Origin of the sequence: Pannus brasiliensis CCIBt3594 (assembly GCF_036688125.1) — a bacterium.
Lineage (GTDB): Bacteria > Cyanobacteriota > Cyanobacteriia > Cyanobacteriales > Microcystaceae > Pannus > Pannus brasiliensis.
On sequence record NZ_JBAFSM010000036.1, the window covers coordinates 1 to 56,429 of the forward strand.

The window sequence follows — 56,429 nt, forward strand, 5'->3', positions numbered from 1 at the left end:
TAATTGGTTCGCACACTGTTGCTACTGTACCTCATCTATCTGAGAAAGGCTGTAATAAAAACCCTGAAGGGATGGCGCTCCTATCGCCACCTGGAATAATCCAACTATCGTTCCCCAGAGAGGGTCTGACATAGACCAAAATATAGGACTGCCTACAAGAGCGGCGATGTCAATTTCGGGACATATATAACCAGTTGTACACTTGATAGATAATGCTATTGGAGCTACCATTAGAGCTTCCGTTAGAGATAGAAATACTAAGGGATTTTTTCGCAATTTAGTGTCAAAAATTTTCTCGAAATAAATTAGCAAATATACACCTAACATTGCTAATATTACTAGGGCTTCGACTGCGAATTTTTTAACAATCTAATAAATCAGATAACCGATAAACGCAGAGCAAAGACTATAAATAAAATTGACCGATAACAAAAGCAATCCCGAAAGAATGAGCCAATCCGAATCTACTGGTACCCCCGATCGAGCGCCGATAAATTCCGTCCCCGTCAGGTTCGCTCCCCGGAAATTCGCCCCCTGTATCTGACAATGACTAAAATTCGCCCCCGAGAGATCTTGTCCCGCTAAATCGGCTCCCCGTAGGTTAATTCCAGAGAAATCTCGCCAGCCATTCTGATATAACCACAAAAGTTCGGAAGTTTTCATGGCATCCCGTTAGTTTTTTGACGACTAACTAGCCTTCAGAGCGAAAATATCCGAGGCTCTATCTACCATGCTAGGCTATTTCAAAAGCATTCTCGTGAATTTTAGCAAAACTTCTAGATTCTTTAGGGGCGCGAGTTTCCCGGCGAGAAAATTCAATTCCCGCGAGAAACTTCCTTCAGGCCGCGACCGAAAAGCCGGACGGGACGACTTTTCGATAAAAATCCTGTAATTGAGAGGTCGCCGAACTCCAACTCCATTTTTCCGCCTCTAAACGCGCGTTTTGACGCAGTTTTTCCCGCTCTTCCGTCGCGGTTAACAGTCGTCGCGTCGCGGTGATCAATCCTTCCTCGTCCTTCGGATCGAAAAGATAGCCGTTTTCCCCGTCGGTGACGATATCGGGAATCCCCCCCGACGCGGCCGCCACCACCGGACAACCCGCGGCCATCGCTTCCAGTAACACTAATCCGAGGGTTTCCGTCCTGGAGGGGAATAAAAACGCGTCCGCGGAGGCGAAAGCGCTCGCGAGTTCCAATCCCTGCAAGTATCCGACGAAATTCGTTCTCGTTCCCGCGAAATGGCTCTCTAAGGCTTCCCGATGGGGGCCGTCACCGACGATCGCCAGTCTAGCAGACGGGATCGCTTCGAGAACCGGTTTAATGCGATCGATCTCCTTCTCCGCGGAGACGCGTCCGACGTACAGTAAGAGGGGATCGTCGGGATTTCCAGCCGATAACCGCGTCCGCATCGATCGAGAGCTTAAATGCGGTTGAAAAAGTTCTGTATCTACCCCTCTCTGCCAGAGATCCACCCGCTCGATGCCGTGATCGCGTAATTCTCTGACCATCGCGGTGGAGGTGCAGAGGTTCAAGCGCGCCTGATTGTGGGCGAGTTTTAAGAGTTCCCACAGTAGCCCCTCTAGCGAACCCAGCCCGTAGTGTTGCAAGTATTGGGGTAAATGGGTGTGGTAGGAAGCGACGAGGGGAATATTCATCGTTTTGGCGTAATAAATGCCCCCTAAGCCTAAAATCGCGGGATTGACGACGTGAATTAGATCCGGTTTGAATTTTTCGATCGCCCGGCCGATCGAGGGACGGGGAAAGGCCATTTTCAATTCGGGATAGAGGGGGAGCGGCATTCCCGAAACGCCGTGAATTCTCGCGCCTTTATACTCTTGCAATCCCCCGTCGGGAGAGAATACCAGCACGCGATCGCCCGCTCTTTCCAAGTGTTCGACGGTGTGTTTCAGGCGCGTGACGATGCCATCTATCTTGGGTAAGAAGGTTTCGGTAAAGAGGGCGATTCGCATAGAGTACAGACCGATAAAATTCCCATCGAGATCATATCGCGGAAAGGCCGAAGGTTTTCACCTCGTACCCGTTCCCCTCGATCGCCGCGGTTGCGAAATAGTCCCCGTCCGGCCGGTAGGTGTATACATTCCAATCCCCCCCGACATTTTCTAGTTGCAGGGGATCGATCGATACTTCCACCCGATTCAATCCCCCGGCGATTCCCGTCCCGATCGCTTTTAGATAGGCTTCCTTCGCCGTCCACAGTTGGAAAAACACCCGCTCTCTCTCCGGGTGATTCTCGATTAGCTCGTGTTCTTTAGCACAAAAAAAGCGTTTTGTCAAGCCAGAAAGATCGGAGAGCGATCGAACCCGTTCCACGTCCACCCCGACGCGTCGGCCGCGGGCGAACCCGTAGAAAGCCATTTCGCCGGAGTGGGAGACATTAAAGTGCGGGGAATCGCCGATACTCGGTTTCCCCCGCTCGCTGTAGAAAAAAACGATTTTTTCCGGCTCGATGCCGACGTATTCCCCCAGTAGCTCCCGTAAACGACCGCGGGCGACCAGGAAGCGACGGCGATCTCGATCGTGATAGTAACGGTTCGCCCGATCGATCTCGTCCGGGGAAAGTAGGCAGGTAAAACGCTCCACTTCGTCGGGGGGAACGTCGAGGCGGGCGAAGTGGAGATGAACTTCGGGAGCGGGGAGTCGATCGCCCATCGCGGTCGCGGGGATTTCAAGCGGGTAATCGGGAATCGCCCTCGTCGATGAAAATCAGATGACGATCGAGATCGTAGGCGATTTTACCGTCTTCTTTCATCTTACCGAGCAGGCGGGAGATGGTGACGCGGGTGGTGCCGCAAATACTGGCCAGTTCGCGGTGGGTGAGACGGACGCTCAAGCGTTGCCCGCCGGGGATCGGTTGGCCGAAATTGGCCCGCAACCATTCGAGGAGCAGGTAGAGACGCTCGTGGATCTGTCGCGAGCGGGAGATCGCTAACAGCGATTCCGTCTGGCACAGACGCGAGAGGAGTTGGGGGAGGACGATCTCGCGGATCGTCGGGGAATCGTTAATCTCCGCCGACCCGATCGAGATTAACTGCACCATATCACTGAGCGCGGTCGCGTGATAGCCCCGGAGAGCGGTCATACACTTGCCGAAGGGCATCGACGGCCCCACCAAACCCACGAGGGCGACCTCACCATCCTCGTCGATGGTGCTTAATTTCACCCATCCCTGACAGACTAACCAGAAATTCGCGGGATCGAGCGGGATATTTTCCCCCTGATGGTACACGGCTTTCGGTCGGGAGAGACGGGGATCGCGGCGATCGACGAGGCCGTTCGATCGACCGCCCCCTTGACCCGCTCGCAGGGTCCAGTGTAGGGTGATCCCCCCCCCGGAGAGCTCGCGGCCCGGGAAGACGGTGGCCTCGACCTCGCGAAATTCCCCCTGACGCGTTTGCAGGGTGAGCGGCCACTGTCGGCTCCGCTCCCCGCTCACTAACTGGAGCAGTTTGGCGGGAAATTCCCGACGCTCGCGGGGACTTAAAAAGACCTCTAGGGGTTTTCCGAACAAAAATCGCGCCGCCTCGACTTTGAAGAGATCGGCGGCCGCGGGATTGACCTGGACGATCGTGCCGCGTTCGTCGGTCACGAGATAGGGTTCCGGGAGAAAATCGAAGATACTTTTATAATACTGACGTTCCACTTCCAGACGCGCTCTCGCGCTGGCTAGTTCTTCCGCCTGGGCGGTCATCTGCTCGATCGCCACTTGCATTTCTTCCGAGGCGATCCCGAGTTCTTTATAGGCGGCACTGAGGAGGCGCTCGCTATCCACCTCGCCGGACGCGGCATCGCGATATAGCCCGTGTAGAGAATCTTGAAAATGTTTCAATCTTTCGGTGAACTTACCTACGGTCACGATTGGGCCTCCTAATACAGCTTTCTGGAATTTTATAGACTATCGATTTATATCGATGCTTTTTATCGACAGCAATTACAGATCGCCACCCGTCTCCGGGTGTAGCCATTAACCCGCTCCCGAAACCGGATGTCAAGCTAGGGGTAGAGGTGAGCGCGAGCGAAAAATCATTGCGTGGCGATTTACAATTATCTTTTACAGAAATAGTAGTCAAAAAGAAAGCCAATGTCAATCTTTTTTAAAGCGATCGGATTTGGCAGGTTCGAGAATGGAAAAACCGGCGATCGAACTCTCGAAAACTTGGACATTTCTTGCCGCTCGCACCGCTGAATTCTCCCGCCGAAAGAGACCGAAAACCGTCCCTAAAACGGGAAATCCGCTTTTCCCGATCGCCTCCCTCGCAAGAAATAGGTTATGAAAAAAAGAAAAAACCGTCTTTTTCGAGAAATCCCCGAGTACATCCAAACATCTATCGAAAGATATATTCGCTCAGAACAGGCTCGAACGAGGCAAAAACCTTTCTCCATAAGGCTTCGATGTCTTTCACGACCTCGGGGGTGCCGCTCTCTCTATTCGGGTATTTTCTGACTTCCGACAAGTTTTTTATACGCGTAACGATAGAGCGATCGAAGCGGGTTTATATATCGATCTTATCCGGTTGTCGTATCTAAAAGTGAGTCAAAAGCCTCGCGCCCTCTTTACAAATTAGAATTGTTCGCCGATCTTTTCCCGGAAAACCCGAGCCGAGCGATACTCGATCGAGACGGCAATTTTTCCGGGCAACGATCGCGAACGCGTTTTCGAGTCGGTAAAAACAACGCTCGATCGAGTAACCGTCTTTACTCCCCGCGGGAATTCCCGGAGAATACTCGCGAGATCCCATCAGAGCCAGCCTTCGCCGACGGGAAAATCGATCTCGATCGAGGGGAACCCCTCCGGCGATCGGAAAACGGCGCGCTCTCGTATCTTAATTACCTCTAAAGATAGATAACAAAAACCGAATTGCTCGTTAATAATTCCGCGAGAGGCTTATGGAAAGCGACGGACGGATCGGCGGTCACGGAACCGGTCCCGCGGGTGGGGACGCGAGAAACGGTGAGAGGGGAGATTCCGCTCGACGGAAACCCCGCCGGGGAGAGTTCCCGACCCCGACGGGAAAATGCTATAAAATCAAGAGTTCTCGAATCCGTGACCGGGGGGCAGGAGACCTCGAAGCGCGATTCGTTTTTGACGGTCTACAAACCTCAAAAACGGGAACTATACCGCGTGAATAGTTTTTTTTGCAATTTATAGCGATAATATTCTTCCTCCTGACTCCTGGCTCCCTAACCACACGACAATTTTTGAATTCCGCGAGAAGTCTATGGTACTTACCGAATCAACGATGTTATCCCTGGGGACGAAAGCCCCCGATTTCGCCCTACCCGACGTGGTTTCCGGAAAAACCGTCTCGCTCGATACCTTCACCGGGAAATCCGCGCTCCTCGTCATTTTCCTCTGTCAGCATTGCCCTTTCGTCAAACACGTCCGGGAAGAATTCACCCGACTCGGGAAAGATTACGAGAATAGCGCCCTCGGCATTGTCGCCATCAGCGCGAACGACGCGGGCAAATATCCCGATGATTCTCCCGAAAGTCTGAAAAACATGGCGCTAACGTGTGACTTTCGCTTTCCCGTGTGCTACGACGAGAGCCAGGAAACCGCCAAAGCTTACACCGCGGCCTGTACTCCCGACTTTTTCCTCTTCGACGGCGATCGAAAATTAGTCTATCGCGGTCAGTTAGACGATAGCCGTCCCAGTAACGGCTTACCGGTGACGGGTAAGGATTTACGGCAGGCGATCGAGGCGGTTTTAACGAAAAAACCCGTTCCCACCAACCAGAAACCCAGTGTCGGCTGTAATATTAAATGGAAACCGGGTAACGAACCTAGCTATTATGGCTAGGCGATCGATCTGTTAGCGTTTCGCCCGTGAATCGGGAGACGATCATCGCGCCGGCCGGTTCTCGCGCTAAAAAACCCCCTCTCTCCGGAACGGAAAAAGGAGGGTCAAGGGTTTGACAAGCAAGAGAAAATTATCCGATCAGATGGGCGAATAGCTCGATCGAGGCGTGAAAACCGTTCCCGACTAGAGCGATACACTGGTGGGTCAGGGGGAAACTATCGATCGCCATGCCCGCACATAACAGCATCATGTAGAGAATGGAAAATTTAAACAGCGATCGGGCGATATCTTTATCGAAAGGATGCTGTTTCACTTGCCACGCTTTTTTCAGGAAACTCACCCCTAACACCCCGGCGATGAGTCCGTAGACGATGCCGCAAGCGCCGAAGGGATAGACGAGAAGGAAAGTGAAGGGAACCACGATCAGCGTGTAAATCCAGATCTGATCCGCCGTTTCTTTCTCGCCTTTGACTACCGGCATCATCGGGATCTCTACCTCCGCGTAGTCGTCTTTAATCATCAGCGCCAACGCCCAGAAATGGGGGGGAGTCCAGAGGAAAACGATCGCGAACAGTATCCAGGGAACCCAACCGAGATCGCCCGTCACCGCCGCCCAACCGACGAGAGGGGGAATGGAACCCGCCGCGCCGCCGATGACGATATTCTGGACGCTATGGCGTTTGAGCAGATGGGTGTAGATCAGCATATAGAAGGCGATTCCCGACATCGCTAATAGTCCGCTCAAGGTATTGACAAAAAAGATAAAAAGTGCTAGTGAGCAGATCGCGAGAACGAGAGCGAAGATCAGGGCGTGGAGGGGTCGGACGCGACCGGAGGGAATGGGGCGGGCGCGGGTGCGGAGCATGGCGTGATCGATATCTCGATCGTAAATACAGTTGAGGGTTTGGGCGGACGCGGCCGCGAGGGTCCCCCCCAAGAGGGTGACGCAGAGGAGGAAGGGATCGATCGAACCTTTCGAGGCGATCCCCATCGCGGCGACCGTGGTGATCAGCAGGAGGGGAATAATTCTCGGTTTGGTCAGTTGATAGTAGCTTTTGGCGACTTGGAGAAAATTGTCGTGGTGGCGAATAACTTGAGTTCCGGTCATCTTGTTCGAGTCCTTAGAGGCTAGTCGGGGAGAGCGATCGATCGCGCGCGGCGAACGCGGTAAAAGCGACGAGGGTTCCGACGAGGGAAGCGCCGATCGTGTGGTGGGTAATCGTCAGGGGTTCCACCTGTAGATGCAGTTTCAAGGTGGCGATCCCGAGGAGGATTTGCAGGGCGACCAAAGCGCCCGCGGTGAAGGCCAGTGTACGGAGGACGGGATGGAGGGCGGGAGTTCGCCACGCGAGGAAAACTAGGATGATAACGGAGAGCGTGGCGGGAAAAACGCCGATAATATGGCTATTCATCACCGTACAGAGTTGGGAGGCCGTTAAACACTGGTGCGCCGCCCAACGCGAACCCACCAAGCCGCCGAGCAAGCATTGCAGGTACACCAGTCCGGTCGCGATGCCCCCGACGGGAGCGAGAGATCCGGCCGTGTTCGTGGAACGGTAGGGGGTCAGACAGACGGCGATAACGATCAGCGTGGAGAAGAAGAGGAGAGCGGTTCCTAAATGGGCGGTCACGATGTCGAATTGGAGTAATCGCGTCACCGTCAGCCCGCCGAGGATGCCCTGAAAGAGAATCAACGCGAGGGCGGCGATCGAACTCGGAATCATCCATCCGGGTAACTCCCGTCGATACCAGACGGATAAACCCACGAGGGCGATCGTGCTGAAACCGATTAAAGACGCGTCCAGACGGTGGAACCATTCCAGAAAGACCTGAAGATTCATCTGCTGGCTCGGTATCCACTGCCCGTAACAGAGCGGCCAGTCGGGACAGGCCAGACCCGCGTTCATCACCCGCGTGGCGCTACCGACCACCATCAGGGCGAGGGTGGCGATAACGATCTTCCAGACCAAGCGGCGTATCCAAACCCGGACGTTACCGGGTTCTCGGAGCGGTGTCGGGTTGAAAACAGATTCTGTCATCGCGGTCGATCGTCCTCAATTGATAGGTCTGAATTGTTGGCTTTCTCGCCTCTTTTAGTTATCACTCTGAACGAGTTTTTTGACGACGTGTAAAACCCTTTAGAGATTCTTTAGGATCGCGGGGATTCTCGTTACATTGTTTTACATAAACCCCAAAGAAAATCGAAAATCGGTAATTTAGATAACCTTCCGCTCGGTCGATCCCGAAGAAATTCTAAAATTCCCGAGAGATCGATCGAAAAATTTCCGTCGATTCCGGAATCATGTTTTAGCCTTAAGTAAGTAGGCATTCTATAGCTATTGAAAAGGTCGTGAAAATTCCTAGTAGTATCCTGACTCTTGTACTCGGGATCGTCATCACTCTCATTAGTCTTTGGTACGGTCAACATCACGGATTAATGCCCGTGGCCGCTTCCGAAGACGCGAAAGAAATCGATGCCGTCTTCAACCTGATGATGACGATCGCCACGGGGCTCTTCTTCATAGTAGAGGGCGTTCTGATTTACTCGGTGATCCGTTTCCGGCGCAAACCTGGGGATCAGACCGACGGCCCGGCGATCGAGGGCAACGTTCCCCTAGAGATCTTCTGGACGGCGATCCCGACCATCATCGTCTTTATTCTTGCCGTCTATAGTTTCGAGATCTACAACAACATCGGCGGCCTCGACCCGATCACCTCTAGGGATGCCGCCCCCGCGGTCGCATCGTCCGGCCATCAACACGGCACGATGATGGCGATGGGAGGCGATCGACAGGTCGCGCTCGGCATCGGCCCCGACTACGGCGCGGAAGGCGCGAACCCCCTCGTCGTCAACGTCAAAGGGATTCAATACGCCTGGATCTTCACCTATCCCGAAACCGGCATCACTTCCGGGGAACTACACGCGCCCGTTAACCGACCCGTACAACTGAATATGGAAGGCGGCGACGTGATCCACGCGTTCTGGGTTCCCCAACTGCGACTCAAACAGGACGTGATCCCCGGTAGAATATCGGTACTATCTTTCACGGCCGATCGGGTCGGTCAATACCCCATCATCTGCGCCGAACTCTGCGGGGCTTACCACGGCGGCATGAAATCCAGCTTCGTCGTTCATTCGTCGGAAGATTACGACAAATGGGTGCAAGAGAACACGATCGCCGAGACGGAGAGCGATAAAACCGTCGCCGTTAACCAGACCAACCTAACGGACGGCCAATATCTCGCCCCCTACGTTCAAGAAATGGGCATCAACACCGAAATTCTCGCCCGAGTTCACACCCACCATTAAACCGTAGGGTGGGTTAGCACCGTGTAACCCACCGAAAAGCTCGATCTCTGATATAAAACACGATTTTCGATCGGAAACCAACGGGCTAAAAACCGGGCGGTAGGGGAAAAGTTTTTGTCCGGAGTAAAAGCTTTGAAAAACTCGCCTCCTGCCTCCTCTAAACCGAACTCTTTCGTTTTGTAATCCTCGAAACCGCGAACGAATATGACTACATCAGCCGAAACTACCACCGGATCGGCGACGGCGGAAGTGATCCACCACCGGAAGTGGACGGATTACTTCACCTTCTGTACCGATCACAAGGTAATCGGGATTCAATACCTCGTTACCGCTTTTCTCTTCTTCTTTATCGGGGGAGCCTTCGCGGAAGTTCTCCGCACCGAACTGGCTACCCCCGACCCCGATTTCGTCTCCCCCGAACTCTATAACCAATTCATGACCATGCACGGGACGATCATGATCTTCCTGTGGATCGTTCCCGTCGGTGCCGGTTTCGCCAATTTTCTGATCCCGTTAATGATCGGGGCGGAAGATATGGCGTTTCCCCGTCTCAACGCCGTCGCTTTCTGGCTGAACCCTCCGGGGGGGCTATTATTGCTGGCCAGTTTCTTCGTCGGCGCGCCGCAATCGGGTTGGACTTCTTATCCTCCCCTGAGCTTGATCAGCGGCAAATGGGGCGAGGAATTGTGGATTTTAAGTATTCTGTTGATCGGAACGTCATCTATCTTGGGGTCGATTAACTTCATCACCACGATCCTGAAAATGCGGATGCCGGAGATGGACCTGCACAGTATGCCCCTGTTCTGTTGGGCGATGCTGGCCACCTCCACCCTCGTCCTACTCTCGACTCCCGTGTTAGCCTCGGCGCTGGTGTTACTCTCTTTCGATCTGATCGCGGGAACCAGTTTCTTTAATCCCACGGGAGGCGGCGATCCGATCATTTACCAGCATATGTTCTGGTTTTACTCGCATCCCGCCGTCTATATCATGATTTTGCCGTTCTTCGGCACGATTTCGGAGATATTACCCGTTCACTCCCGAAAACCGATTTTCGGCTATCGGGCGATCGCCTATTCCAGTCTCGCCATCTGTTTCCTCGGTCTGATCGTTTGGGCGCACCATATGTTCACCAGTGGAACCCCCGGCTGGTTGCGGATGTTCTTCATGGCGGCGACGATGTTAATCGCCGTTCCCACGGGAATCAAAATCTTTAGCTGGTGCGCGACGATTTGGGGCGGAAAACTCACTCTCAACAGTCCTTTACTCTTCGGTGTCGGCTTTCTATCCTCCTTCCTCATCGGGGGGTTAACCGGGATCATGGTGGCTTCGGTTCCCTTCGATATTCACGTCCACGATACCTATTTCGTCGTCGGTCACTTCCATTACGTGTTATTCGGCGGAACGGCGATGGCGCTTTTCGGCGCGGTGTACCACTGGTTCCCGAAAATGACCGGCCGGATGTATAACGAAACCCTCGGTCGTATCCATTTCGTTCTCGCCTTTATCGGTTTGAATTTAAGCTTCATGCCGATGCACGAGTTGGGATTACTGGGCATGAACCGTCGTATCGCCCTCTACGACCCGCAATTTACGGATCTGAACGTTCTCAGTACCATCGGGGCGTATATTCTGGGGATTTCCAGTATTCCCTTCGCGATTAACATGGTTTGGAGTATCTTTAAAGGCGCTCCCGCGGGACGCAATCCCTGGCGCGCGTTAACCTTGGAATGGCAAACCGCCTCGCCGCCGATTATCGAGAATTTCGAGGAAGCCCCCGTTCTCTGGGCCGGCCCCTACGATTACGGTATCGATACCGAGGAACTGGCCGAACAGGAAACGGTACAGGATCTCCTCGCCGAAGTGGGCGCGGAATCGAAATAAGAATAACGCCGTGAATACCGGCTATGGATAGGGCGAGGAAACCTCGCCCCTACACGTAACATACAAGGATTGTTGTCATGCAAGGTTCAGCGATCGAAGATAGCAAACTCTCCCTGAATTACCACCCGGAAACCTCGGCCCACGACCACGCGCACGGGCATCCCGATCATCGATTATTCGGCGTGGTTCTCTTCCTCGTCGCGGAAAGTGCCATCTTTTTCGGCCTCTTCGCCGCGTTCTTGTTCTACCGCGCCATGTTGCCCGTCTGGCCTCCCGCGGGTACGCCGGAGTTGGATTTAACCCTGCCCACCATCAATACCATCGTCCTGGTGGCGAGTAGTTTCGTCATGCACATGGGACAAAAAGCCATTAAACAGAATAATAATTCCGGTTTACAGTTGTGGTTCGGTATCACCGCGCTGATGGGAATCGCCTTCCTTTTCGGTCAGGGTTACGAATACTATCACGCGGAATTCGGCTTGAAAACGAACGTGTTCACGAGCGCGTTTTTCGCGTTAACCGGGTTCCACGGTCTACACGTTACCTTCGGTCTACTCCTGATTCTCTCGGTGTTATGGAGATCCCGCGCTAAAGACCATTATTCCGCGCGATCGCATTTCGGGGTCGAAGCGGCCGAACTGTACTGGCACTTCGTCGATGTGGTCTGGATTATCCTGTTTTTACTCGTCTATATTTTGAGTTAATTTCCATGACCGAGAAGGAGAGGGCGATCGATGAGATCGTCCTTTTTTTGTGAGAGAGTAAAATTTTAACGCTCGCGCGATTGCCGTTGTAAGTCTTCCAGCATCGCGGGAGATAAATCGGTCAAGCGGGCGATTTCCTCGATCGAAAAACCCGCTAAGAACATTTTTCGGGCGATCTGTCGGGCTTTCTCCTCTCTCCCTCTAGCTTCGCCTTCCTCTCTGCCTTCCTCTCTGCCTTCCTCTAGAATTCGCTGATAAATGACGGATTCTCTCATGATGTCACTCCGTAAGATTCGATCGATGATCTCTCGATTCAATACTAACCCGGCGAGAATACTGGAGGCGGCGGCGAGATTACTTTTCACCCGGTTCGGGGATAGACTTTCTAGAGAACGCGATACTCTCGTTAATACCTGTTCGGGGTTATCTGTATCGCTGAGAACGGCAAACGGGAGCAATCCGGGTAGACTAAAAAAGGATTCCGTTGGTTGTTCCCATAATCGGATCACCTCGAAGGTGTGAGACGTATTCCTCAGATGGAAACTGTCTTGTCGGACTAACGGGGAGTCGGTAGGCCGTAAATAGATTACTACCTGCCGCGCTTCTTTCCGGGGATGGCGACGATGTAATCTCACCCGATAATCGAGCATTCGGAAAGGAATATCGGGATCGGGAGCGGTTTGAAACTCGGTATGTAGGATTAATTGTTCGGATTGTAGGAAAATGAGCGAATCGGCACGGATCGGATCGACGGCTAATTCGGCGGGATCGAGGACGTTGAGAGGTACCGGAGAACCGAGTAACCAAGTCGCTAGATCGTCGCGGAAGTTTTCGGCGATAAACTTACAAATATTATCGAACATCGAGAGGGAAAATAGGTGATGACCTAATTATCGCCGACAGAGCGATCGGACTAAATCGATCGAGGTCTCTCGCGAGATGAAATGTAAGCGATAGAAGAATTTTTCTGGCGATCGAGCGAATTTTATCTTTATAGACAATCTTTAATTTCTCGTTTTCCTCTGAATCTCGTAGCCGATCAACAAAGTGACGGCGACCAATAAAGGTAGTAAATAATAAACCCCGCGATAGGCGATTAACGCGCCTAATAAATCGGGTTGACTGACTGTTTCCGGTCGTAATTTCAACATGATCAGTTCAAAAACTCCCGCTCCTCCCGGCACATTACTAATCACCCCCGCGGTCATCGCGAAAACATACAAAGCGAAAAACGCCATGAAGGACATCGGATAGTGATCGGGTAAGAGAACGTATAAAACCCCCGCCGCTAACGCCCAATCGACAAAAGAAACGACGATCAACCCGATCGATAGGGGTAAAGAAGGAAGGGAAAATTCCTCGTTCGCGATCCGTAACGGTTTTTTCACGAAGGCCGCCAGGAAAAAATAGACGACGAGAATCCCGAGAAAAATCGCTCCCACCGGACGCGCGGTTTCAAAGGGTAAACGTAATAATTTCGGCACGTCCAGCGGATCGAAAAGATAAACCACACCGCCGAGTCCCAACATTCCCAACCAGAAACTAAAATGGGTAAAACCGATCACCCGGGCGATATCCATCGTTCCCACCCCCGCCGGAGAGTAAAATCGATAACGGATCGCCGTCCCGGAGAAAATCGTCATCCCGATCGTGTTTCCCAGCGCGTAACTGATAAAGGAAGTCTGGACAATTCTCCCCAGGGAAATCCATCGATCGATATAGTGAAATCCGAGGAGATCGTAACCCGCCATCGAGAGATACCCCAAAACCATCAGGACAATCGACTCGAACTTATTCGTAGTGGGAATGCTATTAAAACTCGCCACTAACTCGGCGAAAGTATAATGTTTGAATTCTTCGGTAATCGCCCCGACCGCTAGAACGAACAAGACGAGCGCGATGGCGATCGGGATAAATTGGCGCAGGCGTTTCATAAAATATCCAAAAAGTCAAACTGCAAATATACTCAATCCTCCTCGCTAAATAACTGCTCGTCGAGATAATTCACGCGGGCGTAGGGTTCGAGGGCGGCGAGGATCTGTTTCCCGTAACTGCGGGCGTTGACGCGAGTATCGAGGACGGCGACGATCCCCCGAACCGATCGAGAGGGCATAACCGAGCGCTGGATCTCGCGTACCGCCGTCGGTAGGAGATAGAGACGGAACCAATCGCGATGCTGTCGTTTATGATAGGCGATCCGTCCGGCCACGAGGGGATTTTCCGGCGAGGGAAGTGGAAGGGTGGCGACGATCAAAAGGTGCGGGATCGGGAAATCCTCCTGATGTTCCCGCCAGAATTGCCAGCCACAGACGAGAATCCCGTTCGCGCCGATCGCGTTTTTTTCCACCTGTACCCGCGAACCGTAATCGGCGGCCAGAAGGGTGGCGATCCGCGACCGTAGGGGAACATCCTCGATAATCAAGACGATCGAACCGGAGCGATCGCCGAAAAAATCGATTAATTCCCGCGACCGCTCGATTAGCATTCTCTGGAATTCGGGAGTATTGGGCGCGGGTAATCGTTCCGGTAGATAAAGATGAATGAACTCGCTCTCTCGATCGGCGGAAAATTTTACCGTCAGCGTTTCCCCTACTCCGTGTTGTTGTCGGTAGAGATCGGCTGATTTTTCCGGATCGAGAAACCCCCCCATCAACACGAAAGGCTGTCGCGGCCAGATCGGTTTTAACGCGCCCGCCACTTCCATCGGGCTAATCTGTAAAGTAAACTGTCCCGTCTCCCGATTCACCGAAGTCCAGGGTAAATAGTTATTTTCTCCCATCTTCCGCCAGAAACGGACAAAAGCGGATTCGATCGGCAATTCCGGGGTTAATACTTCTAACAGCGACTGTAAATGTTCGCGTTCCGTCGCGTCGATGAGATAGCAACCGTAGGGATTGGGGGGATGGGAGAGAATACTGCGCGCGAGTTTCGCTTGAATCGATCGGATCAATTCCGCGTGACGGGGGTAAGATTCGATCGCCTCGATCCAGTCCCGCGGGGCGATCGAACCCGTCAGAAAATGCACCGTCCACGTTTCCAATTCCTCGGCCCGATCGATCAGCGTGGGAATTCGATCGGGAATCCTCCCTAACGATAACAGTCGATCGGCCAGCCAATCTTTCGGCTCGATTAACAATAATCCTTGAAAATCCTCTCCCGGCCAGCGATCGCCCCGAACGATCGCCTTCTCCGTCTGTAACCATCCCTCTAGCTTCGGAATTTCCACGTCGAGAAGACGCGTTAACTCCGAATCGGGCGCGACGAGAATCGCCGGATCGTTCCCCATCAGCGCGGGGGTAAGATAACTGAGACAATAGCGGTGGAGGGTGGTTCCCGTTTGCAGGAGCGACGATCGTTGCAAACGCAAAGCCCGCGCCACCAGCCGCCCCATCGTTAGATGATGTTGCCAGTGAAACCGTTCCCGTTCCCGTAAGAAACCGAGTAGGGAAGAATGAACCTCTGCCTCTAATAAAACCATCAGCCTTATCCACTCGTCTCGATCGGGCGGGGAACGGCCCTAGACACATAGTAGCTCGATCGCCCGGCTACTTTCGGGATTTTCCCCGAGCGGCGTAAAGATGGATCAGGGAGGGTAACAGCGAGAGAACGATAATTCCCACGATAATCGGTAATAAATATTTATCCACGTCCGGAATGACTTTGCCGAGAAAATAGCCCGCGATTGTCAGTCCGAAAGTCCAGATGAAGCCGCCTAAGATGTTATAGAAGGAAAACTTTTTCCGTTCCATCACCGTCATCCCCGCGACGATCGGCGCGAAAGTACGGATAGCGGGCATAAACCGCGCCAGAACGATCGCCTTATTGCCGTGACGCTCGAAAAAGTCGCGAGCGGCGAAGAGATGTTTCTCGCGAAATAACCAGTTTCCCCCGTTCGCGAAGAGTATTTTTCCCAGCTTTTCCCCGGTCAGATAGCCGAGACTATTGCCGAGAACAGCGCAAATAAAACAGCCGAAAATCAAAAGCCAGAGATTTAAAAAACCTTGCGAGGTGAGAAAACCGGCGGTAAATAACAAACTATCGCCGGGCAAGAAGAAAATAATACTCGATTCGGCAAAAACAAAAGCCCATACCCCGAAGTAACCGAGCGATCGAATAAGGTCTGGCAGGGGAGGTAAGCTGAAGTGCATGACAGGTGAAGCGGTGTCAGGGCTAGAAAAAGTAGAATAACACATTCTCTAATCCTTCGAGACCGGCGATCGGACGAAGACTATCCGCGGGCATACTAGCTTTAGTTCACCGCGATGGTAAATTTATGGCGAAAAGGTCTAATCTTCGCGAAAATCTCGAAAAAGAACTGGAACCGGGAGAATCGATCGAGTGGATCGAACAACCGATCGCCCGTTTTTTCATCCGTTCCACCGTAATTACCGCGCTCGCCGGAGTTTTCGCGCTCGGTTTTATCTCCTTCTGGCTGTACGGTTGGCTGGAAATGACGACCCTTCGGGGGGCGAGAACAACCGATCCGATGAGTAATTGGGTTCGGAATAGCGGGGAATTCGTGGGAATATTCGGGATTTTGATAGCGATCGTGCCGCTATCGGTTCCTATCCTTCACTGGCTAGAAATGAGAGGAACGATCTACGCGATCACGAATCGAAGGGCGATTCTTCTGAAACCCGGTTTCCCGCGCGTCGTCCAGTCTTTTTTCCCGCGGGAATCGGTGATGATCGAGCGTCGCGATAATGTTGACGGTAGCGGAGATCTAATCGTTTTCACGCATCGATCGAAAGATTTTGACAACGATACCATCACGCGGGAATTCGGCTTTAAATACCTGCGAAACCCGCGGGAATTTGAAAAAATGCTCCGACAGATCGATCGATACGGGAGTTGAGAGCGGAGAGCGATCGCTCGCCGACCCGACGAAAGGAAAGCGGGCGGATTGTGAGATGATGGAAAGATTCGGTATTCTCGATGACAAGGATATTTTTATACAGATGGCAGAGATTCAATTTTCTAAAGGCTTACGAGAAACGGTGGTTCCCGATGTCCGCTTGAGCCGCACGAAAAACGGCGAAAAGGGATCGGCGAAGTTTTATTTCGACGAACCCGCGATCTTGGGACAGGGACAGACCGAGGAAATCACCGGGATGTACCTGCTCGACGAGGAAGGCGAGATCGTCACCCGCGAGGTGAAAGGCAAATTTATTAACGGCCGCGCTAAAGCGATCGAGGCCACGGTCAACTTAAATTCTCCCGCCGAATGGGATCGTTTCATGCGCTTTATGGAACGCTACGCCAGCGAAAACGGCCTGGGTTTCACCAAATCCTCGTGATATGTCCCCGATTCCCCATCCCGACCTCGCCCCGATCGAGATTACCTGCGCTGTCCTCACGGTGAGCGATACCCGTACCGTCGAGACAGATTCTAGCGGGCGGGAGATTCAAGAATCCCTCGCTCGATCGGGTCATCGGATCGGCCTGTACCGGATTATTCCCGACGAACCGAATCAAATTCAAGCTTTACTACAAGAAATCGGCGATCGGGGCGACATCGACGCGCTGATCCTCAACGGGGGGACGGGAATCGCCCCGCGGGACACCACTTACGATGCCCTCGTCCCGCTGTTAGAAAAAACCCTCCCCGGATTCGGCGAGATCTTCCGCTATTTAAGTTATACAGAAATCGGCTCGCGGGCGATCGCTTCCCGGGCCATCGCGGGCAGTTATCGCGGCGTTCTCGTTTTTTCCCTCCCCGGCTCCACCAACGCCGTCAAATTAGCCCTAGAAAAGCTAATTCTCCCCGAAATCAAGCATTTAGTCCAACAGATGAAAGGTTAAACCGTAGGGTGGATTAGCGAAGCGTAATCCACCAAAAAGACCGTAACGAAGCGTAACTTCAAAAGAATCGGGTAAAGATCGATAGATTAAAAGCGATCTTACCCCTTTTCCCCTTCCCCTTTCCCCTTTTCCCCACGAACTCCCCCACACCTAACTCGTCACCGGATGGAAATAAAAAGCCAGCGCTAACACGGTGTAGGTCGCGAGGAGTAACATTCCCTCCAGCCAGTTCGATCGACCGTCGTTACTGATCGAGTTCGCCAACCAGACCGCGACCGCGACCGCGACCAACTCGAAGGGATTGAAATCGAGATCCATCGGCTGACCGATAAAATAACCCGCGATCACGAGAACGGGCGCGACGAAAAGCGCGATCTGCATACTCGAACCGACAGCCACGGAAACCGAGAGATCCATCTTATTTTTCAGCGCTACCGTGACCGCGGTGGCGTGTTCCGCCGCGTTACCGATAATGGGCAGGAGAATCACCCCGGTGAATAGGGTACTCAATCCTAACTCGCTCGTGGCTTCCTCCAGCGTTTCGACCAGTAGTTCCGATTCCACCGCCACCCCGATCGTCACGACAAATAATACTGCTACCCACAGCCAGAGATTGGGCATCTCGATCTTCACTCCCTCCCCCGGATCTTCATCGAGATCCGCGACCCCCACCTCGTAGAGATAGGTATGGGTTTTCATCGAAAAAAGCAAACTCAGGCAATACACGAAAATCAACACCAAAGCCACCGCCACCGAGAGACGTTGTAACACCGCTTCCCCGACTCCCGCGGACGTGTATTGAACGGCGGTCGGTAAGAGGATAGCGACGACGGCGAGATTCATGGCGGAAGCGTTCAATCGGGCGGTAATCGGTTGAAATTCCTGTTCCTTGTAACGTAATCCGCCGAGAAACATCGATACTCCCATCACCAGGAGCAAATTTCCGATAATCGAACCCGTGATCGTCGCCTTGACCACATCGATCAAGCCGCTTTTAAGGGCGACGTAAGCGAGAATCAATTCCGTGGCGTTGCCGAAAGTCGCGTTCATCAACCCGCCGATGTTGGGGCCGACGACAACGGCGATCTCTTCGGTCGCCTCGCCCATATACCCGGCCAGGGGAACGATCGCCAGACACGCGCTCAGGAAAACGATCGTCCCGTCCCAGTGTAGGAACGATCCGGCGATCGAGATCGGGATAAAGATGAGCAATAAGCCAAACAACGTGTTTTTATTAACCATACAATCGATATTCTGTCAAGAGAAAGCTTCGTTCGCGCGGACGGAGCCGGTACTATTTCGCCCGATCGGCCTTCCCATTATCGGTTATCCGACCGGGGAAACCCTCTCCCTCTCTAATTTCCTTTATCTTTAAGCGCTGTCGATTTTTTCGATCGCCCCCGAATATACGGAATCCCGCGAATTCTATCTTTCTAACCTTCTCAAAGCCCGATCGATATTGAACAATAGTGAGTAGTTACAAAACGTTACCTGACTCGCACACAGCTTTATGGCTACCGACGATCGCAAACGACGCATTCTCGATCACCTCTCCCAAAGTTCCGGCGGCGCGGGCTACCTTCCGAAAAAACCCTTCGCTTCCGCCGAACCCGCTTCCGTACCGACCGAACCCGTAGTACCCGCGCCCGCGCCCGTTCCTTCCCCGACCCCGAAAGCCCAAGACCGAAAACGGCGCGTCATGGATCATCTCTCCCTGAGTAGTCAGGACTTCAACGATCTCGTCAGCAAATCTGAAGAAGACAGACGCAAGCGGAAGATCATGGATCATATCCGCGAGAGTAGCCAGTAACGGGAGATGAGGGAGGTGAGGGAGGTGACAGGGTAAAGGATTAAGAAAACTCTTTTCCCTTTTCCCCTTCCCCTTTTCCCTAAAAAATTTCCCCATCTCCCCACTCCCGACACCCAACTCCTCAACTTTCTTGTCGCGATTCTGAGAATTACGTTACATTTAGTTAAGAACGTAGTAACGATTCCGAAAAATTTGGCATATCTGGAGCTATAGTCTTGACAAAAATCGCCAAATAAGATAATCGAAAACTCTTTATTCTAGAACCACCGGTCAAACATGAAAATATCTTGGAAAACGATTTTACTGTGGTCTTTACCCGCCCTTGTCGTCGGCTTTTTTCTCTGGCAGGGGACATTCGTGACCGCCACGAGTAACATCGGCAGTAATACCGCCAGCACGCGCATGACCTACGGGCGTTTCCTGGAATATCTGGACGCGGGTAGGGTCGTTAGCGTGGATCTGTACGAGGGAGGCCGGACGGCGATCGTGCAGGCGATCGATCCCGAACTAGAAGACCGGGTACAACGGTTACGGGTCGATCTGCCCGCGAACTCTCCCGATCTGATCGCCCGTTTACGCGACACGAATATTACTCTGGACGCGCATCCCGCCCGTAACGATAGCGCGCTCTGGGGTTTCTTGGGCAATCTGATTTTCCCCTTCCTCTTAATCGCCGCCCTCTTCTTCCTCTTCCGTCGTTCTAGCAATATTCCCGGCGGCCCCGGTCAGGCGATGAACTTCGGCAAATCCCGCGCCCGTTTCCAGATGGAAGCGAAAACCGGGATCACCTTCGATGATGTGGCGGGAATCGACGAGGCGAAAGAAGAATTACAGGAAGTCGTCACTTTCCTCAAACAACCGGAGAAATTTACCGCTGTCGGCGCGAAAATCCCTAAAGGAGTCTTATTAGTCGGGCCTCCCGGAACCGGGAAAACCCTACTCGCGAAAGCGATCGCCGGGGAAGCCGGGGTTCCTTTCTTCAGTATCTCCGGTTCCGAGTTCGTGGAAATGTTCGTCGGGGTCGGTGCCTCTCGCGTCCGGGATCTCTTTAAAAAGGCCAAAGAAAACGCTCCCTGTCTGATCTTCATCGACGAGATCGACGCGGTGGGCCGGCAACGGGGCGCGGGTATCGGTGGCGGTAACGATGAACGGGAACAGACCCTGAACCAATTACTGACCGAAATGGACGGTTTCGAGGGCAATACCGGCATTATTATCATCGCGGCGACCAACCGCCCCGACGTGCTGGATTCCGCGCTCATGCGTCCGGGTCGTTTCGATCGCCAGGTGATCGTCGATGCCCCCGATTATAAAGGCCGTCTGGAAATTCTCGAAGTTCACGCGCGCAATAAAAAACTGGCCCCCGAAGTCTCGATCGAGGCGATCGCCCGACGCACTCCCGGCTTTAGCGGCGCGGATCTGGCCAATTTACTGAACGAGGCGGCGATTTTAACCGCCCGTCGTCGGAAAGACGCGATTACCATCCTAGAGATAGATGATGCCGTCGATCGGGTCATCGCCGGGATGGAAGGCACTCCCCTCGTCGATAGCAAGAGCAAACGGTTGATCGCCTATCACGAGGTCGGTCACGCCATCGTCGGCACGGTGTTAAAAGACCACGATCCGGTGCAGAAAGTCACCCTCATTCCCCGCGGGCAGGCTCAGGGTTTAACCTGGTTCACCCCCAACGAGGAACAGGGGTTAACGACCAAATCGCAGTTAATGGCCCGGATCAAGGGCGCGTTAGGCGGTCGCGCGGCGGAAGAGGAAATCTTCGGTTATGACGAAGTGACCACCGGCGCGGGGGGAGATCTGCAACAGGTGACGGAAATGGCGCGCCAGATGGTGACGCGTTTCGGGATGAGCGATCTCGGCCCTCTCTCGCTAGAAAGTCAGGGCGGCGAGGTGTTTCTCGGGGGCGGTCTGATGACCCGATCGGAATATTCCGAGAAAGTGGCCACGCGCATCGATGACCAGGTGCGATCGATCGTCGAACTCTGTCACCGCGACGCGCGGCAGATCGTCCGGGACAATCGCGAGGTGATCGATCGGGTGGTGGATCTGCTCATCGAGAAAGAAACGATCGACGGCGCGGAATTCCGCCAGATCGTCGCCGAGTACACCCACGTTCCCGAAAAAGAACAATTCGTCCCCCAGTTGTAGGCGGACGGTAAGAACATTCGATCGGGTGGGTTCAGGCTCATCCGATTTTTTACGGCCGCTCTCCCCGATCGAAAATAAAAATCCCGATCGGGAGAAAAAAATCGATTTTCCCGTCAAGGGATTTGCTACACTACCTTGCAATTCTTTGTTTTTTGGCGAAATAGCCCCTATCATAAAGTTGACCGGGCAAGGTTCGGTCGAATTTTCCAGAATAGTGTCGTGGGAGTCAGGAGTGACAACAGTGAAAACGGTAGATTTTAACGGACAACCTTTCCATTTCATCGGTATTGGCGGTATCGGGATGTCGGCGCTCGCGTATATCCTCGCCAAGCGTCATTTACCGGTCTCTGGCTCCGATTCACGGCCTAGCCATATTACCCAACGCTTACAGGCGGCCGGCGCGCACGTTTTCAACCGCCAGGAAGCGAAAAATCTCGAATTATTCCGTTCCCGTCTCTCGGTACTCGACCCCGGCAACGGTCACGGCAAAAATCACGACTGTATCCCGCAGGTGATCTGCTCGACCGCGATTAACGATCGCAATCCGGAATATCAAGCGGCCAGAGAGTTAGGATACCCGATTTTTCACCGTAGCGACGTGTTAGCCGCTTTAATCGCCGACTACGATAGCATCGCCGTCGCCGGAACCCACGGGAAGACCACGACCAGCAGTTTAATCTCCTACGTGCTGTTAGAAGCCGGTCTCGATCCCACGATTATCGTCGGTGGCGAGGTGGACGCGTGGGAAGGAAACGCCCGGCTCGGTCAGGGTCGCTATCTGGTGGCGGAAGCGGACGAGTCCGACGGTTCCCTGACCAAACATTCCCCGAAAATCGGCGTGATCACCAATATCGAACTGGATCACCCCGATCACTATCAAAGTCTCTCGGAAGTGGTCGATACTTTCCGCGTCTTCGCCGATCAGTGCGAGGTATTAGTAGCTTGTTTAGATTGCGAGACGATTCGCGAGCATTTCCAACCGACGATTAGTTATAGCCTCGATCCGGCTAAATCCGCCGATTATACGGTTAAAGATATTATTTACGAGCGCGGGATGATGAAAGCGGAGGTCTGGGAGAAGGGCCAGTACCTCGGCGTGATGGAAGTGAAGATTCCCGGACAACATAATATTAGTAACGCGCTGGCGGTGGTGGCGATCGGCCGCTATCTAGGCTTAGAATTCGAGACGATCGCCGACGCGATCGCCACCTTCGAGGGCGCGAAACGCCGTTTCGAGTTTAAAGGGGAAGCCAACGGGATCACCTTTATCGACGATTACGCGCACCATCCCAGCGAACTGCGGGCGACTCTCTCCGCGGCGAAACTGAAAGTCCAGCAAAAACAATACAAACGCTCGATCGCTATCTTCCAACCCCACCGCTACAGCCGCACGGCCACGTTTTTAGAGGAATTCGGCACCGCTTTCGGCGACGCGGATATCGTGGTTCTCACCGATATCTATAGCGCGGGCGAGGTGAACGTGCATCGGGTTAGCGGTCAACAGGTGGCGATCGAGGTGGGACAACATCACCCGAAAGTTCACTACCATCCCGAATTGAGTTCTCTAGGCGAATTTTTACAGGATATCCTACAACCCGGAGATCTGGCGATGTTTCTAGGCGCGGGCAATCTCAACGGAATTATCCCGGAAATGCTCTCTCTCTATAGCTTAACGACTAGCCGGATCGCGTAGGCGGAAAAAGACGCGGAAGGTGGGGGGGTGAAGGGAAACCCTCTCCGGACGCGAGAGGATCTGTCACGGAAATCCCGATTTCTCCGGGCGACCGGAAAACGGGAAAAGATATCCGCGCTCGTATTCTGACACGATCGCGGGAGAGAAAACAGGATTATCGGATAAAACCCGTAATTTCCGTTTTTTTCTCAAGAATTCGATAGCTTCGATTTTTGGGGTTTTACAGCGTTTTCTACTTCGACGGGGTAAGACCTGAATTCCCGACGCTATACTACGAGGTATTTTCGTCCTGACTCTAGCTTTCTCTAATTCACGTTCACTTTACCGACCCACACGAGTTATGACCCTCCATTCCCTATCTCTCTCGAATGCCATCTGCCCGATCCGATCGAATGTTTCCCTCGCGGAATTCACCTCCTATCGGGTGGGGGGCGAGGCGCGATGGTACGCGGAACCTCGGGATCTCGCGGGATTAAAAGCCTCGATCGATTGGTGGCGAGAGCGGGATCTGCCGCTGACGATCCTGGGCGCGGGATCGAATTTACTGATCAGCGATCGGGGTCTGCCGGGTCTGGTTATTAATACCCGTCGCCTGCGATCGAGTTCCTTCGACGCGGAAACGGGGACGATTACCGCGGCCGCGGGGGAACCCCTCCCGAAATTAGCCTGGAGAGCGGCGAAACGGGGCTGGAAAGGGCTGGAATGGGCGGTCGGTATCCCCGGAACCGTGGGCGGCGCGGTGGTGATGAACGCGGGCGCGCACACCTCCTGTATCGCCGATCGATTGGTTCGGGCGATCGTTCTCAACCCCGACGGGGAGATCGAAACCCTCGCGCGGGAAGATTTACACTACAGTTACCGCACCTCCCGCTTACAGGGAGATAATCGCTTGGTCATCGAGGCGACTTTACAGTTAGATCCGGACTCGACCGAGGAGGAAATGATGGCCCTCACCACGCGCAACCTACACCATCGCAAGAATACCCAACCCTACGATCGCCCCAGTTGCGGCAGTGTTTTCCGCAACCCGAAACCGAAGTTCGCGGGCGCTCTCATCGAGGAATTGGGCTTGAAAGGCTACCGGATCGGCGGCGCGCTCGTTTCCCCCCTCCACGCCAACTTTATCGTCAATATCGGCGAGGCGAAAGCGTCGGATATTCTCCATCTCATCCGTCACGTACAGGAACAGGTTTCCGATCGCTTCTCTCTGTGGTTAGAACCGGAAGTGAAGATTTTAGGCGAGTTTGAAGGAATTTAGCCGGCGAACGGTATCCATTTTTACAATAGAAAGAAGATCGTAGAGTCGGGAGTCGGGAGGCAGGAGGAGAGGGTAAAGATGAGGGACTGAAAAGGAATTTTTTCCCTTTTCCCCTTCCCTTTTTCCCAAAAAACTCCCCTTTTCCCCAAAAAATTCCCATCCCCCCATCCTCCTCGGAACCCGCGCCCGATGAACCGAGTCCTAGTTATTCGGGATTCCCAACGATATTTTTATCGAAAAACCGCTATACATACGGATCATGAAAGTTAAAGTATCACTGGCGCTGGCCGCCTTGATGACCGCGAGTGTCAACTCGATCGACCCCCTAATCTCGACCAAAGCCCAGACTTTCGACGAACAGCCGATCGATCAGACCAAAATGGTGGCGATCGCCCGTCCCTACGGAAGCAATAAGTACGACTTACTGGTACTCGAACAGATCCCCGGAAAGAAACAATGCTGGAGTGAGAGCGGCTCGAATCCCGTGATGATCGATCCCCTCCTCCTCAATTTCGATTTCACCGGCATCTGTCGTCGGGCTACCGATAGTAACGGTTATTCCATCCGTCTCGACGGTCGCGATTTCGGCCTCGATTATATTCTACGGATCGTCGAGCGCGGCGGCGAATTGGTGTTAGTCGGCACCCCCCGCGATACCCGACGGCCGGAATTGGTGGTCGGCCGGACGCGGGGAATGCAACAGGGTTTTATGAAAATCATCCTCGAACCGGGCTGGCAGTTTAGCCGTCGCGCCTTTCAGGGCAAGAGTCTCGGTCATTTCTACTTCACCGGCAAGGAAGCGGAAGTCCTGGCGGCGGCCGGAAAAACGCCCCCGCCGGATACCAATACCACTTCCCCGGCCGCGAGTTTTCGGGATACCGGCAACGATATCTATAAAGCGGAGATCGAGAAAGCGGTCGCGCTGGGATTCGTGGCGGGATTTAAGGAGGATAATACTTTCCGCCCGGAAGAACCCGTTACCCGCGAGCAGTTTACCGCGATGGTGATCGGCGGGATGGGAACGGTCGGGAAAATCAATATCGATGAGGTAGCCGCCGGGGGTACGACGTTTAGCGATGTCGAGCCGACCCGATGGAGCGCGAAACGGATTCAATGGGCGCGAGCGAACGGGATCATCGCCGGGAAAGCGGGCGGTCAGTTCCGTCCCACCGATCCGGTCACGCGAGCGGAAATGATGGCGATTTTGAACAAAGCCGCCATCTATCTAAAGACACAAAATAAACTCTCCCCGGAACTACTAGAAACGAAAACGCCGATCGCTTTCTCCGATATTTCCGGGCATTGGGCGGCCGGTGTGATCGAGCAGATGTCCGGTTTCTGCGGGGTGGCCTCTCCCCTGAACGAACGGGGAACGGATTTCGCTCCCAACGATCCGGCCAAGCGGAATTACGCCGCGGCCGCGATCGTCCGGACGCTCGATTGTGTGAAGACGCAGAAGAAATAGAGCGATCGACGGCGATCGAGAGAGACGTGAGAATCCGATCGAGGCGGGGGCGTGAAGTTCGCGCCCCCTTCGCGTTGTAGTCCTGACTTTCCCGGCTTCTAACTCCTGAACTTTCCAGACTTTTTCGGCTTTCGATGTCCGGGTGTTATCGCGATACTAGAGTCATGCAAAACAACGTTAGCCTTTCGGGAGACCCCCCCCATGCAACTCACCTATCGCGGCGTTACTTACACTCGCTCCACTGAAGCGGAAACTCCCAACACCGTCCTACTTGTCTATCGCGGCGTTACCTACACTCGAACCCTCGCTCCGATTTCCCCCGTATCTCGAGCGATGCCCGCGACCGAAAAAACCGTTGAACTAATTTACCGCGGGGTGAAGTACACCCGTCCGGCCTCTCCCTTCATCCCTTACGAGAAGCCCCGCGCTATCAACTGGCGTTACCAATTTTCTGAAATATCGGCCTGAAGTTTTATAAACCTTAAAAATGAATGATTTTCTCGATTTTTCTGGCGATCTCAGTTCACGATCAACATAGTTTATCTACTATGTTGATTTTTTTTGGACGCTATCGGGAAAAAGACCGTTCGATTGCCTCGGAATATCGGTAGGCTAAAGGATACGCTGAACGCGTCGATCGAGTGTCGGGAGATCGATCGGGACAATAAAATAGAAAGAGCGACAGGGGGTAAATTATGACTACGGAAAGATGGGACGATGAAAGACTCGATCGCCTGGCGAGTACGGTGGAAAATCTCTCGTTACGGATGAACGAGTTCGCGGAGAGGGATATTCAATTGGCGAGTACGGTGGGGACTACCTCGTTACGGGTGAACGATCTCCGGAAGTCGATCGGACAGACGACCCACAATGTCGATATGCTGGTGGGAGCGGTGAACGCGTTTATCGAGCGGGACAATGAGCGGAGACAGGAAATCGAGCGATCGAGACAGGAATCGGAAGCCTACCGTCGGGAAAATGACCAACGCTTTAACATACTTCTGGAAGAGATCCGTTTTCTCGTCCGTAGATTGGGAAGCGAGCGCGGGGATTGAGTTCGATCGATATGTCTTAGCCATAAATTGTAGAGTCTGGCATAGTTTGCTTGGCTCCAGTATTATCCGTTTACATTGTGACGCAGTACACTTTTGGACTGCGATTTGCAGTCGCAGTACATTTTTGGACTGCAAAAGCTCGTCGAGAATTTTTTATCTGTCCGTTGACATTGCTAGAGCTTTAAATTAGACTGGATTTAGTGCATAAACAAAAACTCCGACAAAAACCTACGCCAATAGGCTTTTCTCGGAAAGTTTATGTAAAAGTTCTTTTTTTTCTTAAAAACTATTATGACTCAGATCACACCGACTGTCAACCATGACAGTAATTCTAGTGTTGTCGGCAATTCTAGTGCTGATCTCGTGCAGTGCCAAAGACAAGACGAGGCCATGTCTCAAGCTTTCGCGGACGCGGCAACGTCAGGAGCGAGAACTTTTATCTGTCACGTTTACGAACAAGGAGGAAGAACACATCTCGTGTTTTCTCTCCCGCTTACTATGTTACTAGAATTAGCAAGGTTACAAAGTGCGGAGGCAAAAAAGAATAAGTCTAATGCGGATGAAGTCATCAACCGTCCTCTAATTCATCAGCACGTTAATGAAATCGCAAAATACTTACTGGAAACAGAACAGTATATTTTGCCATCGTTCATTTTTAACTCGAATACACCTATTAAGGTTTATACTTATGGAAGCGGCCCAGTTAAGTTTGGATATGCCGTTATACCTACCGATGTCGGGCTTTATGTTACCGATGGACAACATCGATTAAAGGCGATCGAAAAAGCCATCATTGAAAGACCTAGCTTGCGTAATGACAGTGTAACCGTTTTAGTAGTTCAAGAAGCAGATATAGACCAAATTCATCAAGATTTTGCCGATTGCGCTAAAAATAAGCCAATTCCACCCGCACTACTCGCCGCATTTGATGTTACCGATACTCTATCTAAGTTGACTCGGACTATCACGAATGATCTTGTCATATTTAACGGACGTATCGATAAAATATCTCGTTCGATCGGCAAAGATCCTGTTTATATGTTCACGATGAGTCAGTTACGGATTGGTATTGCTGAATTTGTTTTTGGTTCATCAAGAAAGCAAGTAATAGAATCTCGTGCTGGACAAAGCAAGAGTGAATTTCTCTTGATGCTTGAAAGAGCTAAGGTTTTTTACACGGAATTCGCCAAAAATAACGATACTTGGCAACTCTTACTCCAGCCTGTATCTCAATCGATCGGTCTGGATTTGTATGCTTTGCGGCAACATCGCGTAGACTTTAATACGGTTGGATTTCAGGTGATCAGTCGTATCGGCCATTTGATCTTTTTCGGGCAAGAGTTCACGGATTTACAAAGAGACTCCCTAATTAAAGCTTTGGCCGGTTTAGATTATAGCCGTGATTCCACGCTTTGGCAAAACAGCATCGTTATCGATGACGACGGTAACAAGAAAATAGTCACCCAGACAAGCGCGGTAGATAAAGCGTTCAAAGTAGCCAGAGATGAAGTGTCTCAAAGAACGGGCATTCCTCTCCTATAACGTTAGATAGCGATCGGGTATAACGCTCGATCGCTATCGTTGATAGATTTCGCTCGGGGACATTACATTAGAAAGAGTGTCCTTTCGAGCGTCTTTCTGATGAGTGCCATCCAAACCTCTCTTCTGCCAAATCGTACTGTTGATGAGTTCGTAGAAGATATCAATCTACTGACGAAAGAAATACAAGCGCTCTACTGTCTAGATGAAATCCCTTGGATTATTGGTGTCTCGTGGGGAAAAGACAGTTCGGCCGTTTTACAGCTAGTTTGGAGCGCGATCGCCGCTCTACCTCCAGAAAAACGCCAAAAAACGATTCATGTCATTACTACCGATACTATGGTAGAAAATCCGATCGTCGCGGCATGGGTACGCAAATCAATCGAAAAGCTTGAAAAAGCGGCAGAATCTCAACAAATGCCGTTTAAAGCTCATTTACTTTATCCAGTGGTCGAGGATCGCTTTTGGAGCGGGTTGATCGGCAAAGGCTATCCCGCACCTCGTTTAAAGTTTCGCTGGTGTACCGGACGACTCAAGATTAACGCGTCTAATAACTTCATCCGTGAAGTAATCAGAAATGCGGGTGAAACGATTCTTGTCTTGGGAATACGCAAGGCCGAAAGCTCTAATCGCGCCAAAGTCATGACAAAGCTGGAGTCTAAAAGAGTTCGCGATCGTCTTAGCCCTAACGCGAATATGCCGAACTCGCTCGTTTACAGCCCGATCGAGGATTGGCGAACCGATGAAGTATGGATGTACTTGCTACAGTGGGAAAATCCGTGGGGTGGCAATAACAAAGATCTATTCGCCATGTATCGGGGAGCGACCGCGGATAACGAGTGTCCGTTAGTGGTCGATACCTCTACTCCTAGCTGTGGGAGTTCTCGTTTCGGCTGTTGGGTGTGTACGTTAGTGGATAAAGATACATCCTTGAGCATGATGATCCAGAATGACGAAGAAAAAGAGTGGTTACAGCCGCTTGTAGACCTTCGTGCCGAGTTAGACATTTTGGATGATAGAGAAAAGCGAGATTTTCGCCGTATGATCGGGAAAGTGCAATTATTCGAGAGAAATCTGAACGGGGAGATCTCGATCGAACCCATTCCCGGCCCCTATACGAAACAGTGGCGGGAATATTGGCTCAGACGGGTTCTTGAAGCGCAGAAACAAATCCGCCAAAACGCGCCGGACGATATGAAAGACATCACCCTGATCACTATCGAAGAACTCAGCGAGATCCGGCGTATCTGGCGCGAGGAAAAACACGAATTCGATGACCAACTCCCCAAAATTTACGAACAAGTGACCGGCGAACCCTTCCAAGATCCCCGGCCCGGCGCCGATAACCAACTCCTCGGAATCGACGAGTGGGACACCCTCGCGGACATCTGCGCGGACGACCCCATGCACCTCGAACTTCTCGCCAAACTCCTCGACACCGAACGTCAATACTTCCTGAAAACCCAGCGAAAAGGTATCTACGGAGACTTAGAAAAATGCTTTAACTCCAGTTCCCGCGATCGCGAGGAAGCCATTCAAAACGCCCACTATCAACGGGATGTTAAAGAAGCCGCCCGACGCGGGGATGTCGCGGCCGTCAAGGAAAAACTAAAAGGAACCTTGAACGAACCCGAAAAAGACCCCGATAAACAACTCAACTGGGCGAGTATAAAATTTCCCGCCCCTTCCCCCGAGGAAGAATAAAATCGATCGATTGTAGGGGCGCGAGGCTCGCGCCCTTACTTATCCAACCCCGATCGAGCGTAAATATTCCCGTAACTTTTCCGCCTCGATCGAGTTGCCCCGCTCCTCCCATAATCGCGCCGCTGTTTGTAGGGAATTCACCGCGTCCTGATAATTTCCAAAACTCAGGAAAGTTACGCCGAGATTCTGATAGGCCTCCGCGTAATCCGGCGCGAGTTGAATCGCCTTTTGATAGGCTTGAATCGCCTCGGGAAAACGTTGTAATTGTTTTAAAACCATCCCTAAATTGTAATAGCCGATCGAGAAATTCGGATCGATAACGATCGTGCTGGCGAAAGCTTTTCGAGCTTCTTCCCACCGTCCGAGCGACTGTAAAACCGCGCCGAAATTATTATAGGTGCCGATTTTTAACGTCTCCATAATCGGTTGATCGAGGGCTTTCTGATAGTGATTTAACGCTCGATCGATTTCCCCGTGTCGGCTATAAGCGTTCGCCAGATGAAAATGTAACTCGTAGAGAATATGCGGGTTTCTATTATTATTTTTTAATCCCTGTTTGAGCAATTTTAGCCCCTCTTTCTCCCTGCCGATTTTTAAATACAAAGCTCCTAACTTACTACAAACATAGGGATCGCTCGGGTGAGATTGAAAAAATTTCTCCATCGCCTCCCGCGCCCGATCGAACTTGCCGAGACCCTGAATTTTCTCGCTCGTGTAGCCGTAATGCTCGATCCCGATCGAGGGAATTTCCACCACCTTCCAACACGCTTCTACCGCCAATAATTCCGCCACCGAATCATCGATAATCGCGTGATAGGGACGGGTAAAATATACCTTCGGATGCTTGCGAAACAGACGGGAAACCAGAGAATAGGGAGACTGTACCGCACCCACTTCCCGACGCAAGAAAGTGATTACTAAATTCTCCTCACCGGCCATCGCCTCACGAATCGCCGGCACGATTGACGGGTTCAGTTCCTCATCCGCGTCCAGAACCAGAATCCAATCCCCGGTGACGTGTTCTAGGGCCGCGTTTCTCGCGTCAGAAAAATTCCCGTTCCATTGAAAAACCGGCACTTTCGCGCCGTAACTTTCCGCGAGAGCGATCGTTCCGTCCGTCGAACCCGTATCCATCACGACCATTTCATCGACCACCCCCTTCACGCTATCGAGACATTTCGCCAGGGTGGCCGCTTCATTTTTCACGATCATGCACAGACTGAGTTTAGACATAAAATCACGGGATTAATTTAGGAAGAAGTTCGATCGCCAGGAGCGGGCATAGGCGAGACCTTTTCCGGCCGGGTTCTCCGAAAGTTGACGGCGATCGGGTAAAACGGTTTCCCGATGGCGCGCCTCTGGAATCTCGAAAGAAGAATGGGAGCGATTATAGTTTTACCTTCCCCTCCTGCCGACCACCTCCTCTAACCTTACTGGCCGTTATTCCGAATATTCATCGCGTACTCGCGGAAACGTTCCAGATCGGCCTGTAACGTCGATTCCACCACGCGACCGAGGAAAAGATTATCCATCAGTTTCCCCAACCATCCCGGAATCGCGTAGGCCGCGGTTAATTTGACAATACTTTTGTCGTGGCGATCGTAAAAACGGATCGCGCCGCGGTTGGGTAAACCGTCCACCGATTCCCATTGAATGATCTGGTGGGGAACGATTTTTAGAATACGCGATAACCAGGTAAATTCCAGCCCCCCACTGGCCAGTTTCCAACGCGAGAGATCGGGGTTATCTTCCAACACCTTCACCGACTCGATCCACTTCATCCAATTGGGCATCTGTTCGAGATCCGACCAGAGACTCCAGACGAGATCGATCGGGGCATCGATTTCAATTTGTACGCTATGTTCTAACCAGTTGGACATATTTTCGGAGTCGGCGCGAGGTGTAGGGGACTGGAGCGGGAATTTCCCGCTCGATCGATCTTAGCGAATGGCGGCGGTTTCTTGAACTTTCAGGCGATCGGCCTTCTCTAAAATCGCCCGCGCCGCCTGTTTCCCCGATAGCGTCGCGCCCTCCATACTGTCGATATAATCCTGTTGGGTATAGCTTCCCGCGAGGAAGAAATTAGCGATCGGTGTATCCTGAGAGGGTCGGTACACGTCCATCCCCGGCGCTTCCCGGTACAAGCTTCCCGCCAACTTCACCACGCTAAACCAAGTCATATTCAACTCCCGCGCCGAGGGGAACAGTTTCCGCACCTGTTCTAAAACGTGTTCGGCGATATCCTCGTTTTTCGCTTTAATAAACGGATCGCCCGGCGTTAACACCAATTGCAACAGCGATCCCTCTCCCTCGCGATAATAGTCGCTAGGGCTAGTCAGCGCGAGATCGGCGAAGCAGGAGAAATCCGCTTGATAAGTGTAGAGCAAATTATCGATCCCGACCGCTTTTTGCAATTGTTTCCGTTTTTCCGCGTCGTTTAACTCCGTCACCCAACCGTCGAAGCGCAGTTGAACGGTCGCCACGGGAACCGCTTCCAGTTTATAAATATTGTCGAATAACGGCATTTTCCGCCATTGCGAGGGAATCACCCGCTGGATTCCCGGCACATCGCAAGCGAACACGTAAGCGTCCGCGGTGATGGTTTCTTCCGTGTCCCCGTTGGCGACGACGATGCCGGTAACTTGGGTATTTTCATCCTCCCCGAGATAGAGAATTTCCCGGACTTGACGACGGGTGTGGATTTTTACCCCGCGGGATTCGAGATAATTGACGATCGGTTTATGTAAATACTCGTGCGGGGAACCTTCCAGCATCCGCAAAACGGAAGCCTCGGTTTTCGCCGCAAAAAACTGGAAAATCGTCAGCATACAGCGCGCCGAGATATTTTCCGTGTCGATAAATCCTAACGCGTAGGCGATCGGGTTCCACATTTTTTTCAAACTACCCTCGTTGCCCCCGTGCGCGCGGAACCAATCGGCGAAACTGATCGAATCGAGATCGCGGATGGTTTTCATCGCTCCCTCGAAGTCTACCAAACCCCGGACGATCGGACTGGTTCCCAACGCCAGCGAGTTGAAGATTTTATCCGCCGCGGACAACTGCGAGGAGGTGAAAAAGGCTTTCAAACCGTTGAAAGGAGCGCCGACGGGGAAACGGAAATCGAGTTCGCCGATTTTTCCCCCCTCGTTGATGAAGGTGTGGGTGTGTTCCTTGAGGAGTAGGGAGTCGAACGCGCCGACTTTTCTCATCAACTCGAAAAGGTTGTAATAACAGCCGAAAAAGACGTGCAGACCCATCTCGATGTGATTTCCGTCTGGATCTACCCAACTACCGACCTTTCCCCCGACAAAAGGACGAGATTCAAAGATCTCCACCTCACAGCCCGCCTCGACTAGATCGATAGCCGTAGCCATTCCCGCTAATCCCGCACCGACGATCGCCACTCGCATTCTGAGATACCCGTTACATTTGTTAACTTTTGACTCAAGATGTATTTTACCTCGATCGCGCGGGCGAGGGGATTGATCGGTCCGGGAGATCGATCGAATCCCCGATCGCGACGCTCGCTCCCGCCGTCCCCTCGAAGCGCGGGGATATAATAAATTATCCGGATCGAGTCATCCGAACAACGGACGGAAAACGCGAGAACGATTCTCTAGAAGAAGACAATGATCACATTTGAAAAGGCTTTGGATCTGGTGAGTCAATTATCGATCGAACAGCAAGAGATGTTAATCGATATTCTGCAAAGACGCAATGCCGAGGCGCGGAAACGGGAAATTATCGGCGAGTGTCGGGAAGCGTTAGCGGAGTATCGAGAGGGAAATCTTACGGCAGTGACCGCGGAGGAAGCGATCGCCGAATTACGAGATTATTTACAAAATTCCGATGAACCGTGAGAAAATTAATTCTAACCCCAAGATTTAAGCGATCGTTGAAAAAGTTCGTTCGGAAAAACCCCGGGTTACAAAGACAAGTCGAGCGAGTGTTGTTACAAATGGCCGAGGACATATTCGCTCGCGATCTGATGACACACCGTTTGAAAGGGGAATTAGAGGGCTTTCGCGCTTGTTCTTGCGGATACGACTCAATACCTCGCGGGTTAAGGATTTTTTAGGGCTTCTCGCCTACGGCGAATAAGGTTTCCAGTCTCCTTGTGAACCCGCGAATGACGTTATCTGGGAAGTATTGGGATACGACTGCCGTATTATTTTCTCTCTCGAAGAAAATTCAGAAACCGGTGAAGAAGAGATCGTTTTAATCACGATCGGGACTCACGATGAAGTGTATTGATTTTTTGTCATTATGTTCGGTTCGCCTATCCTCGATCGATCGAAGCATAATGATATTGTAGGCGACGATCGAACCCCAAGCACCGAACCCGACCATGACCACCGCGACCCGAAAACTCACCCTCGAAGAATATCTCCAGTACGACGACGGAACCGATACGCGCTACGAGCTAATCGATGGAGAATTGGTAAAAATGCCCCCGGAAACCGATCGAAATAACCTGATCTCGCTCTATTTACTGACCAGGTTCCTCGAATTCGTTCCTTTTAAACTCATCCGTCATAAAGACACGGAAATCGTCGTGACGGGAAATCGGACATCGGTACGCGTGCCGGATTTGATGATCCTGACGGAAGAATTAGTCGCCGCGATCGGTGGAAAACGCGCCACCATTACCCCGGATATGCCCCCACCCGCGTTAGTCGTGGAGGTGGTTTCCCCCGGAAAAACGAACGAGGATCGCGATTATCGATACAAGCGATCGGAATACGCGGCCCGCGGCATCTCCGAATACTGGATCGTCGATCCGAAAATCGATCGGGTGACGGTTTTAACGCTCGTGGATGGACTGTACGAGGAAAGCGTTTACGAGGGCGATCGATCTCTCGTTTCCGCGATCGTTCCCGATCTAAATCTTACCCCGAGCGAGATTTTCGCGGCGGGAAAATAAACCGAATCGCGCTCGGCTTTCACCCGCCGGCAAATATCGCTCTCAAGACTTCGGACGACAGACCACGAGCGAGAAAAATCCCTCCCGCTCCTCGATCGAGGCGATCTGATACCCTTCCACCGTCAGACTGGGAGGAACCTGCTCGATCGGTTCCCCCGCGTCCAACCACACTTCCAATAACTCTCCCGCGTCCAGGGTCTCTAACTTCAACTTCGTGCGGACGAAGTTAATCGGACAGGGAGTTCCCCGTAAATCTAAGGTCGCGCTCATTTTTGAAAAATACTACCTAAAAAGCCTTCCAATCCCCCTTTTCCGTGATTTTCGCTCTTCAGCCTCGCTAATTTTTCCAAAAGTTCCCGTTCCTCGCCGCTCACGCGGGTGGGGATATTCACCTTCACCGTGAGTCGGTGATCGCCGCGGCTGACCGCGTTGCCGAGTTTGGGAACGCCCTTATTTTCCAGGATCAGTACCGTGTTCGGTTGCGTCCCGGCGGGAATGGTCAGTTCTTCCGGCCCGTCCACCGTGTTCACCGCGATCGTGCAACCGAGAATCGCCTGAAGATAGCTGATCGAGAGATCGGATTTAATATCGATCCCCTCGCGTTGGAATTCGCTATCCGCTTCCACGGTCAAATACACGAACAGATCCCCCGGCGGGCCGCCCCGGAGTCCCGCGTCTCCCTCTCGGGAAACCCGAAGTTTCACCCCGTTATCCACCCCGGGAGGGATGGTAATTTTCAGTTTTTTCGTTTCCTGTTTCCGTCCCGCGCCGTTACACGCGTCGCATTTTTCCTCGATCACCTCGCCGGTTCCCTCGCAGGTGGGACAGACGGAAACCTGAGCGAAAGTGCCGAAGGGGGTACGGGTCGCCCGGCGAACCTGTCCCGAACCGCTACAGGTAGAACAGGTGCGCGATCCCGTTCCGGGTCTCGCCCCGTTGCCCTTACAAACCTGACAGGTTTCTAGGTGGGGAATGCGGATTTCTTTCTCGCCGCCGAAAACGGCCTCGCGGAATTTCAGTTTCAGGTCGAGACGGAGATCGTCCCCGCGGGTCGGGCCGCCCCGTTTGCGAGCGCCGGCCGCGCCGCCCATACCGCCGAAACCACCGAAAATGGTCTCGAAAATGTCGGCGAACCCCCCCATGTTCTCGTAGTCGAAGCCTTGCCCTCCCCCGGAAACCCCGGCCTCCCCGAACCGATCGTAGCGATCGCGCGTTTCCGGTTCGGACAGCACTTCGTAGGCCCGGTTAATTTCTTTAAAACGTTCCTCGGCGCCGACCTCTTTATTCACGTCGGGATGGTATTTTCTCGCTAAACGGCGGTAGGCGCGCTTAATGTCGTCCTTGCTGGCATCCCGGGAGACACCGAGAATATCGTAGTAATCAACTGGCATAGGAGGCGATCGATCCGTTCTCGATTGGATGGGTAAATTGTAGCTACCGTTGTCACTCTAGCAAACTTCCCGAGAAAGTATAGTAGGGTGATCGCGGGTTGGCTAGGGGGTTATCCCTACTATTCTAGGGAAGGGATTGGTTTTAGTCTACCGCCTCGTAATCACTGGCGATCGTTTCTTCGGCATCGTAGGGATCTTCGTAATTCCCGATCGGTTCGGTTAAACGAGCGTCCTGACTATTCACGGTTTTCAGGTTCGGATCGGTTAACGAGGGATCGATGGGCATTCCGTTGTTTTCGTCCGGGGATAGGGACATCTCGGACGCGACGGGACGCTCGCGGGGGGCGCGGCTAGGACGGGGGCGGAACGAGCCGTCGAGCGACTCGAACGGCGCGTTCGATGACCGCTCGGCCTGCCCGCCGGTGTAGACGCGGGTGCCGATTTCCAGAACCACCTCCCGGAATTCTTCGAGGGCGGTCTTCAATTTCTCGACGGAGAGGGCGGGATTGCGGAGGGAAACCTCCAGTTGTTGTCTTTTCTGATCGGCCAGTTGTCGGAGATCGGGGGTCACGATCTCGGCGTTCTCTTTGAGCGTCACCTCGTAGCTGTAGAACAGACTATCGGATTGATTGCGGATCTCGATCATCTGTAATCGACCCCGATCGAATTCGGCGTATTTCTCGGCCTCCTCGCGCATCCGCTCGATCTCGTTCGATTTCAGTCCCCCCGTGTGACTGATCAGGATACTCTGTTCTTTGCCCGTACCCTGATCTTGGGCCATCACTTTCAAGATCCCGTTGACATCGATCTCGAAAAGAACCTCGATCTGGGGAACGCCCCTCGGGGCCGGCGGGATTCCCGTCAGGAGAAATTTGCCGAGGGTCTTGTTATCTTTGGCCATCGCGCGCTCTCCCTGGAGGATGTGGATCTCGACGGAGGTTTGACCGTCGGCGGCGGTGGAGAAGACCTGGGAACGACTGGTGGGAATTGTCGTGTTGCGATCGATGATCTTGGTAAACACCTCGCCGAGGGTTTCGATTCCCAGAGAGAGGGGGATAACGTCCAGTAACAGCACGTTTTCCACCTCTCCCCCCAGAACGCCGCCCTGGATCGCCGCCCCGAGGGCCACGGCCTCGTCGGGGTTGATCGAGCGATCGATCTGTCCGGCCGAGAAGAAGCGGGAGATCGTTTGTTGGACGGCGGGAATCCGGGTCGAACCGCCGACGAGAAGCACCCGATCGATCTCTTCGGCCTTCAGCTCGCTATCTTGTAGGGCCTGTTGTACGGGTTCGAGGGTCAGTTCGACCAGTTCTCGGGTTAATTCCTCGAATTTCGAGCGGGTGAGTTCTACTTCCAGGTGCTTCGGCCCGCTTTCGTCGGCGGTGATGAAGGGCAGGTTGATCGAGGTCGTCAGCATACTCGACAGTTCGATCTTGGCTTTTTCCGCCGCTTCCCTCAGCCGCTGGATGGCCATTTTATCGGTGGTCAGATCGATATTTTCCTGGGTTTTAAAGTTCTCGATCAACCAGCGGACGATAACGTTATCGAAATCATCCCCCCCGAGATGGTTATTTCCCGCCGTGGCTTTCACCTCGAACACGCCACTTCCCAACTGGAGAATGGAAACGTCAAAGGTTCCGCCGCCGAGATCGAAAACGAGGATGTAGCGATCGTCTTGCTGTTTGTCCAACCCGTAGGCGAGCGCGGCGGCGGTAGGTTCGTTGATGATCCGTAACACCTCCAGTCCGGCGATCGTCCCCGCGTCCTTGGTCGCCTGTCGTTGCGCGTCGGTGAAATAGGCGGGAACGGTGATTACCGCGTCGGTAATCGGTTCTCCCAGGTAGGCCTCGGCATCGGCCTTGAGTTTTTGCAGGATCATCGCCGAGATTTCCTGGGAGGTGAGATCCCGGTCGCGAATCTTGATGTTCACGGTGTCGTCGCGTCCGCGGACACACTGGTAGGCCACCCTCGTCCGTTCCCTCTCCGTATCTCCCCAGCGTCGCCCGATGAAACGTTTGATGCTGTATACCGTGTTTTCGGCGTTGGTGACGGCCTGACGTTTCGCCAGTTGTCCCACTAATCTCTGGGCTTTACTAAAACCCACGATGCTCGGAGTCGTTCGCCCTCCCTCGGAGTTGGGAACGATGATCGGCTGACCTCCTTCGAGTACAGCGACACAACTATTGGTCGTCCCTAAGTCGATCCCGATAACTTTTCCCATGACGCTCTAACTAAATAACGATGGTATACACGAGACGATCGTCGGTGAGGTGAAAGAGATACGAGAGTTCGGTTTTCGCTCGCTCGACACGAGGTTATCGACGGGGAAATCCCCCTACCTTATTTTCCGATCCTAGCAGAAATCGCCGAGAAAACCCGCGGCTTCACGCGTTCGAGTTCGATCGACCTCTCGCCGGGGTTAGCGACGAGCGTCGGTCTCGCGAACAATTTTAAGATGCCCAACTTTTCCGGGCTATCGATCATCGAATCCCCGGGCCCGGGAAAATCTTTATGTTTCCCGGCGAGGATCGATCGGGGGCCGCCGGGCGCTTCGGGGAAAGGAGATCCCGTCCCGGGCGGCTTTTCCAGCGGATGGATTAGCGATCGGCGGTCGTTTCCGCCGCTCTTTCCGATGAATCCGCGTTCGGATCGGTATCCGGGGGGGCGGCCACTTTCACCAGCGCGTGACGCAGGACCCGATCGTCGAGAACGTAGCCGCGCACTAACTGTTCGGTGACGGTTCCCTCGGGATACTCGTCCGTGTATTCCCGCATCATCGCCTCGTGATAGGTCGGGTCGAACGGTTGTCCCTCGGGGCGCATCGGCGAGACCCCCAAACGTTTGAGGCTATCCACGAGTGTTTTGTACACCCCCTGGTAGCTCTTGTGGATGTTCATCTCTCCCTCGTTCGCCGGTTTGATCCCGGTTCTCGCCCGCTCGAAATTATCGACCACGGCGAGAATTTCCAGGAGGGTTTTTCCTTTAATTTTCGTTTCTAGCTCTTCTTTTTCTTTACTCGTTCTTTTCCGGAAGTTATCGAAATCCGCCGCTAGACGGGTGTAGTCTTTTTTGAAGTTCTCGACCCGCGCGTCCCGCTCTTCTAATTGTTGTTCGAGAGTCTCGACCCGCTGTTGTAAGGCGACGAGGGCCGGGTCGGGGAAGAGGGTTTCTACCGCCTGTTCTTCGGGGGAATCCTTCGTTTCCGTCCCGATCGAGCGATCGTCTCCGGTTAGTTGACCTTCTCCATCGGGCGACTCTAGGGGTTCGCCCGCGGCGGTTCCTTCCGGGGTAAGGTTGTCCGATTCTCCCGGGGACTCGACGGGATGTTCCGATATTTCTAGGGGATTGTGTTCTTCACTCATCATTACGTTGGGGAAATTGGGAAATCTAAGTGATCTTACTAGCTTTTCGCCGGTCGTCAGCCAGTTCGGGATAGGGGAAATCGGGTTCTCACTTCAGAAATTCACTCTTATAGGAACTCGATCGAGAAAGTCACTTCACAAACTACTGTAACATTTCAAGAGCGGAAAACTATCCGGAAACCGTCGCGGTAGTCGGGACGGCCGGCCGACCCCGCGAGAGCGGAAAAATTTTCCGGGTCGCCGCGAATTTTTTCGTCGGTACCGGGAATACTCAAGGGTAAGTGGAGAGGTTATGAGTGGTCTATGACGTATTCTTCCAAGAAAACTCGCGCGGTCGCCCTACGCAACTATTTTTCTCCGTTCGGCAATAAATTGGTACAGTCGGGGTATATCGCCGCCGATCAGATGCAACAGGCGCTCGTGGAGACGCGAAAGTCGGGACGGTCGCTCGTTGAAGTGCTCCAGCAATTAACGGGTCGTCCCCTCCCCCCCGAATTACAGCGTCAGTATAAAAAAAATCAACTTTTCGAGTTAAAAATTCTCTACGGGGTCGAGTCGATCGATCCAGAACTGGCGGACGTGGATCATGTCGAGGTCGCCCGCCTGATCGATTCCCTGATCCCGATCGATCTCTGTCGCCGCTATCGCCTGATTCCCCTGCGACGGATCGAGGGGGAACCGACCTCGATTCTCATGGCGATGGTCGATCCCGATAACCTGGAGGCGATCGACGATATCAATCGCATTCTCCGCCCCCGGGAACTGGGCTTACAACGGCTGGTGATCACCGGCGAGGATTACGAGAGACTGCTGGAAAAATTCCTGTCCGCCCGCTCGGAACTGGAACAGGAGAAGGAGAGAATCCAGAAAGAGAAAGAAATCCAAAAACTCTCCGATCTCACCGATATTGTCGGGAATCTCGACGGGGCGATCGGCGAGGTCATCGAGGATAACGCCGACGATCTCGGAAGCGGCGACGCGAACCAGGCCCCGGTGATCAACCTGGTCAATAAAATTCTCGCCAAGGCTCTCCAGGAAGGTACCTCGGATATTCACGTCGAACCCCAGGAAGAATACCTGAAAATCCGTTTTCGCAAAGACGGCGTACTCCACCAAGCTTTCGATCCCCTGCCGAAAAAAATCACCCCCGCGGTGGTCGCCCGTTTCAAGATCATGGCCGATCTCGACATCGCCGAACGTCGTCTCCCGCAAGATGGCAAGATCCGACGGATGTTTCAGGGCAGGAAAGTGGACTTCCGGGTGAACACGCTTCCTAGTCGCTACGGCGAGAAAGTGTGTTTGCGTATCCTGGATAACTCCGCGACCCAACTCGGCCTCGATAAATTAATCACCGATCAGAAAACGCTCAATATCGTTCGAGAACTCGCCAGCCGGCCTTTCGGTCTGTTTCTCGTGACGGGGCCGACGGGAAGCGGGAAATCGACCAGTTTGTACTCGGTACTCGCCGAACGCAATCATCCCGGCGTGAACATCAGCACCGCCGAAGACCCGATCGAGTATTCCCTGCCGGGCATCACCCAGGTACAGGTGATCCGGGAGAAAGGGATGGATTTCGCCTCGATCCTCCGGGCGTTCATGCGCCAAGATCCGGACGTGATCCTCGTCGGGGAAACGCGAGATAAGGAAACGGCGAAGACGGCGATCGAGGCCGCGCTGACCGGTCACTTGGTTTTGACGACCCTACACACCAACGACGCGGCCGGGGCGATCGCGCGTCTCGACGAGATGGGGATCGAACCGTTCATGATCTCCGGTTCTTTACTCGGTGTGTTGGCCCAGCGTCTCATGCGTCGGGTCTGTACTGAATGTCGCGCCCCCTATCACCCGTCCTCGGAAGAACTCGCCCGTTTCGGTCTCTCGGCCTCCAACGAGGAAGAAGTGACCTTCTACAAGGCCAACACCCTCACCCCGGAAGAGATCCAACAGGGGAAAGAGCGGGGAAATCTCTGTACCAAGTGCGGGGGCAGTGGCTACAAAGGTCGGGTCGGTGTCTACGAGGTCATGCAGAATAGCGAACAACTGCAAAGTCTGATCAACCAGGGAGCGACCACCGATCGCATCAAGGAGGCCGCGGTCGAGGAAGGAATGGTCACCCTACTCGCCTACAGCTTGAATCTCGTTCGGGAAGGCTACACCACCCTAGAAGAAGTCGAACGGGTCACGTTCACCGATTCCGGATTGGAGGCGGAACTGAAAGCCAAGCGCAAGAGCGGTTTAACCTGTCGCACCTGTCGGGCCGAACTACAACCCGACTGGCTCGATTGTCCCTACTGTATGACCCCGAGATTCAGCGAGTAGAGCGTGGAGATGGGGAGACGGGATGTCGGGTGTCGGGAGATCAGGAGATGGGAGCGGGAAATATAGAGAGGATATAGTTCCGGGAAAAAATCGAGAGTTTCGAGCGATTGACTCTCTACCCCCGACTCCCCGCTCCCCCCACCTCCGCGCTCCCTAAACCCTACCCCCGACACCCCACCCCCGCGCTCCCAACTCCCCGTTACCGATCGAACAACCTAGTCAAACTATCTGGAGGAAACCTAACGATGGCGGATTTGATGATCGAAGATCTCATGGAGCAATTGGTCGAGATGGGCGGTTCGGATATGCACATTCAGGCGGGCGCGCCGGTGTATTTCCGGATTAGCGGCAAACTCGGCCCGATTAACGAGGAAATTCTCTCGCCCCAAGACTGTCAGAAGTTAATTTTCAGTATGCTCAATAATACCCAGAGAAAAGAGCTAGAACAAAACTGGGAATTAGATTGTTCCTACGGGATTAAAGGGTTAGCGCGGTTCCGGGTGAATGTCTATAAAGAAAGGGGATCTTTCGCCGCCTGTTTGCGCGCCCTATCCTCGAAAATTCCCAACTTCGATCAGTTAAACCTGCCGAATATCGTGCGGGAGATGGCGGAGCGACCGAGGGGATTGATTCTAGTCACGGGTCAGACCGGTTCGGGAAAAACCACCACCCTAGCGGCGATTCTCGACCTGATCAACCGTACCCGTTCCGAACATATCCTCACGGTAGAAGACCCGATCGAGTACGTTTTCCCCAATATTAAAAGTCTTTTTCACCAACGTCAGAAGGGCGAGGATACCAAGAGTTTCGCCAACGCGCTGAAAGCCGCCCTCCGGGAAGATCCCGATATCGTCCTCGTCGGCGAGATGCGGGACTTGGAAACGATCTCGCTGGCGATCTCGGCGGCGGAAACCGGTCACTTGGTTTTCGGAACCCTGCACACGAACTCGGCGGCGGGTACGGTCGATCGGATCATCGACGTGTTCCCGGCCAACCAACAGGCCCAGATCCGGGCGATGCTATCCAACTCCCTGATCGCGGTGTTCAGTCAGAACCTTGTCAAGAAGAAAAACCCCAAACCGGGAGAGTTCGGTCGGGCGATGGTTCAGGAAATTATGGTCATCACCCCGGCGATCGCCAACCTGATCCGGGAGGGCAAAGCCCCGCAAATTTACTCGGCGATCCAGACCGGGATGAAGCTAGGAATGCAGACGATGGAACAGGGATTGGCGAATTTAGTCGTGAGCGGGGTGGTTTCTTTTGAAGAGGCCATTTCCAAGAGCGCGAGACCCGATGAACTACAACGTCTCGTGTCCGGGGCGGGGGCCGCGTCGATGAAAGCGAAGACCAAGGTCTAGAGAGCGAGGGTCGTTCCCCATCGACCCGATTCGTATCCACCCATCCATCCTGTTCTGATTCACGTTGACTAGTCACTATCCTAGGTGTAGCCATGCCCACGTTTGTCGCTCAAGTTAAAAACAATTCGGGAAAGATCTTGCAGGAAAAAGTCGAGGCCATGTCTCCCGAACAGGCCCGTACCCTGCTGAAAGCGAAATATCCTAGCGTCGGTCAGATCAAACAAGCGGGGGGATCGATCGATCTCTCCTTCTTGGAATCGATGTTCTCCAATATCACCATCAAGGACAAGGCGGTGTTTTCCCGTCAGTTCTCGGTGATGATTAACGCGGGGGTGGCGATCGTCCGGTGTTTGGGCGTTCTCGGCGATCAGTGCGGTAATCCCAAGTTGAAAAAAGCCCTACAGGCGATCAGCGCGGAGGTTCAACAGGGAAGTACCCTCTCGGACGCGATGTCCAAACACCCGGATTGTTTCGACGATCTCTACGTCAGTATGATCGAGGCCGGCGAGACGGGGGGGGTACTCGACGAGGTGCTGAACCGTCTATCGAAACTGCTCGAAGATATGGCCCGTTTGAAAAACCAGATTAAATCGGCGATGACCTACCCGGTAGCGGTGGGAATTCTAGCGATCGTCGTGTTTTTCGGGATGACGATCTTTCTGATCCCCGTTTTCGCGAAAATTTTTACCGATTTAAAAGTGGAACTACCCGCGTTGACCAAATTCATGCTCTTTCTCAGTAGCGTGATGCGAAGCTGGTTGATCCTGATCCCGATCGTCACTATCGCGGGGACCGTTTTCTTACTGAAGAATTACTATAAAACCCCGACGGGACGGTTACAGATCGATGCTTTTTTCTTAAAAATGCCTTTATTCGGTGAATTAAACGAAAAATCGGCGGTAGCGCGTTTCTGTCGGGTATTCGGGACGTTAACCCGATCGGGCGTACCGATCCTGAACTCGCTCGATATCGTCTGTAACACGGTGGGGAATCAGGTGATCGCCAACGCCATCGCGGGAGCGAAATCGGAGATCCAACAGGGGGGGATGATGAGTCTCGCCCTCCAAAACGCCAATGTTTTCCCCCCGCTCGCGATCCAGATGATCAGCATCGGCGAGGAAACGGGAGAATTAGATGCCATGATGATGAAAGTGGCGGATTTCTACGAGGATGAGGTGGAACAGGCGGTTAAAGCGCTCACCAGTATCATCGAACCGATCATGATGGTCGGGATCGCCGGGTTGGTGGGAACGATCCTCCTGTCGATGTACCTACCGATGTTCAAAATTTTCGAGGCGCTCGGATAGATTGGAGGGGTCAGGAGTAGGGAGTAGAGGAGTAAATTTCTCGAAACTCTCCATTTTTTTTCCGAAACTATATCTTCTCTAGATTAATTTCCCACTCCCCACTCCCTATCCCCCCGTTTCCCCGTCTCCCTATTCCCCGCTCCCTATCGCGTAACGATCGATAATCCAGATGAGTGAATCTTTCTCTTACGAAACCTTACTGGCGGAGTATAGCTGTCGGGAGGGAGCGATCGAACTGCTCCGGCAATACCGACCCTATCTCGAACTGATTCCCAGTATGCGCCGTCCCGAACACAGCCTGATCACGATCCCGCTACCCCTGGTGAGAATCCGGCGCCCCGAGGCGACTCCCGCGCGGGAAACGGTGCGCTTACCCTGCGATCTGGCGATCGTGATGTGCGATCCGGAGTGGAAAATCAAGCTCGGTTCGGAAATTCTAATCTTTATTCACCGTCCTAACGAAGATTTCTCGGATTTACTGAAACGTTGGCGGGAATGTCAGCTTTATCTCGATCAAGAATACGAATGGTTGATGCCGCCGCGGGAACAGCATATGTTTAGCGAGGGAGCCGAAGAGGTTCACCCGCTGTTCGTGGTTTTGGACAGGACTCCCGATCGGATTAAAAGAGGGTTAGCGGGAGCCTGTTTACCGATGGTCGTCCGCTCCTCGACGGTGAGTTTCGCGGACGAAGCCCTAGAATTGGTCGATCGAGAGTGAATCCGCCCGAAAAGATCACGCGATCGCTTCCCGTAACTTCGGATCGCCGTACCAGCTATAAATACCCTCGGTAGCGGGTTCGATATTGAATTCCGCTCGCAGTTCGTCGAGGGGACGCTCGAACATCTCTTCCCATTTCACGGGGAATAAAGGTTTCGCCTTCATTCCCATCTCGATCCCGTCGCTAATCAAGCGGAAACGATAGCCCAGGGTTCTGGCCTGTTCGATCGGGTCTTCCGCTTCCACGTAAAGCCCGTCACTGGCAAAGAAAGCCATCAACATCGAGAGGAGATCGACGAAAACGAAGGCGGGAAAGCCGATCTGCCCGCCGAAAACCGAAATAACGCCCAATTCCCCGAAATTATCCAAGCTAAACCCGGTCAGAATATGGTGAAGATCGTGGGTTTTATAGACGCGGAAGATGATGTAATCCTCCGGGTTCTCGAAACCGGGGGGAGTCCGATAGAACTGGGGATCGTAGCCCAGCGCGCTCATGACTCTAGCGTAAGTCCAACCGAGGGAACCCTTCGGCATTTTTAGCATCGTGTCGAGATCGTAGGGGGGGCCGACGTAACGTTCCTCTAACATCGCCCGCGACGCGGGATCTCGCTCGATCGCCTTGACGCACACGCTCATCGGGCGAGTCCCCTTGAGTTTATCGCTGAGATCGAAAACGTTATTAACATCGCTTCCCGCTCCCGCCGCCTTATCGACCAATTCGAGAAATTTTTGCAGGTTTTCGGGCGTGACGACTTTATCGATATATCGGAAACCCATAAAGATGTACCTGGAAAGGTTTTTTCTGAACATCATCCTATCGCTATCCCCCTCGATCGGGCGGAATTTCTCGCGACTATCCGCGGGGGGTTCGCTACAATTGCAATTAGACAACAATTATTGAGAATGCCATGAGAGAACTCGATCGAGATAAAACCATCGACCTCCTCAACGAGATCATGGAATTTGAACTCGCGGGAGTCGTCCGTTACACCCATTATTCCCTGATGATCACCGGGCCGCACCGTATCCCGATCGTGCAGTTTTTCCAGGCCCAGGCCACGGAATCGCTCACTCACGCGCAACAGGTCGGCCAGATCCTCACCGGACTGGAAGGCCATCCCAGCCTGAAAATCGCGCCGATCGAGGAAACCTACGAACACGATCTTAAAGCCATCCTGACCGAGAGCCTGAATCACGAGAAGAAAGCGCTCGATCTCTATAAAACGCTCCTCGATACGGTGGAAAACGCCAGCGTTTACCTGGAGGAGTTCGTGCGCGGCATGATCGGCACCGAGGAACTACACACGATCGAGATCCGGAAAATGCTGAGAGATTTCGCCTGAAACCGGTCGTTATCTCCTGCTACGATCTAGGCTGTAGGTTCGATCGACAGTCATGGATCTCAGTCTAGCTTTACCGACTTTCGCGATCACGCTCCGGGAGGGTTTCGAGGCCGCTTTAGTGGTGGGCATCGTCCTCGCGTGCCTGGAAAAAGCGGGGCGATCGCGTTTAAACGGATGGGTGTATCGCGGTATCGGCGCGGGAATTGTCGCCAGTTTCCTCGTCGGTTTTTTATTGCGCGGGATCTTACTCGGGGTGGACGCGTCGCCGAGTCCTTACGTCCCGATGATTAAAGAATTTCTCGCGGCCCTGTTCGGGGCGATCGCCGTCGTCATGCTGAGTTGGATGCTGATCTGGATGACGCGACAGGCGAAATCGCTGAAATCGTCGGTAGAAAACGAGGTGAAATCGGCGTTAACGGACGATAATGGTGCGGGGAAGGCGGTTTTCCTGTTGGTGTTTATCGCCGTTTTGCGGGAGGGTTTCGAGACGGTTCTCTTTATCCTCGCGCGCTTTCAGGGACAGTGGGGCGTTCAGGCGATCGGGGCGAGCGCCGGGTTAATCGTGGCGACGCTGTTGGGAGTTCTGCTATTCGCGGGCGGGATCAAGATAAATATCCGGCTTTTCTTTCAAATTATGGGGATTTTCCTGCTGTTAATTGTCGGGGGACTGGCGCTCGGGGTTTGTAAACATCTGGACGCGGCGATCGGTTTATTGAGTTCGATCGATCCGTTTTACGCGCGTTTCTGTTTGACCGCTCCCGCGTCCTGTTTGTTGGGGCCGTTGGTATGGGACGGCTCGGGAATCTTGAGCGAGCGAACCTTTCCGGGGATTCTACTCAAGGCGTTATTCGGCTATCGGGAACGGTTATTTTTAGGGCAAATTATCGTTTATATCGCTTTTTTAGGAATTATCGGCGGAATCTATCTGCGAAGTGGGTTCGATCGACCTCCGGTAAAAGTGAGCGTTGAAAATAGAATTGAGAACAAAACTGAAAATTTTAAGAATATTTAGCGATGGAATCTCGTATTTATATTCTTAAAAGCTTCTTTACTTCTCCTTTCTCCTCCTGACTCCTGACTCCTGGCTCCTGACTCCTGTCGCAACAAAAGATGTCTGAATTTTCGCGGGAAGTTCGATCGACCCGTCTCGCCCGCGAAATCTTCGCCGGTGTGAGGGAGAGCGGATCGCTGATAGCCGATCGCCAAAACCTGCTATGTTATGGGGAGGCAAAAACCATCTAAATAGATATTTTCACGAGTGGTAGTAACGGCATGGCTTACAGGCGGGTATTACTAAAATTGAGCGGCGAGGCCCTGATGGGAAATCTCGGCTACGGGATCGACCCGATGGTAGTTACCTCGATCGCCCAAGAGATCTCCGAGGTCGTCGCGTCGGGGATTCAATTGGCTATCGTCGTGGGGGGTGGCAATATTTTTCGGGGGGTGAAGGCCGCTTCTGCCGGAATGGACAGGGCGACCGCCGATTATATTGGTATGATAGCTACCGTGATGAACGCCATGACCTTGCAGGACGCGTTAGAACGCGCGAACGTGCCGACACGGGTGTTAACGGCGATCGCCATGCAAGAAGTAGCCGAACCCTATATCCGACGGCGCGCGATCCGTCACTTGGAAAAGGGACGGGTGATCGTTTTCGGGGCGGGATCGGGAAACCCTTTTTTCACGACCGACACGACCGCGGCACTCCGGGCGGCGGAAATCGACGCGGAGGTGGTGTTTAAAGCGACGAAAGTGGACGGGGTATACGATTCCGATCCGACGAGCAATCCGAACGCGCGGCGTTTTCAGAGTCTTACCTACGGTCACGTTCTCGCTCACGATCTCCGGGTGATGGACGGGACGGCGATCGCTCTGTGCAAGGAGAATAATATTCCGATCGTTGTTTTCGATCTCTCGGTGCCGGGCAATATCGTTCGCGCCGTACAAGGTGAACCAGTTGGAACGTTGGTAGGAGGTTCCTGTGAAGTTAGCTGAAGTTCAAGACCATATGCAGAAGACCATCGAATCTACCCAGAGGTCTTTTAATACGATTCGCACCGGTCGGGCGAACGCGTCACTACTCGATCGGATCGTGGTCGAGTATTACGGGACGGAAACCCCGTTAAAGTCCCTCGCGACGATCAGCACTCCCGATTCGACGACGATTTCCATTCAACCCTACGATCGCACCAGTATGGGAGCGATCGAGAAGGCGATCTCCCTCTCGGATATCGGGTTAACCCCCAGTAACGACGGACAGGTGATCCGCTTGAATATTCCGCCGTTGACGAGCGATCGACGGAAGGAACTGGTGAAACTGGCCGCGAAACTGGCCGAAGAGGGTAAGGTGGCGATCCGCAATATCCGCCGGGACGCGATGGACGCGGCCAAGAAACAGGAAAAAAATCACGACATTTCCGAGGACGAGGCCCGCGATCTCCAGGATCAGATCCAGAAAACCACCGATAAATTTATCGCCAAGATCGAGGAACTGTTAGCGGCGAAAGAGAAAGATATTATGACCGTTTAGAGAAGCCCGATCGAGTTTTTGAGAGAACAGGCCGCCTGGCCTGTTTTTTTTCACGGTCGAGAGTTTTGTCAGTCGATCGATCCGTATACTCAACCATCGCGCGCCTCGATCGAATAGGATTGTAACGGCGGATCGGGAACCGTTAAATATTCCCCCGTGTCGAGACGGTATTCAAAATGATGGTGGGGACAGGTGAGGATATTATCGGTGATTTCGCCGTCATCGATCGCCATTCCCAGATGATTACACGCGTTCCGAAAAGCGGTCACTTTTAACCCGTTTCGGTGCGGTAAAATCGAGTGTCCTTCCATCTTGATCCCCAACACTCCCCCGATTTCTACGGTCTGTTCGCGATCGATCTCACTCATAAAAAATACGCCAATAGTCCTTTTTACGAAAAAGCCGTTAAAGGTTTCGCCGCGTTTGCCAGGTCGTCCTACGAACTAGGCGTGACGATTTCCGCGAAACCCGTGGAAATTTACGCGCTTTTGGGTGGGTGTAACAGCCCACCTCTATTTTTAAATCATTGAGGGTTTAACTATTCCCGGATCGCCACGATTATCTTTTATTCCCACGCGGGATCGTCGGGATCGATCGCTGTCTTCTGAGAACGAGAATGTCGTCTATCCATATAAGCTTGGAAGGCTAGATTATCGTCCCGACGCGCGAGGAAGTAATCTTTTAACTCTCGATCGCTCATGGCCGCGTAATTAATATCATTCATACTTTTGTACTCCAGTTCGTTAAAGTCTCGAACTCAAAAGTTTCTTTTTTTTTCGATAAAATCAATCTTTAGGTGAACGAGAAAGAAAGTAACTTTATTCCCGAGGATTTTTTAATCCGAACAGCGATCGATACACGTTTTCCCCCTTGTTATAGGTCGCGATCTCGCGTTCGGTGGGGACGGGAAAAATATTTTCCGCTAACCATTGGCTCTCGTGTTGTCGGATAAAATGCGGATTCTCGGCGAATCGATCGGTCATTTCCCGCGCGATCGCTTCCACGTCCGACTGTAAAAAAACAATCCCGTCGGGAGCTAAATACCTCGCTAGACTGTTGACTAATTCCGGTTGTACCACTCGGCGCTTACTGTGGCGATGCTTGAACCAAGGATCGGGAAATTGAATGGAGACTTGTTTCAATTTTCCCTCGGGAAGTGACTCGAGTAAATCTTCCAAGCTCACATTAATATTACAGAAAAGAAAATAAAGATTGGTATAACCTAACCGATCTTTTTCCTCGTTCGCCTCGATTACCAATGCCTCGCGGATCTCGCTCCCCAGAAAGTTGATTTCCGGGTACAATCCGGCCATTCTGGTTAAAAATCTCCCCCGCGCGCAACCGATATCGAGGTGGATCGGGAGCGTGAGATCTTGGTAAACTTGGTTCCAATCGGGGATAGCGATCGGGGTGCGGTATTTATAACTGAGGGGATTGACGTGTTGACGGACGCGTACTCTAGCCAAAGATACTGTCTCCTGTCGATTCTCGATCGATCCAGTGTACCGATTTACCGAGACAAAGCGCGATGAATTTTCGTTTCGCCATTTTGAGCGATCCCCATATCGCTCTCCCGCGCACCATCCAAACCAATCCCAATCGCTTCCACATGGTGGAAGTTAGCATGAGGGCTTTGGAAATCGTTTTAGAGCGTTTACAGGCTTTAAAGCTCGATTTCTTGCTGATCCCCGGCGATCTCACCCAGGACGGGGAACCGGAAAACCATCGCTGGTTAGCCGATACCCTCGCTCGTCTCCCCTTTCCCGTCTACGTCGTCCCCGGTAATCACGATGTCGTCCGTTTACACGCGACGGAAAATCATATCGGTTTAGACGATTTCCCCGTTTATTATCAAAACTTTGGTTACGATAATCCCGAAAAACTCTATTACATTCAAGAAATTTTCCCGAAAGTCAAATTAATCGGTTTAAATTCCAACCAATTCGACGAAAACGGTAAACAGATCGGGCACCTGGACGGGGAACAACTGCTCTGGCTGAAAACCATTCTCCCCGATCTGCGCGACGATCTCGTGCTGGTGATGATCCACCACAACATTATCGAGCATTTACCAGGACAGTCCAGCCACGAGTTAGGACGACGCTATATGCTAGATAACGCACCCGATTTATTGACTCTTTTACAAGAAAACGGCGTGAATCTCCTGATAACGGGACATTTACACATCCAGGATATCGCCCATTCGCGCGGAATTCACGAGATCACTACCGGTTCACTGGTGAGTTATCCCCATCCTTACCGGGTGATCGAGTACCGCGGGAACACGGGAGAGCTACATATTGAATCTTTTCACCTAAAAAGTCTGCCAGAATGGGAGAATTTAGCGGAAATGTCCCGGAAATGGTTAGGCGATCGCTCCTATCCCTTCATGATGCGTCTGCTTACTACCCCTCCTCTCAACCTACCGATCGAGATCGCCGAGGAATTAGCCCCGAAATTGCGGAATTTTTGGGCCGATGTCGCGGGAGGGGACGCGATCTTCGATTTTGTCGATTTTCCGCCGATCGCCCGTCGTTACTTCCAAACCTTCAGCGCGATCGATTCCCGCGGAAATCCCCGTCTTATCGACAATCAAACCGTTTTAAATCTTAAATCCGGCTCGATCGTCGAGAGAACCCGTGTAGGATGATTTTCAGCAACGATCTCGATTAACCTCATGAAACGTTTTCTCATCACCTTTTTCTGTACTCTCTCGATCGTCGCGCTCGGCCTCTTCGGCTGGCAGTATAGCGCGACGAGTCAAGCGCTAACTTTAGAAAGTGCCGGATTAACCCTACAGCAAGTCGGTTCCGGGGTTTACACCCTGATCGCGAGTACCGATTTCCCCGCGAAAGACATGAAAAGAATCGCCATCTGTAACGCGGGAATCGTCATCGGCAAAGACGGGGTTTTAGTCATCGATCCCTTTCAGAGCGAGGAATTAGGAAAATTACTACTTCAGACGGTGAAAAAAATCACCGATAAGCCCGTTCTTTACGTTCTCAACACTCACTATCATTTCGATCATACGGGAGGCAATAAAGCGATCGCCGACGGAACCATCCCGATTATCGGCCGCGGCCCGATTCGCGAGTTCATGATCGAGAAAAATAAGGACAACGACCCGAATCCGAATCCTCCCGATCTGATCGTCAACGGACAGAGTACCATCTGGTTGGGCGATCGAAAAGTGATCGTCGAATCGGTAGAAGGCCATTCGGGAGGAACCGACGTGATCGCCAGCGTACCGGACGCGAACGTGTTATTCAGTGGCGATATTCTTTTTAATCAACGGATTCCCTACGTTTCCGACGGAAATATCCAACAATGGCAGGAAACTTTAAACCGTTTAATCGCCACCTATAACACGGCGAAAATCGTCCCCGGACACGGAGCGGTAACGGATGTGAACGGATTAAAATCGCTACAAACCTATTTCAATGATTTAACCCGTCTGGCGCTCGGTTGGAAAGAAAAAGGACTGAGCGAGGAAATGGCCGTAAAAACCTCGTCGGAAATTCCAGCCGCGTATAAAAACTATAAATTTCAAGCCATGTACCCCTTGAATTTACAGACGGCCTACCAACAGATAACGCTCGCGAAATAATGTCAGAAATCACCGAGATTGTCGCGATCGCCATCGGCGCGGTCGCGGGCGCCCTATCCCGATTCCACTTCACCCAATGGACGCAAGCGAAATTCGGCTTTAAATTTCCCTACGGAACTTTTATTATTAATTTGACCGGATGTTTAGCCGTGGGTTTCTTTTTCACCCTCTCGCGGGGAATTACCGGCTATCCCGCGGAACTAGATTTACTAATTAGAATCGGATTTTTAGGTTCCTACACCACCTTTTCGACTTACGGTTTCGATACCATAATTTTATGGCGTAGTCAAAAAATTATGCCGACCGTGTTTTATTGGGCTGGAAGTGTTATTTTCGGTTTAATAGCGGTCATTACTGGTGTAATTATCGCTCGATTTTTTGTAACTTAAAATAAAGGGTATACGATGGATATTTTGAAAGATCGTTATTCGTTAGCTGTATCGATCGGGGCAATTTTCGGAGCCTTAAGCCGTTTCTATATCACCGAATTTTTTACAACCATTTTCGGAAAAGGTTTCGGGTTCTATGGAACCTTATTCGTGAACGTGTCCGGATGTTTGATAATCGCCTATATTTTAACCCTCTCGATCGAGAATATCCGCCTCATCTCCCCCGAACTCCGACTGATGACCACCACGGGCTTCTGCGGCGCGTACACCACATTTTCTACCTACGGATTAGACGCGACAAGATTATTAGAAACTGGAAATACTATCCCATTTTTACTGTATTGGATCGGTAGCTCGATCGCCGGGACGATCGCTATCTCGATCGGCGTTTTTCTAGCCAGATCTGGCTTCCCGAAATCGTGAATTCTCCTATCTATACCCACTTTTCTCGGTTCGGTAATAATATTTAACTCGCTTAAATAATCACGATATTGTAGGGGCGCAAGGCTTGCGCCCTCTAAGGTTCGCGCCTTATAATTTCCTCGCCAAAGTCAACCCGTCGCCGATCGGAACCACACTAATATCCACCCGTTTATCCGCGTGAATTTTCTCGTTGAGGGAACGGATAATTTTCGTCCGGTTATCGGTCGTCCCCGCGTCCGCGACTTTCCCCCCCCAAAACACATTATCGATCGCTATCACCCCGCCCGATCGAACCAACTCTAGAGATTGTTCGTAATAGCGATCGTAATTACTTTTATCGGCATCGATAAAGGCGAAATCGAACGTTTCCCCGTGACCGGTCGCGAGTAAATTATCCAACGTTTCTACAGCCGGCGCGACGCGAAGATCGATTTTCCCGCTAACTCCCGCTTTTTCCCAATACCGACGCGCGATAGTGGTGTATTCCTCGCTCACGTCGCAAGCGATTACCCGTCCGTCCTCCGGTAAAGCCAAAGCCACCGCGAGCGAACTATATCCCGTAAAAACGCCCACTTCCAGCGTTTTTTTCGCCCCGATCAGTTTTACCAGAAACGCCATAAATTGACCCTGTTCCGGCGCGATCTGCATCATCGCCATCGGATTCGCGCCCGTTTCCCGACGCAATTCGGCCAGGATAGACGACTCGCGACAGGCGATCGATCGATAGTATTCTAAAAATTCCGGGGGGAGTCCGAGGGTTTGAGTCGCCATAACACCAGTTCCGCTAGACACTCTCCCACTCTACCGCGAACCCCCGAAAATTTAATAAACACAGAAAATCCCCCGCGTGGTATAAAAGTAAAGGATTATTAAGCCATATTCGCGAGGTTTCTCGATCTCGCGGCGTTTCTATATCGATAGAGACGAATTTTGTATTGACAAAGTGAGCGGTTAATGGTAAAGCCGGAAATCGATCGAGAACTTGTCGAGCGTTTCCCACCCGTTCCTGTCGATACCCTTCCTTCCCTTTTCACCGGAGATTTCATGACGGCCACGACAGACAAGTTTAACGAACAGTTGATCCCCTCGATCGAACCGAACTTTACATTAAGAGATATTATCAAAACCATTCCCAAAGAATATTTCCAAAAAGACCGCGCCAGAGCGTGGTTTACCGTTTTCTGGAACGTTCTCGCGGTGATCGCCGGTTACGCCTCGATCGCCTTTTCTCCCTGGTATCTCCTCCCTCTCGCTTGGATTTTCACCGGAACCGCACTAACCGGTTTCTTCGTTATCGCCCACGATTGCGGTCATCGTTCCTTTGCCAACCGGCGCTGGGTTAACGATCTCGTCGGTCATACCCTACTGTTACCGCTGATCTATCCCTTCCACTGCTGGCGCTTCCTGCACGATCGCCATCACGCCAAAACCAACATGGTCACGGTCGATAACGCGTGGGACCCCTGGGAACTAGAAGCCTATCAAAAATCGAACGCCGTCGTCCGTATTTTCTACCAAGCCATCCGCGGACGTTTGTGGTGGATCGGTTCGATTTTCCACTGGGCGATCCTCCACTTCAACCTCGATCAATTCAAACCCAACGAAAAAGAAAAAGCCCGTTTCTCGATGCTCGTGGTCGTCGTTTTCTCGGTCTTCTTTTTCCCGACCCTAATTTATTTCACCGGTATCTGGGGATTGGTTAACTTCTGGCTGATGCCCTGGCTCGTCTATCATTTTTGGATGAGTACCTTCACCCTCGTGCATCACACCGATCCCGATATTCAATTCGCCTATCCCGAACAATGGAATGAAGGCAAAGCACAATTAGAAGGAACCGTTCACTGTACCTATCCCCGCTGGGTAGAAATTCTCTGTCACGATATTAACGTTCATATTCCCCACCATATCTCGACGGCGATCCCCTCGTACAATCTCCGCAAAGTTCACGCCAGTTTACAGGAAAATTGGGGTTCCCATCTTCGCGAAACTCGCTTTTCTTGGAGCATGATGAAACGGATCGTCGATCGATGCCACATTTTCGATCCCGATACCGCCTACAAAACCTTTAAAGAAGTCCGACAGTAATTTCTGAACAATTTCCGAACTTTCCCCTTCTCGACCTCGACGAAGGGGATTTTTATTCGGCTCGATCGAACCGCGCCAATAATTCCTCGCGACTTGCCTCTAGTAAAAGACGACTCGACTCGATCGCCGGGAGTTCTAACAAACCCTCGATCGCCCGGTTGAAAGACTCGTCCAATTCCCCGAACCGAACTCGCAGTAAATTCTCGATCATCGATCGTCTTTCCTCTCTCTCTTCCTGACGACCTTCTTCGCGAGCCTCTCGTTTCGTCGCCTCTTTCCATTCTAGATAAACTTCGGATAACGCCATAAATACCTCCCGATCTTCGTCTTCTAAAAGATTTTGAATCTCGACCGAAACGCGCCAACTCACTAATAATTCAGTCACCCTTTGACGGAGGGAATTCTCGCGCGGTAGGGTTAATACAGCCTTTCTCGTAAAGATGAGGTATAATACTGCGGATAGCTAAATTG

Annotated in this window: 54 protein-coding genes and 1 pseudogene; 31 read left to right on the plus strand and 24 right to left on the minus strand. The window is 52.5% G+C overall.

Going from position 1 to position 56,429, the window contains the following annotated elements; translation table 11 throughout:
• Nucleotides 1-369: 369 nt before the first annotated feature.
• The 4 genes from V0288_RS16935 to V0288_RS16950 form a co-directional block, all read right to left on the minus strand.
• Nucleotides 370-663, minus strand: coding sequence for a pentapeptide repeat-containing protein (locus tag V0288_RS16935; protein WP_332866320.1), 294 nt, complete (start codon nucleotides 661-663; stop codon nucleotides 370-372).
• A gap of 175 nt (nucleotides 664-838) precedes the next feature.
• On the minus strand, nucleotides 839-1,969 hold the full coding sequence (locus tag V0288_RS16940; RefSeq protein ID WP_332866321.1) for a glycosyltransferase family 4 protein: 1,131 nt from the start codon (nucleotides 1,967-1,969) through the stop codon (nucleotides 839-841).
• A gap of 31 nt (nucleotides 1,970-2,000) precedes the next feature.
• Nucleotides 2,001-2,669 carry a 4'-phosphopantetheinyl transferase family protein gene (locus V0288_RS16945; protein ID WP_332866322.1) on the minus strand — a complete coding sequence of 223 codons (669 nt, stop codon included), beginning with the start codon at nucleotides 2,667-2,669 and terminating at the stop codon, nucleotides 2,001-2,003.
• 16 nt (nucleotides 2,670-2,685) lie between these two features.
• Nucleotides 2,686-3,873 (minus strand): helix-turn-helix domain-containing protein, encoded by a 1,188-nt coding sequence (locus tag V0288_RS16950; protein ID WP_332866323.1) that lies wholly within the window; start codon nucleotides 3,871-3,873, stop codon nucleotides 2,686-2,688.
• Nucleotides 3,874-5,236: 1,363 nt separating this feature from the next.
• Between V0288_RS16950 and V0288_RS16955 the strand changes: the two genes are divergently transcribed.
• Nucleotides 5,237-5,818 carry a thioredoxin family protein gene (locus V0288_RS16955; protein ID WP_332866324.1) on the plus strand — a complete coding sequence of 194 codons (582 nt, stop codon included), beginning with the start codon at nucleotides 5,237-5,239 and terminating at the stop codon, nucleotides 5,816-5,818.
• A 130-nt stretch (nucleotides 5,819-5,948) separates the two neighbouring features.
• Here the strand turns inward: V0288_RS16955 and V0288_RS16960 are convergent, their stop codons facing one another.
• A complete protein-coding gene (locus V0288_RS16960) occupies nucleotides 5,949-6,926 on the minus strand; it encodes a heme o synthase (RefSeq protein ID WP_332866325.1) in 978 nt (325 codons plus the stop codon).
• 13 nt (nucleotides 6,927-6,939) lie between these two features.
• Entirely contained in the window at nucleotides 6,940-7,857 is a 918-nt protein-coding gene (locus tag V0288_RS16965; protein ID WP_332866326.1) for a COX15/CtaA family protein, read from the minus strand.
• A 311-nt stretch (nucleotides 7,858-8,168) separates the two neighbouring features.
• On the opposite strand from V0288_RS16965, the gene V0288_RS16970 reads away from it, so the two are divergent.
• The 3 genes from V0288_RS16970 to V0288_RS16980 all read left to right on the plus strand — a co-directional run bounded on the left by V0288_RS16970 (nucleotide 8,169) and on the right by V0288_RS16980 (nucleotide 11,713).
• A complete protein-coding gene (locus V0288_RS16970; RefSeq protein ID WP_332866327.1) occupies nucleotides 8,169-9,128 on the plus strand; it encodes a cytochrome c oxidase subunit II in 960 nt (319 codons plus the stop codon).
• 204 nt (nucleotides 9,129-9,332) lie between these two features.
• The gene (gene ctaD, locus V0288_RS16975; protein ID WP_332866328.1) at nucleotides 9,333-11,009 is read left to right on the plus strand and encodes a cytochrome c oxidase subunit I; all 1,677 of its coding nucleotides are present in this window, start codon (nucleotides 9,333-9,335) and stop codon (nucleotides 11,007-11,009) included.
• Nucleotides 11,010-11,086: 77 nt separating this feature from the next.
• Nucleotides 11,087-11,713, plus strand: a complete 627-nt coding sequence (locus V0288_RS16980; protein WP_332866329.1) for a cytochrome c oxidase subunit 3 — start codon at nucleotides 11,087-11,089, stop codon at nucleotides 11,711-11,713.
• A gap of 65 nt (nucleotides 11,714-11,778) precedes the next feature.
• Here the strand turns inward: V0288_RS16980 and V0288_RS16985 are convergent, their stop codons facing one another.
• The 4 genes from V0288_RS16985 to V0288_RS17000 all read right to left on the minus strand — a co-directional run bounded on the left by V0288_RS16985 (nucleotide 11,779) and on the right by V0288_RS17000 (nucleotide 15,906).
• Nucleotides 11,779-12,576, minus strand: coding sequence for an Rpn family recombination-promoting nuclease/putative transposase (locus V0288_RS16985; RefSeq protein ID WP_332866330.1), 798 nt, complete (start codon nucleotides 12,574-12,576; stop codon nucleotides 11,779-11,781).
• Between the two features lie 141 nt (nucleotides 12,577-12,717).
• Nucleotides 12,718-13,647: a lysylphosphatidylglycerol synthase domain-containing protein gene (locus V0288_RS16990; protein WP_332866331.1), complete on the minus strand. Its 930-nt coding sequence runs from the start codon at nucleotides 13,645-13,647 to the stop codon at nucleotides 12,718-12,720.
• Between the two features lie 32 nt (nucleotides 13,648-13,679).
• On the minus strand, nucleotides 13,680-15,191 hold the full coding sequence (locus V0288_RS16995; RefSeq protein ID WP_332866332.1) for a helicase C-terminal domain-containing protein: 1,512 nt from the start codon (nucleotides 15,189-15,191) through the stop codon (nucleotides 13,680-13,682).
• Between the two features lie 67 nt (nucleotides 15,192-15,258).
• Entirely contained in the window at nucleotides 15,259-15,906 is a 648-nt protein-coding gene (locus V0288_RS17000) for a DedA family protein (RefSeq protein WP_332866333.1), read from the minus strand.
• Between the two features lie 80 nt (nucleotides 15,907-15,986).
• Here V0288_RS17000 and V0288_RS17005 point away from each other — a divergent pair, with 80 nt between their 5' ends.
• The 3 genes from V0288_RS17005 to V0288_RS17015 all read left to right on the plus strand — a co-directional run bounded on the left by V0288_RS17005 (nucleotide 15,987) and on the right by V0288_RS17015 (nucleotide 17,515).
• A complete protein-coding gene (locus tag V0288_RS17005) occupies nucleotides 15,987-16,568 on the plus strand; it encodes a hypothetical protein (protein ID WP_332866334.1) in 582 nt (193 codons plus the stop codon).
• A gap of 103 nt (nucleotides 16,569-16,671) precedes the next feature.
• Nucleotides 16,672-17,010, plus strand: coding sequence for a photosystem II reaction center protein Psb28 (gene psb28, locus V0288_RS17010; RefSeq protein WP_332866374.1), 339 nt, complete (start codon nucleotides 16,672-16,674; stop codon nucleotides 17,008-17,010).
• Nucleotide 17,011: 1 nt separating this feature from the next.
• Nucleotides 17,012-17,515: a MogA/MoaB family molybdenum cofactor biosynthesis protein gene (locus V0288_RS17015; protein WP_332866335.1), complete on the plus strand. Its 504-nt coding sequence runs from the start codon at nucleotides 17,012-17,014 to the stop codon at nucleotides 17,513-17,515.
• Between the two features lie 150 nt (nucleotides 17,516-17,665).
• Here the strand turns inward: V0288_RS17015 and cax are convergent, their stop codons facing one another.
• A complete protein-coding gene (gene cax, locus V0288_RS17020) occupies nucleotides 17,666-18,757 on the minus strand; it encodes a calcium/proton exchanger (RefSeq protein ID WP_332866336.1) in 1,092 nt (363 codons plus the stop codon).
• 268 nt (nucleotides 18,758-19,025) lie between these two features.
• Here cax and V0288_RS17025 point away from each other — a divergent pair, with 268 nt between their 5' ends.
• The 9 genes from V0288_RS17025 (at nucleotide 19,026) to dndC (ending at nucleotide 30,202) form a co-directional block, all read left to right on the plus strand.
• Nucleotides 19,026-19,325 (plus strand): hypothetical protein, encoded by a 300-nt coding sequence (locus V0288_RS17025; RefSeq protein WP_332866337.1) that lies wholly within the window; start codon nucleotides 19,026-19,028, stop codon nucleotides 19,323-19,325.
• Between the two features lie 276 nt (nucleotides 19,326-19,601).
• Nucleotides 19,602-21,488 carry an ATP-dependent zinc metalloprotease FtsH2 gene (gene ftsH2, locus V0288_RS17030; protein WP_332866338.1) on the plus strand — a complete coding sequence of 629 codons (1,887 nt, stop codon included), beginning with the start codon at nucleotides 19,602-19,604 and terminating at the stop codon, nucleotides 21,486-21,488.
• Nucleotides 21,489-21,789: 301 nt separating this feature from the next.
• Nucleotides 21,790-23,181, plus strand: coding sequence for a UDP-N-acetylmuramate--L-alanine ligase (gene murC / locus V0288_RS17035; RefSeq protein WP_422662004.1), 1,392 nt, complete (start codon nucleotides 21,790-21,792; stop codon nucleotides 23,179-23,181).
• Nucleotides 23,182-23,521: 340 nt separating this feature from the next.
• The gene (gene murB, locus V0288_RS17040) at nucleotides 23,522-24,439 is read left to right on the plus strand and encodes a UDP-N-acetylmuramate dehydrogenase (RefSeq protein ID WP_332866340.1); all 918 of its coding nucleotides are present in this window, start codon (nucleotides 23,522-23,524) and stop codon (nucleotides 24,437-24,439) included.
• 259 nt (nucleotides 24,440-24,698) lie between these two features.
• Nucleotides 24,699-25,904, plus strand: a complete 1,206-nt coding sequence (locus V0288_RS17045; protein ID WP_332866341.1) for a DUF3747 domain-containing protein — start codon at nucleotides 24,699-24,701, stop codon at nucleotides 25,902-25,904.
• Between the two features lie 201 nt (nucleotides 25,905-26,105).
• Nucleotides 26,106-26,372, plus strand: a complete 267-nt coding sequence (locus V0288_RS17050) for a DUF4278 domain-containing protein (RefSeq protein WP_332866342.1) — start codon at nucleotides 26,106-26,108, stop codon at nucleotides 26,370-26,372.
• Nucleotides 26,373-26,599: 227 nt separating this feature from the next.
• Nucleotides 26,600-26,959 carry a hypothetical protein gene (locus V0288_RS17055; RefSeq protein ID WP_332866343.1) on the plus strand — a complete coding sequence of 120 codons (360 nt, stop codon included), beginning with the start codon at nucleotides 26,600-26,602 and terminating at the stop codon, nucleotides 26,957-26,959.
• Nucleotides 26,960-27,250: 291 nt separating this feature from the next.
• Nucleotides 27,251-28,501 carry a DNA sulfur modification protein DndB gene (locus V0288_RS17060; protein WP_422662003.1) on the plus strand — a complete coding sequence of 417 codons (1,251 nt, stop codon included), beginning with the start codon at nucleotides 27,251-27,253 and terminating at the stop codon, nucleotides 28,499-28,501.
• Between the two features lie 99 nt (nucleotides 28,502-28,600).
• Nucleotides 28,601-30,202, plus strand: a complete 1,602-nt coding sequence (gene dndC / locus V0288_RS17065; protein WP_332866344.1) for a DNA phosphorothioation system sulfurtransferase DndC — start codon at nucleotides 28,601-28,603, stop codon at nucleotides 30,200-30,202.
• Nucleotides 30,203-30,241: 39 nt separating this feature from the next.
• On the opposite strand, the gene V0288_RS17070 is transcribed toward dndC, so the two are convergent.
• From V0288_RS17070 to zds, 3 genes are all read right to left on the minus strand, one after another.
• Complete coding sequence (locus V0288_RS17070) at nucleotides 30,242-31,435, minus strand: tetratricopeptide repeat protein (RefSeq protein ID WP_332866345.1); 1,194 nt, start codon at nucleotides 31,433-31,435, stop codon at nucleotides 30,242-30,244.
• A gap of 197 nt (nucleotides 31,436-31,632) precedes the next feature.
• Nucleotides 31,633-32,082, minus strand: coding sequence for an SRPBCC family protein (locus tag V0288_RS17075; protein ID WP_332866346.1), 450 nt, complete (start codon nucleotides 32,080-32,082; stop codon nucleotides 31,633-31,635).
• Between the two features lie 60 nt (nucleotides 32,083-32,142).
• The gene (zds, locus tag V0288_RS17080) at nucleotides 32,143-33,612 is read right to left on the minus strand and encodes a 9,9'-di-cis-zeta-carotene desaturase (RefSeq protein WP_332866347.1); all 1,470 of its coding nucleotides are present in this window, start codon (nucleotides 33,610-33,612) and stop codon (nucleotides 32,143-32,145) included.
• 219 nt (nucleotides 33,613-33,831) lie between these two features.
• Between zds and V0288_RS17085 the strand changes: the two genes are divergently transcribed.
• Together V0288_RS17085 and V0288_RS17090 are read left to right on the plus strand one after the other, a co-directional pair.
• Complete coding sequence (locus V0288_RS17085) at nucleotides 33,832-34,062, plus strand: hypothetical protein (protein ID WP_332866349.1); 231 nt, start codon at nucleotides 33,832-33,834, stop codon at nucleotides 34,060-34,062.
• 488 nt (nucleotides 34,063-34,550) lie between these two features.
• On the plus strand, nucleotides 34,551-35,126 hold the full coding sequence (locus tag V0288_RS17090) for a Uma2 family endonuclease (RefSeq protein WP_332866350.1): 576 nt from the start codon (nucleotides 34,551-34,553) through the stop codon (nucleotides 35,124-35,126).
• A 42-nt stretch (nucleotides 35,127-35,168) separates the two neighbouring features.
• Here the strand turns inward: V0288_RS17090 and V0288_RS17095 are convergent, their stop codons facing one another.
• The 4 genes from V0288_RS17095 to grpE form a co-directional block, all read right to left on the minus strand.
• Nucleotides 35,169-35,396, minus strand: coding sequence for a sulfurtransferase TusA family protein (locus tag V0288_RS17095; RefSeq protein ID WP_332866351.1), 228 nt, complete (start codon nucleotides 35,394-35,396; stop codon nucleotides 35,169-35,171).
• Nucleotides 35,393-36,517 carry a molecular chaperone DnaJ gene (gene dnaJ / locus V0288_RS17100; protein ID WP_332866352.1) on the minus strand — a complete coding sequence of 375 codons (1,125 nt, stop codon included), beginning with the start codon at nucleotides 36,515-36,517 and terminating at the stop codon, nucleotides 35,393-35,395. Before dnaJ ends, V0288_RS17095 begins: the two co-directional genes overlap by 4 nt.
• Nucleotides 36,518-36,659: 142 nt before the next feature.
• A complete protein-coding gene (gene dnaK / locus V0288_RS17105) occupies nucleotides 36,660-38,738 on the minus strand; it encodes a molecular chaperone DnaK (RefSeq protein WP_332866353.1) in 2,079 nt (692 codons plus the stop codon).
• Nucleotides 38,739-39,114: 376 nt separating this feature from the next.
• On the minus strand, nucleotides 39,115-39,879 hold the full coding sequence (gene grpE, locus V0288_RS17110) for a nucleotide exchange factor GrpE (protein WP_422662005.1): 765 nt from the start codon (nucleotides 39,877-39,879) through the stop codon (nucleotides 39,115-39,117).
• 303 nt (nucleotides 39,880-40,182) lie between these two features.
• Here grpE and V0288_RS17115 point away from each other — a divergent pair, with 303 nt between their 5' ends.
• The 4 genes from V0288_RS17115 (at nucleotide 40,183) to V0288_RS17130 (ending at nucleotide 45,581) form a co-directional block, all read left to right on the plus strand.
• Nucleotides 40,183-42,198, plus strand: coding sequence for a GspE/PulE family protein (locus V0288_RS17115; protein WP_332866355.1), 2,016 nt, complete (start codon nucleotides 40,183-40,185; stop codon nucleotides 42,196-42,198).
• 245 nt (nucleotides 42,199-42,443) lie between these two features.
• Nucleotides 42,444-43,556, plus strand: coding sequence for a type IV pilus twitching motility protein PilT (locus V0288_RS17120; protein ID WP_332866356.1), 1,113 nt, complete (start codon nucleotides 42,444-42,446; stop codon nucleotides 43,554-43,556).
• A 92-nt stretch (nucleotides 43,557-43,648) separates the two neighbouring features.
• The gene (locus tag V0288_RS17125) at nucleotides 43,649-44,863 is read left to right on the plus strand and encodes a type II secretion system F family protein (protein WP_332866357.1); all 1,215 of its coding nucleotides are present in this window, start codon (nucleotides 43,649-43,651) and stop codon (nucleotides 44,861-44,863) included.
• Nucleotides 44,864-45,032: 169 nt separating this feature from the next.
• A complete protein-coding gene (locus V0288_RS17130) occupies nucleotides 45,033-45,581 on the plus strand; it encodes a hypothetical protein (RefSeq protein ID WP_332866358.1) in 549 nt (182 codons plus the stop codon).
• Between the two features lie 15 nt (nucleotides 45,582-45,596).
• Here V0288_RS17130 and V0288_RS17135 read toward each other — a convergent pair whose 3' ends face one another.
• Nucleotides 45,597-46,358, minus strand: coding sequence for a Coq4 family protein (locus tag V0288_RS17135; protein ID WP_332866359.1), 762 nt, complete (start codon nucleotides 46,356-46,358; stop codon nucleotides 45,597-45,599).
• Between the two features lie 131 nt (nucleotides 46,359-46,489).
• Here V0288_RS17135 and V0288_RS17140 point away from each other — a divergent pair, with 131 nt between their 5' ends.
• The 4 genes from V0288_RS17140 to frr all read left to right on the plus strand — a co-directional run bounded on the left by V0288_RS17140 (nucleotide 46,490) and on the right by frr (nucleotide 49,454).
• Nucleotides 46,490-46,924, plus strand: coding sequence for a ferritin-like domain-containing protein (locus V0288_RS17140; RefSeq protein ID WP_332866360.1), 435 nt, complete (start codon nucleotides 46,490-46,492; stop codon nucleotides 46,922-46,924).
• Nucleotides 46,925-46,976: 52 nt separating this feature from the next.
• Nucleotides 46,977-47,936, plus strand: a complete 960-nt coding sequence (locus tag V0288_RS17145) for an FTR1 family iron permease (RefSeq protein WP_332866361.1) — start codon at nucleotides 46,977-46,979, stop codon at nucleotides 47,934-47,936.
• 260 nt (nucleotides 47,937-48,196) lie between these two features.
• Nucleotides 48,197-48,919 carry a UMP kinase gene (gene pyrH, locus V0288_RS17150; protein WP_332866362.1) on the plus strand — a complete coding sequence of 241 codons (723 nt, stop codon included), beginning with the start codon at nucleotides 48,197-48,199 and terminating at the stop codon, nucleotides 48,917-48,919.
• Between the two features lie 13 nt (nucleotides 48,920-48,932).
• Entirely contained in the window at nucleotides 48,933-49,454 is a 522-nt protein-coding gene (gene frr, locus V0288_RS17155; RefSeq protein ID WP_479687456.1) for a ribosome recycling factor, read from the plus strand.
• An 89-nt stretch (nucleotides 49,455-49,543) separates the two neighbouring features.
• Here the strand turns inward: frr and V0288_RS17160 are convergent, their stop codons facing one another.
• The 3 genes from V0288_RS17160 to trmB all read right to left on the minus strand — a co-directional run bounded on the left by V0288_RS17160 (nucleotide 49,544) and on the right by trmB (nucleotide 50,920).
• Entirely contained in the window at nucleotides 49,544-49,822 is a 279-nt protein-coding gene (locus V0288_RS17160) for a Rieske (2Fe-2S) protein (RefSeq protein WP_332866364.1), read from the minus strand.
• Between the two features lie 197 nt (nucleotides 49,823-50,019).
• On the minus strand, nucleotides 50,020-50,178 hold the full coding sequence (locus tag V0288_RS17165) for a DUF6887 family protein (RefSeq protein ID WP_332866365.1): 159 nt from the start codon (nucleotides 50,176-50,178) through the stop codon (nucleotides 50,020-50,022).
• 94 nt (nucleotides 50,179-50,272) lie between these two features.
• Nucleotides 50,273-50,920: a tRNA (guanosine(46)-N7)-methyltransferase TrmB gene (gene trmB, locus V0288_RS17170; protein WP_332866366.1), complete on the minus strand. Its 648-nt coding sequence runs from the start codon at nucleotides 50,918-50,920 to the stop codon at nucleotides 50,273-50,275.
• Nucleotides 50,921-50,982: 62 nt separating this feature from the next.
• On the opposite strand from trmB, the gene V0288_RS17175 reads away from it, so the two are divergent.
• Genes V0288_RS17175 through crcB (V0288_RS17190) form a run of 4 tightly spaced genes read left to right on the plus strand, consistent with a single transcriptional unit; the run spans nucleotide 50,983 to nucleotide 53,873 of the window.
• Nucleotides 50,983-52,104 (plus strand): metallophosphoesterase family protein, encoded by a 1,122-nt coding sequence (locus tag V0288_RS17175; protein WP_332866367.1) that lies wholly within the window; start codon nucleotides 50,983-50,985, stop codon nucleotides 52,102-52,104.
• A 27-nt stretch (nucleotides 52,105-52,131) separates the two neighbouring features.
• Nucleotides 52,132-53,061: an MBL fold metallo-hydrolase gene (locus V0288_RS17180; protein WP_332866368.1), complete on the plus strand. Its 930-nt coding sequence runs from the start codon at nucleotides 52,132-52,134 to the stop codon at nucleotides 53,059-53,061.
• The gene (gene crcB, locus V0288_RS17185; RefSeq protein WP_332866369.1) at nucleotides 53,061-53,450 is read left to right on the plus strand and encodes a fluoride efflux transporter CrcB; all 390 of its coding nucleotides are present in this window, start codon (nucleotides 53,061-53,063) and stop codon (nucleotides 53,448-53,450) included. The genes V0288_RS17180 and crcB (V0288_RS17185) overlap by 1 nt, the downstream gene beginning before the upstream one ends.
• A gap of 15 nt (nucleotides 53,451-53,465) precedes the next feature.
• Nucleotides 53,466-53,873, plus strand: a complete 408-nt coding sequence (crcB, locus tag V0288_RS17190; RefSeq protein WP_332866370.1) for a fluoride efflux transporter CrcB — start codon at nucleotides 53,466-53,468, stop codon at nucleotides 53,871-53,873.
• A 108-nt stretch (nucleotides 53,874-53,981) separates the two neighbouring features.
• Here crcB (V0288_RS17190) and V0288_RS17195 read toward each other — a convergent pair whose 3' ends face one another.
• The gene (locus V0288_RS17195) at nucleotides 53,982-54,644 is read right to left on the minus strand and encodes a class I SAM-dependent methyltransferase (RefSeq protein WP_332866371.1); all 663 of its coding nucleotides are present in this window, start codon (nucleotides 54,642-54,644) and stop codon (nucleotides 53,982-53,984) included.
• A 273-nt stretch (nucleotides 54,645-54,917) separates the two neighbouring features.
• Here V0288_RS17195 and V0288_RS17200 point away from each other — a divergent pair, with 273 nt between their 5' ends.
• Entirely contained in the window at nucleotides 54,918-55,958 is a 1,041-nt protein-coding gene (locus tag V0288_RS17200; RefSeq protein WP_422662006.1) for a fatty acid desaturase, read from the plus strand.
• A gap of 52 nt (nucleotides 55,959-56,010) precedes the next feature.
• Here V0288_RS17200 and V0288_RS17205 read toward each other — a convergent pair.
• Nucleotides 56,011-56,388, minus strand: a pseudogene (locus V0288_RS17205) (hypothetical protein); the annotation flags it as partial.
• Between the last annotated feature and the right edge of the window lie 41 nt (nucleotides 56,389-56,429).

Bases quoted from the DNA above. Each gene is read 5' to 3' on its own strand.
- V0288_RS16935 (WP_332866320.1), bottom strand. From the start codon at position 663: ATGAAAACTTCCGAACTTTTGTGGTTATATCAGAATGGCTGGCGAGAT.
- V0288_RS16940 (WP_332866321.1), bottom strand. From the start codon at position 1,969: ATGCGAATCGCCCTCTTTACCGAAACCTTCTTACCCAAGATAGATGGC.
- V0288_RS16945 (WP_332866322.1), bottom strand. From the start codon at position 2,669: ATGGGCGATCGACTCCCCGCTCCCGAAGTTCATCTCCACTTCGCCCGC.
- V0288_RS16955 (WP_332866324.1), top strand. From the start codon at position 5,237: ATGGTACTTACCGAATCAACGATGTTATCCCTGGGGACGAAAGCCCCC.
- V0288_RS16960 (WP_332866325.1), bottom strand. From the start codon at position 6,926: ATGACCGGAACTCAAGTTATTCGCCACCACGACAATTTTCTCCAAGTC.
- V0288_RS16965 (WP_332866326.1), bottom strand. From the start codon at position 7,857: ATGACAGAATCTGTTTTCAACCCGACACCGCTCCGAGAACCCGGTAAC.
- ctaD (WP_332866328.1), top strand. From the start codon at position 9,333: ATGACTACATCAGCCGAAACTACCACCGGATCGGCGACGGCGGAAGTG.
- V0288_RS16980 (WP_332866329.1), top strand. From the start codon at position 11,087: ATGCAAGGTTCAGCGATCGAAGATAGCAAACTCTCCCTGAATTACCAC.
- V0288_RS16985 (WP_332866330.1), bottom strand. From the start codon at position 12,576: ATGTTCGATAATATTTGTAAGTTTATCGCCGAAAACTTCCGCGACGAT.
- V0288_RS16990 (WP_332866331.1), bottom strand. From the start codon at position 13,647: ATGAAACGCCTGCGCCAATTTATCCCGATCGCCATCGCGCTCGTCTTG.
- V0288_RS16995 (WP_332866332.1), bottom strand. From the start codon at position 15,191: ATGGTTTTATTAGAGGCAGAGGTTCATTCTTCCCTACTCGGTTTCTTA.
- V0288_RS17000 (WP_332866333.1), bottom strand. From the start codon at position 15,906: ATGTGTTATTCTACTTTTTCTAGCCCTGACACCGCTTCACCTGTCATG.
- V0288_RS17005 (WP_332866334.1), top strand. From the start codon at position 15,987: ATGGCGAAAAGGTCTAATCTTCGCGAAAATCTCGAAAAAGAACTGGAA.
- psb28 (WP_332866374.1), top strand. From the start codon at position 16,672: ATGGCAGAGATTCAATTTTCTAAAGGCTTACGAGAAACGGTGGTTCCC.
- V0288_RS17015 (WP_332866335.1), top strand. From the start codon at position 17,012: ATGTCCCCGATTCCCCATCCCGACCTCGCCCCGATCGAGATTACCTGC.
- cax (WP_332866336.1), bottom strand. From the start codon at position 18,757: ATGGTTAATAAAAACACGTTGTTTGGCTTATTGCTCATCTTTATCCCG.
- V0288_RS17025 (WP_332866337.1), top strand. From the start codon at position 19,026: ATGGCTACCGACGATCGCAAACGACGCATTCTCGATCACCTCTCCCAA.
- ftsH2 (WP_332866338.1), top strand. From the start codon at position 19,602: ATGAAAATATCTTGGAAAACGATTTTACTGTGGTCTTTACCCGCCCTT.
- murC (WP_422662004.1), top strand. From the start codon at position 21,790: ATGTCGGCGCTCGCGTATATCCTCGCCAAGCGTCATTTACCGGTCTCT.
- murB (WP_332866340.1), top strand. From the start codon at position 23,522: ATGACCCTCCATTCCCTATCTCTCTCGAATGCCATCTGCCCGATCCGA.
- V0288_RS17045 (WP_332866341.1), top strand. From the start codon at position 24,699: ATGAAAGTTAAAGTATCACTGGCGCTGGCCGCCTTGATGACCGCGAGT.
- V0288_RS17050 (WP_332866342.1), top strand. From the start codon at position 26,106: ATGCAACTCACCTATCGCGGCGTTACTTACACTCGCTCCACTGAAGCG.
- V0288_RS17055 (WP_332866343.1), top strand. From the start codon at position 26,600: ATGACTACGGAAAGATGGGACGATGAAAGACTCGATCGCCTGGCGAGT.
- V0288_RS17060 (WP_422662003.1), top strand. From the start codon at position 27,251: ATGACTCAGATCACACCGACTGTCAACCATGACAGTAATTCTAGTGTT.
- dndC (WP_332866344.1), top strand. From the start codon at position 28,601: ATGAGTGCCATCCAAACCTCTCTTCTGCCAAATCGTACTGTTGATGAG.
- V0288_RS17070 (WP_332866345.1), bottom strand. From the start codon at position 31,435: ATGTCTAAACTCAGTCTGTGCATGATCGTGAAAAATGAAGCGGCCACC.
- V0288_RS17075 (WP_332866346.1), bottom strand. From the start codon at position 32,082: ATGTCCAACTGGTTAGAACATAGCGTACAAATTGAAATCGATGCCCCG.
- zds (WP_332866347.1), bottom strand. From the start codon at position 33,612: ATGCGAGTGGCGATCGTCGGTGCGGGATTAGCGGGAATGGCTACGGCT.
- V0288_RS17085 (WP_332866349.1), top strand. From the start codon at position 33,832: ATGATCACATTTGAAAAGGCTTTGGATCTGGTGAGTCAATTATCGATC.
- V0288_RS17090 (WP_332866350.1), top strand. From the start codon at position 34,551: ATGACCACCGCGACCCGAAAACTCACCCTCGAAGAATATCTCCAGTAC.
- V0288_RS17095 (WP_332866351.1), bottom strand. From the start codon at position 35,396: ATGAGCGCGACCTTAGATTTACGGGGAACTCCCTGTCCGATTAACTTC.
- dnaJ (WP_332866352.1), bottom strand. From the start codon at position 36,517: ATGCCAGTTGATTACTACGATATTCTCGGTGTCTCCCGGGATGCCAGC.
- dnaK (WP_332866353.1), bottom strand. From the start codon at position 38,738: ATGGGAAAAGTTATCGGGATCGACTTAGGGACGACCAATAGTTGTGTC.
- grpE (WP_422662005.1), bottom strand. From the start codon at position 39,879: ATGAGTGAAGAACACAATCCCCTAGAAATATCGGAACATCCCGTCGAG.
- V0288_RS17115 (WP_332866355.1), top strand. From the start codon at position 40,183: ATGACGTATTCTTCCAAGAAAACTCGCGCGGTCGCCCTACGCAACTAT.
- V0288_RS17120 (WP_332866356.1), top strand. From the start codon at position 42,444: ATGGCGGATTTGATGATCGAAGATCTCATGGAGCAATTGGTCGAGATG.
- V0288_RS17125 (WP_332866357.1), top strand. From the start codon at position 43,649: ATGCCCACGTTTGTCGCTCAAGTTAAAAACAATTCGGGAAAGATCTTG.
- V0288_RS17130 (WP_332866358.1), top strand. From the start codon at position 45,033: ATGAGTGAATCTTTCTCTTACGAAACCTTACTGGCGGAGTATAGCTGT.
- V0288_RS17135 (WP_332866359.1), bottom strand. From the start codon at position 46,358: ATGGGTTTCCGATATATCGATAAAGTCGTCACGCCCGAAAACCTGCAA.
- V0288_RS17140 (WP_332866360.1), top strand. From the start codon at position 46,490: ATGAGAGAACTCGATCGAGATAAAACCATCGACCTCCTCAACGAGATC.
- V0288_RS17145 (WP_332866361.1), top strand. From the start codon at position 46,977: ATGGATCTCAGTCTAGCTTTACCGACTTTCGCGATCACGCTCCGGGAG.
- pyrH (WP_332866362.1), top strand. From the start codon at position 48,197: ATGGCTTACAGGCGGGTATTACTAAAATTGAGCGGCGAGGCCCTGATG.
- frr (WP_479687456.1), top strand. From the start codon at position 48,933: ATGCAGAAGACCATCGAATCTACCCAGAGGTCTTTTAATACGATTCGC.
- V0288_RS17160 (WP_332866364.1), bottom strand. From the start codon at position 49,822: ATGAGTGAGATCGATCGCGAACAGACCGTAGAAATCGGGGGAGTGTTG.
- V0288_RS17165 (WP_332866365.1), bottom strand. From the start codon at position 50,178: ATGAATGATATTAATTACGCGGCCATGAGCGATCGAGAGTTAAAAGAT.
- V0288_RS17175 (WP_332866367.1), top strand. From the start codon at position 50,983: ATGAATTTTCGTTTCGCCATTTTGAGCGATCCCCATATCGCTCTCCCG.
- V0288_RS17180 (WP_332866368.1), top strand. From the start codon at position 52,132: ATGAAACGTTTTCTCATCACCTTTTTCTGTACTCTCTCGATCGTCGCG.
- crcB (WP_332866369.1), top strand. From the start codon at position 53,061: ATGTCAGAAATCACCGAGATTGTCGCGATCGCCATCGGCGCGGTCGCG.
- crcB (WP_332866370.1), top strand. From the start codon at position 53,466: ATGGATATTTTGAAAGATCGTTATTCGTTAGCTGTATCGATCGGGGCA.
- V0288_RS17195 (WP_332866371.1), bottom strand. From the start codon at position 54,644: ATGGCGACTCAAACCCTCGGACTCCCCCCGGAATTTTTAGAATACTAT.
- V0288_RS17200 (WP_422662006.1), top strand. From the start codon at position 54,918: ATGACGGCCACGACAGACAAGTTTAACGAACAGTTGATCCCCTCGATC.